Raw genomic sequence first — 57,335 nt, 5'->3', positions numbered from 1 at the left:
AATCCTGACCACCCTCATTAAGATGTACTTCTGCACGGTAGTATGTATGGCCAGCCAGTGTGTTGTCCAGAGCTGGTGCTGTATGCTCAGCATTATGTACTTCATAGACGAAGTCATCAACTTCACCATGGCGGATGTGCAAGCGCAAATGGTCGTCATCAAGGTGCTCTACATTGGCCTCTAATTGCGTTGTTTCACGAATTTCCTCAGCGACGGTGTTCATGGCCGTTTCGACGTTTTCGTTAATGAACCGACGAACTCTTTCTTGGCTTGGGAAATCAACGATATTTTGTAGGCGGGATTTCCAGCCTTTTCCAGAATTTGTCATTTGAGGTTGGTGTGCAGTAAATGCGAGTGAATCTTGCTTATAGAGATCTACCCTCAGTACTTTTATCAAGCCGTACATAGAAAACAGCAGGATAATCGTAAATGGCAGCGCACTGGCAATGGTCATGGTTTGAAGTGCACCAAGGCCATCTGCTGTTTGCAGCAGGACGATCGCAACAATACCTTCACTTGTTGCCCAAAATACACGCATCCACAAAGGATTATTATCCGAGCCGTTACAAGAGAGGATGTCGATGACCAATGATCCTGAGTCAGAGGAGGTAACAAAGAATACAACAACCATGACCATAGCCAAGATGGTTGTAATGCTTGAGAATGGAAGGGCTTCAAGGAAAGAGAATAAGGCGACTGAGACGTCATTTGACACCATGTCAGCCAAACCCTGATTGCCTTTGTTAATGATTTGATCAATTGCTGTGTTACCAAACACTGTCATCCAAACTAGAGTGAATCCGGTTGGGATCAGCAATACACCAGCGATGAACTGACGAATGGTGCGGCCGCGAGATACGCGTGCGATAAACATACCAACGAATGGTGACCAAGCGATCCACCAGCCCCAGTAGAACAATGTCCAGCCGCCAATGCTCCACTCTGTTTTGTTGTAAGCATAGAGGTTAAATGTTTTTTGTACGATACCAGATATGTAATCACCCATATTCTGCGTCAATGCTTGAAGCAGATATACCGTAGGTCCAGCAATAAGTACAAAGATCATTAACAGTGCAGCAAAGCCCAGGTTGATTTCTGAGAGTAATTTGATGCCTTTTTCAAGACCACTGGCTACTGATATGGTAGCAAACAGGGTAATAAGTGCGATTAGCACCATTTGGCTGGTTTGGTTATTGGGAATAACAGGGAATATGTGGCTCAGGCCAGCGTTTACCTGGCTGACGCCTAGGCCGAGTGATGTTGCGACACCAAATAATGTGCCAATGATGGCGAAAATATCGACAGCATCGCCGATTTTGCCATAAATGCGGTCACCAATCAGTGGGTACAATGCAGAGCGCATACTTAATGGAAGGCCGTGACGATATGAGAAAACGGCGAGGATCAAGGCAACGATGGCATAAATGGACCAAGCATGAAGTCCCCAGTGGAAAAAGGTGACATTCATTGCTTGGCGCGCAGCGGCTAAAGAGCCAGGTTCGGCCGTAGGAGGGGTAAGCAAGTGCATGACCGGCTCGGCAACGCCATAAAACATCAAGCCAATGCCCATGCCCGCCGAGAACAGCATTGCAAACCAAGTTAGGTTGCTGTAGTCAGGGGTTGCGTGATCTGGGCCAAGCTTGATAGTACCAAAGCGAGAAAACCCGAGATAAACAATGGTAATCAGAATAATGGCTACAGAAAGGATGTAGAACCACCCGCCAAAGTCGATGATGTGACCTTGGATGGTTTTAAAGAGATTACCAGCATAATCGGGGGCAATAAATGCAAATAATGTGATTGAGATGATAATCACGACCGAAGAAAAAAACACGGTCGGATTCATCCCAGGCTTCAAGTGTGGCTTGGGATCGCTCATGAATAAATCCTATTGGTTAAGAAATGGATAAGGGCGCCGCACTCTAACAAAAAATACCATATATTTCAAAATACAAGGAAATTTAAGTAGTGAAATCCATTGAATTTGACAATGTAAGCCACTGAATAGTATGGATTAAAATTTATGTTGTTTATTTTTAAGCGTAATTTGGCCTTGTTTAGGTTGTTTGGCTGCCAGATGCTATAGCTGCGAACGGTTTTACTTTGGTAATGATGGAACAAAGTATTCAAATATTAAATGATGGTCCATGCTAAAGAAGTACTTAATTGGTAATAGCTTCAATATAAAAAAGGCCGGAAGTCCGACCTTTTGATCAATAGGTTGTTATTGATGAATTACGAAGCATTAGGGCGGCGGCGAGCACTAGGCTTTTTGCCGGCATATGCTGATTTGCCATTGGCATTGCCACGGCCTTTATAGCCACCATTGCCATTTGCACCACGCTTGTTAGGCTTGCCGCGGAATTTGTTACCTGGCTTTTTGCGTGCAACGTGTGCCGCAGTTTTGCGTGGCTCAAGGCCTTCGAGCTGTTCTTCGTCAATATCACGCTTGAGGTAGCGAGTAATGGCTGCAAATTGTGCACGATCCGGCAGGCTGCACAGGTTAACTGCGTTACCGGTACGACCAGCACGACCCGAACGACCAATACGGTGAACGTAGTCTTCTACCTGACGTGGGAGGTCATAGTTAATAACATGGCTGATGGCCGGGATATCGATACCACGTGCAGCAACATCAGTAGCAACGAGGATGTCACATTTGCCGTCGCGTAAGTCTTGAACGATGCGGTTACGCTTGTGCTGTGGCAGGTCGCCATGCAGGAAGCGAGCACGGTGGCCGTTGTCACGTAATGTGTCAGAGATTTCTTCACTGCTACGCTTGGTTGCGGTAAAGACGATGGTCTGGGTGAATTCTGGCTGGCAGACAAGACGCTCAAGGATTTTGTTTTTATGACCGTGGTCATCGCAGTAGTAAACACTTTCTTCAATGTGCTTGGTTTCTGCTTTGATGTCTACACGCTCAGGATTTTTGGTGAAGCTTGCAGCAATTTTGCCAACTGGTCCGTCCCATGTTGCAGAGCACATAATGGTCTGGCGGTTAGCTGGTGCGGCACTCATGACGGCTTTGATGTCGTCAGCAAAACCCATATCGAGCATACGGTCAGCTTCGTCGAGGATAAGGATTTCGAGTTCACTAAGGTCAACGCGACCGTCACGCATGTGGTCGATCAGGCGACCAGGCGTGGCGATGATGATTTGCACGCCTTTTTTAAGTGCGCGGATTTGACCGCCATAAGGTGCGCCGCCGACCAGTGGCACGCTGTACAACCAACGCAGTTCATTGCCGTAACGGCGAACGCTGTCGTTGACTTGTTGCGCGAGTTCACGGGTAGGGGTCAAAATCAATGCGCGTGGCTTTTTGCTGTGGCTGGTGTCTTTGATCAGGCGATCAAGTACCGGTAATACAAAAGCAGCTGTTTTACCACTGCCAGTTTGTGCTGAAAGCAACAAATCACGGCCGGCCATTGCTGGTGGAATTGCTTGTGCTTGAATTGGGGTTGGTTTGGTGTAACCACTCGCATGCAGTGCTTTAAGCAAAGGTTCTGCAAGGTTGAGTTGGTTAAAAGTTGTTTCTGTTTTTTTAGTATCAGTCATGGTGTGTCCATATTTTTGCACACCACAGACGACCGTTGCTTCGCGTAGAGCAAAGTATACGTATTTAGATGGTGTTGCCGTTAATAAAGCATGGCTTAAAGCGCTATGCATAAAATCATCGGCAACAATCAATAGAACGTGGGTGATTCACGGGCGGCTGTTCAAGCTTGGATCGCGGACGATGTCGTCAAGGGGGCGAACTATACAGTAGTGAGGGAATTAGTCAAATGATTATTGGTTTTTTAGAAACACTGCTTAACTGACCGCGTAGTCCAATTACTGCGTTGTGTGCTACTCGCTGCGTTGCGACGCCTTGTACTTGGACTTGCTCGACAAGTTAATCAGCGCCTCTTTTTTTTGTCTATTTCAGGTGATTTATCGCGTTCATTATATTTTTAAAGATAAAAGCTGTGTTTACTGAGGGCGTCATGGGTGGTTATTCGGTTCTTTGTAGGGTCACGGTAGGCTTGCTGTCGCTCTGAGCCTGCTGCAAGACAAAATAACTGTTTGCTGTTTGTCCGTTTTGATCAATCACGCTTAAGTGATAATGACCGCTGCTATCTGCTTGGTAGCTGATGTGGTTGGTATTGCTGCTGGTAAGGTATTGATCGTTGATCAGCCACAGATAGGGCGGTTGTCCGCCTTTGACGCTGAGTTGTAGGGCGCGATTTTGTTGCCAGTCTATTTGGCTGTTATTCAGGGGGGTGGTGACGGTGAATGCTTGGGTCTCTATTGGATTATGTTGTGATTGCAAACTGATCCTTTGTGCAGCAATGTGACGCTTCAATGGCGGTAAGCGGGTTATCGGCGTGTCGTGTGGAGGAAGCAAATTGATTAATTGCTGCGCAAGCGGCAGTAGGGCTTCGGCGCTGCTGCGCTGCTCGCTATAGCCACCATCAGCCCGACCGGCCCAAAGCAGTAATGTGTAATCACGGCTATATGCCATTACCCAGCGGTCACGCCATCCATACGCAGTACCGGTTTTGACCGCCATCGCTTCACCATCGTAATTCAGGTTGGCGCTTTGTTGTAGAATACGGGTGACGTTGGTGCATGCTGTTTGTTCAGCGAGTGTTGATGATGGCTGAAAAGTGCAGTTGGCAAGTTGGCGATAGAGTTGCAGTAGTTCTGTTGCACGAATACCGACGCCCCCAAGCGCAAGAGACAGATTTGCTGTGGCGTTATTTGGAAAATGTAGGGTTAATCCGTGCTTGCATAATGCTGTGGCGAAATAATCAGCTTCAATTTCAGCAAGTAAACGTACGGCGGGTACGTTGCGTGAGCGGCTCAGTGCTTGCTGCATGGTGATGTTACCGAGAAAGAGTCCGTCGTAATTGGAAGGACGGTAAGATTGCTGACTGATTGGTGTGTCGGCGATGCTGCTCAGTGGGTGATAGTTGAGCCAATCGAATGCAAATAAATAAATAAAAGGTTTCAGGGTTGATCCCGGTGAGCGGATAGCTTGCAGCATGTCCACGTAGCCGAGCCTGGATTGAGAATAAGGCATTGCCGAACCGATGTAGAGTAGATATTCACTACTGCTGTTGTCGATAATCGCAGCAGCAAGTGTCGCTGGTTCGGGGAGTTGTTGTGCTGCATGTTGGAATAGCTTTTCAGCGTCACGCTGTAGCTGACCATCAATACTGGTGGTGATATGGTGGGATGATTTGTCTAAGGTACGGACGTAATGTGATGCATGCCGCGGTAAGGAATAATCACCAATATTGAGAGGCTGTTTGCGGGCGTGATTCGCTTCTACTGAATTGATGATGCCAGCAGATTCTGCGCGATTGAGTACTTTATTTCGCGCATTAATCGCGTATTCTGGGCGTATGTACCTGTTTGGTGATTGCGGTAGCACGACCAGCCATGCAGTTTCACCAAGGCTTAAGTTATATGCCGGTTTGTTGAAGTAGTGCCATGCGGCGGCATTAACACCTTCATGGTTGCCGCCCATTGGTGCCAGCGTGGCATATATATCGAGAATCTCTGCTTTGCTGAAATGCCATTCGAGTTGTAGTGCGCGTAATGCTTCACGAATTTTCGCCTTTAAGCTGCGTTCAGGATGCGGTTCAAGCAGGCGTGCTGTTTGCATGGTCAGTGTCGACGCGCCGGAGACGGTGCGACCACTAGCAGCATTTTGTATGGCTGCACGGATAATGGCAATCGGATTGATGCCGGGATGCTGGTAGAAATAGCGATCCTCGTAGTGGATGAGCAGGTCGAGGTAGTGCGCAGGCAGCTGTTGTGCAGGGAGTCGCCATTGCTGGTCTTTACTGAGTGAAACGTGTAAGAGATTGCCGTTGTGGTCTTGTATTTGGGTTGATTGATCGTGGTAACGGCTGAGGTTTAGCGGATAAAGATGGTCAAGCAATAAGAGTATTGCGCAGATGGTCGTGCAGCCAAGTAGGCAGGTGGTTAAGCTTTTTTTGAAAAAATGGCGCAGCTTATACATATATATGTATTTAAGCTGCGCCATTTAGATGGGTTATGTCAGTTAGCCCATAAATACGAGGCGAGCCAATAACACTAGGGTCAATACCCAAACTGCGATATTGAGTTCACGCCAACGACCAGTGACAAGTTTGGCCGCGGTAAAGGTGATAAAGCCAAGCGTGATCCCTTCTGCAATTGAGAAGGTGAGTGGCATCATGAGGAAAGTCACCGCGACTGGAGCAGCTTCGCTTAAATCCGTCCAGTCAATATGGGCAAGGGTGTACATCATTAATACAGCGACGTAGAAGATCGCGCCAGCTGTAGCATAACCCGGCACCATGCCCGCCAATGGCGAGAAGAACATGCTGAGCAGGAATAAAATACCAACGACCACGGCAACTAGACCAGTGCGTCCACCTGCGGCAACGCCAGCAGTACTTTCGATAAAGCTGGTGGTGTTTGATGTACCGAGACCTGCGCCAACAATAGTCGCACCACTGTCTGCAAGCAGGGCTTTTTTGAGGTTAGGAATTTTGCCATTTTGGGTGAGTCCGGCTTTTTCGGTCACGCCGATGATGGTGCCGGTAGTGTCGAACAAGTCGACGAAGAAGAAGGCAAAAATAACGCTGATCATCGCTGCGTCAAAGGCACCAGCAATATCAAGCTGCAAAAATGTGGGAGCAATTGATGGCGGTGCGGAAACGATACCGTGATACTCAGTGTGACCGGTAAATAGACCAACAATAGAAATCAGCAAGATGGCGAGCATGACACCGCCCGGTACGCGGAAGCGCTCGAAAAAGATGATCAGGAAAAAGCAGGCAATCATCATGGCCGGTGCGTAGGCAGTGATGTCGCCCAAGCCGACAAAGGTCGCAGGGTTGGACACGATAATGCCGGCGCTTTTCAAGGCAATAAAGGCGAGGAAGGCACCAATGCCAGCTGCAATAGCTTTTTTGAGCGTGTGCGGAATGGCGTTAATCAACCATTCGCGAATTTTGAAAATACTGATTAAAACGAATGCAATACCGGACAAGAAAACGCAGCCGAGTGCGACTTGCCAACTGTGCCCCATATCAAGGACGACGGTATAGGTAAAAAATGCATTGAGACCCATGCCAGGTGCAAGAGCGATAGGCAGATTAGCGAAAAAGCCCATGATGAAACAGCCAATCGCTGCTGCAAGGCACGTTGCCATAAAGACTGCCCCAAAGTCCATGCCGGCTTGACTGAGGATATCGGGGTTAACAAATAGTATATAAGCCATGGTCAGGAAGGTTGTGAACCCAGCTATGACTTCAGTACGAATATTAGTGCAGTGCTCGCGCAGTTGGAAAAGCTTTTCCAGCATCAGGTTGTCCTCGCAAAAAGTTAACAATTATACAGACAAATAATTGCATTTTGATAGCGTTTTTATATGGCTGGGGAATTTTAAATTGCATATGAGGCGCTAGAATTCTGCAGCAAAATACCAGCGTATTTTGTGAATGCCCACATTGGGCAAGTAGTATAACCAGTATAGTAAGGCGATATATCGCTGTATGAATGTGAAAAATGTTTAGCTATAGTGATATTTTTTTATAAAAAGCTATATGGGCGTATAATTGATCAAACCATAAATAAGGAGCGTTTAGATGTTATTTGCACCCCCCATTGACAAAATCACCTGTATTGAAGACTTGCGCAAAGTAGCCAAGCATCGCGTACCGAATATGTTTTACGACTATGCTGATTCAGGCTCATGGACTGAGACTACATATCGCAATAATGAAAAAGCATTTGCCGATATCAAGTTACGCCAGCGTGTCGCGGTTGATATGTCTAACCGTTCGACCAAAACCAAAATGATCGGTGAAGATGTTGCCATGCCCGTTGCCATTGCGCCAACAGGACTGACTGGTATGCAGCACGCTGATGGAGAAATTCTCGCGGCTCAAGCGGCAGAAAAGTTTGGCGTACCTTTTACACTCTCTACAATGAGTGTCTGCTCAATTGAGGATATTGCGAAGCATACCAGTAAGCCGTTCTGGTTCCAGCTTTATGTGATGAAAGACGAAGAGTTCCTCAACAATATTATTGATCGTGCCAAGGCGGCAAATTGCTCAGCATTGATGATCACACTTGATTTGCAGGTGCTTGGTCAGCGTCATAAGGATATTAAGAATGGTTTGTCTACACCGCCAAAGCCAACCATAAAGAATATGCTCAATCTGGCAACCAAGCCTTACTGGTGCTGGAATATGTTACAAACCAAGCGTCGCAGCTTCGGGAACATCGTTGGGCACGCAAAAAACGTCAGTGATTTGAGTTCACTGTCTTCTTGGACTGCTGAGCAGTTTGATCCGCGTTTGTCGTGGGATGACGTTGCTCGGATCAAGGATCGCTGGGGTGGTAAGATCATTATTAAAGGGATTATGGAGCCGGAAGATGCCGAACTGGCGGTGAAAAGTGGTGCGGATTCATTGATCGTTTCTAACCATGGCGGTCGTCAGCTTGATGGCGCGCCACCGACAATCGATAAGTTACCACAGATTGTTGAGTCGGTTGGTAGTGATATCGAAGTATGGATGGATAGCGGTATTCGCAGCGGACAAGACGTACTAAAAGCTTGGGCTTTGGGCGCACGCGGTACGATGATTGGCCGTTCATTCTTGTATGGTCTTGGTGCTTATGGTCGTGAAGGCGTGGAGAAAGCCTTGAGCCTGATCCATAATGAGTTGGATGTGACTATGGCATTTTGTGGTCACACCAATATCCACGATGTTGATTCGTCTATTTTACAGCCGGGTACGTTCCCAACGGCAGATTTGTACACGGAAAATGCTGTTGGATCGAAACACAGTGAACGTAGTGTGTAAATAACTGTTCTCACCGAGAATAAAAGGCGCCTTATAGGCGCCTTTTATGGTTTGTGACTCAGTAATCTATAGGGTTGAGATATTGACGCCGGATAATGGCGCGAATTGTGAATCGCGCTGGTAGTAAATGGGTAAGCAAGCTGCGTGGCAGTGGTAGTGGTGCGGCATTGATCATGGCGGTAATTAGTTCAGCATTGAGAAAGGCATGAGTGCAGCCTTTTGAGCCGAGCCCTGCGTGAATGTATAGGCCGGGATAATGCTCAAGCGTGGCATGAATGGGTTTGCGTGCATCGTGAGCCCATTTTGCATAATGATGTAGGGCGCTGGCTGTGGTTGCTATTGGCCCAACCAATGGTAGGTAGTCGCGAGTGGCGCCACGGATAGCGACAAAATGATCACATTGTTTTAATTCCAGCTCCGGATAGTGTCTCTGTAATGCGCTTAAATTGTCAGCATCGTCAGTAGCTCTTGGCCTGAGTTCGGCATCATTAGGATCGTAGCTGGCACCACAATAAATTCGTGATTGGCGTATGTCTGGAATGATGGTGTGGTCGGCACAAGTGATGTGTGCTGGTAATGTCTCGCTGTTAAACAGTGTGGCTTGGCCTCGCAAAGGTCGAATGGCGCGGTGCAGGTTCTTTTCTGGCACGAGTTCTGTTTGCCAGCCAGTGCATATGATGACGTGTGAATATAGTTCGTTGCCAATAAGCCAGCCATTTTCTTGCTGCTGTAGTGCTTTTAGCGATGAGACTGCATAGTTGATGTTTTGGTGTTGGCGCAGTTCGTGGCAGAGGTTTGGTAGGTGGATAGCACCAATATTGTTAAATACAAGGTTGCCTTTGGGATCAAGTTGCCACTCTTGATCACTGAGCAGCTTTTGATCGTAAATTATATGATGTTTTTGTGCGTCGCCATGGCGAACCACAGGCATTTTAGTGATGTGTTCATCATGATTTAAGTAGTAGCGCATGGCACTATGCCAAGCATTTAATTGATAGCGGCGTTGTGGTGTGTCGTTAGTGGATGGCTGTAAGTACGGAACTGCGAGTGGCACGGCGCTGCCCGCAGTATGCTCCGGTGTTGAAAAAATAGTGACTTGATGCCCACTTTCGGCAAGTGCTCGTGCGGTAGTGCTGCCTGCAATGCCGGCACCGATGACTGCAATTTTGGTGACAGGATGTAAGGGGGGTAAGTCAGTCCAAAAAGGGTGATCACTATTGGGTGTGGTACAGGTGGCGGTAAGCATGTCGCGTTTGCGCCCAAAGCCTTTGCTTTTTTCAATCTTGAAGCCGGCCTGGGTTAATGCTTCGCGCACAGCACGTGCAGCACTGAATGTCGCTGCAGTGGTTTGTGGATGGCTGCAACGGCTTAAATGTGCACATAACTCAGGCGTCCAACATTGTGGATTTTTCCCCGGTGCAAAGCCGTCTAGGAACCATGCATCAACCTTTGCCTGCAATTCTGGCAAGGTTTCAGCAACGTCGCCCCAAAGCAGTAATAATGTTACGCGTGAGTGGAGCTTTAATTGATGAAAGCCGGGCGCGCAATCTGGATACTGGCGATACAACGCTTGGCGTATTTCAGCTAGTGGCCAGTTTTGATGTAGTTTTTGTAAGTCAGCACATTGCCACGGGTGCTTCTCGGTACTGATGTAATATAGATGGCTGTGTGGTGGTGCCCACTGAAGAAATTTTGCAGAAGTATTAATGAAGTTGAGCCCACTGCCGAAGCCAATTTCACCGATGGTAAATAATCCATTGGTGTTGAGCTCGCTAAAGCGCCGAGCTAGATCATTGCCATTAATAAAAGTGTGGTCGCTTTCTGCAAAGCCGTCTTCCGGGTTGTAAAAAATATCACCATAGTGGATGCTAAATGGCGCACCATTACGCCATTCAAGCTCAGCAGGTGAGAGTTGGTGCGTTGGCATTAGGCGAGGTATTGTGCGATATCCTGCTGGTAGGCATTGAAGCAGTCACTGATGGTTGAATACTGCTTACATAGTGTTGGGGAAACACATAACGGACGCCACTCCGGTCTGCGGCGTAGAATCTCATGCAAAATGATTTCACGCTGAGGGTGGTCGCTGTGTAAGCGTTCCGTCAATGGGTTAGGCAGTAAGCGCATGGGAAGCGTGCTGAATTGATCACTGATGAGACTTTGTGTTTCATTCTGAGTTTGTAGTTGGGTGCGCTGGGATTCATTTAGCTCTATTTCATTACAAGAAAGCAGTGGTCGATCAATCATAACCGCTTGGGCTCCAGAAATGATTGCTGCGACAATATCTCGGCCTTGAGGGAAATCACCCCATACAACAAGCGGGCAGGAGACAAGTTCGCGGGCTTGCTTGAGCAAAGTCAATACGTTTTGTGGTTGTTGCGGTAATGTATTTGGGAAGTGGCTGTGTAAGCCTCCCGCTTCATCACCTTGCAGAACAACGATATCTATTCCCTGATCTTCTGCGACAACAGCTTCGGCAACACTGTGGCAAATGGCAAATGTGAGTATTGATGCTGTACGGATACGTTCCAAGTCGTGTCTTTGGGGAAGACCTTGAGCAAAGCCAATAGCGCGAGGTTGGCTGTTAATCGCTATCTCGAGTAGTTCTGAAAATGTATCAGGCTGACCAATTTGCGATGTTTCCAATCCCGCTTGTGCGAAAAGGTGCTGATATTCATCTTGGTTAGCTAAGGCAGTATCAGTATTGGGTAGGGCATGAGCGAAGCAGAAAGCAGGGTGGTTGTGATGTAGTTTATAAGCTTCGATAGCTGCTGTTAGATCATTCTTGTTACTATGCTCACCAATTCTTATTGCGCCCAATGCGCCGTGCGCACTGATTGTTCCAGCTACATGTGCAGGAATTAGATCAAATGGCAGCGGTGCTTGCCAAATCGGCTGGTTGGTTTGCGTAAGTTTGGTAAGTGCGTTGCTTAATCCAGACATAATGGCTTTAAGTAAAAAATGTGCGTCAATTATATACTAATGTTTTAGCCTCATCTGTCCTTTAGGTGAGCAAGCTAAGTTGGAAAGCAAATAATAACCTCTTGGCAGATGATTATTAAAGTATGATAATACCTCCCTCTTTTAATTAGGACTTTTGCATGCAGCATTCAGCCCCTTCTCCTGCTGTTAAAAAGTGGCCATTGATGGCAAAGGTTTTTCTATTGGGTGTCATGAGTGGCTACCCTCAAATCTTTGTTTTCTCATTAGTTACTGTATGGCTCAAAGATACTGGTTATTCACGCAGTGCAATAACGGCTTTTGGTGCAATCGCCATCTTATACGCATTTAACTGGTTATTGGCGCCACTGCTAGATCGCTATCGTGGGTTGGGGCTTGATCGTCGCCGTTTCTGGATTATCGCAATGCAAAGCTTGATGCTCGTTGCTTGCTTGGCTGCGAGTCGCGTTGACGTTGCATCGAGCCTGTGGCTTTTGGTCGGCGCGACATTGGTACTTACATTTGCATCTGCGTTACAAGATGTAGCGATAGATGCGTTGCGTATTGAAATTACACCACCGGGGCATAGTGAGCTGCTATCGATGGGAGCGGGCTTTGCAACAGCTGGATGGTGGACGGGCTTTAGCCTGGGTGGTGCTCTAGGGCTAGAAATTGTTGGCTATTTAAAAGACCATGCGATAGATGCCAATGCTGCTTGGCAGCAGGTATATTTGTATCTCAGCGTGTTTTTTGTACTTGCCATTATCTTGACTTGGCTTATTTATCGACCAATCCACCGAAAAGTACTTGGTGTTGAGGTGACTGATGAATCTGTTCAGAGTGCTGGTGGGTGGTTTGAACAGGTGGTTATTGCGCCATTTAGATCTCTTTTTCAATCTCGTGGCGCTAAATTTGCCTTGATACTGCTTGCATTTGTATTTTTGTTTAAACTTGGTGAAGCATTCTTGGGTCGCTCAGCCATTCTGTTTTATAAAGATATTGGCTTTAGTGATCAAGAAATTAGCCGTTACGCAAAAATCTTTGGTTGGGTGTCTTTAATGATACTTGCATTGGTCAGTGGTATTATTGCTGGGCAGATGAAAAGCTGGAAGGCGCTTATGTATGGTGGCATTGCCATGGCATCGACTAATCTGCTTTATTCTGTACTTGCTATTATCGGCCCGCAAACATGGTTTTTGGCCTTTGCCGTTGTGGCAGATAACATTACAACTGCGTTTTCGACCGTTGCATTCGTTGGCTTTATATCGACAGTATGTTCAGATCGGAAGTTTACCGGCACGCAGTATGCGCTATTAGCCTCTACCGCAAGTTTTTCTCGTATGTTACTCGCTTCATCCAGCGGTTTTGTGCTTGATCATTGGTTGGGCGGAAGTTGGACAATTTTCTTTGTCTTAACAGCTGTTATGGCTGTGCCTTCGCTGATCTTGCTATGGTTTATGCGAGATCAATTTCAACAATAATTTTAGTGAATAATAACGCTTAGGTACGACATGAATTCATACGGAACTTTGGAACACTGCAAAATTATTCTTGTTAGCCAGAATATGGAATGGAACCATATTTTCTTTCGGAATCTGAAAAGTGAATATGTAGTGGAAGAGCAAACTTGTGATCAAGTTTGGCAGGTTAAAGACCTACTAAAAAAAGACATTCCTGATATTCTCATCATGGTGGGTAATGAAGCTGAGAATGTATTAAAACTAAAAAAACAAAATGCTAATGTATCAGCCAATATTCCAATATTGGCTGTGACTGAAAAAAATTGTAACGATTTTATCAAAGCGGGTGCGGACTACTGTATAAAACCAGTAGATATATTAAGTGCTGTTAAACACACAGTACAAGTTATTGAAGACAATAAACGTCTAAAAAAAATTGATGAATTGAAATGTCAATGTGATGCTTTGTCACAATTAAACAATGCTTTATACCAATATTCACCTGATCCTCTTTGCTATATTCAAGATGGGTTGTTTATAGATGCAAATAAAGCGTTTTTAGATTGCTTTGCGATTAAAGATAAGTCGGAACTTGATGATTTGACGTTGCTAAGCTTAGTGACACCAAAGTCAGAGAAAGCCTTAAAGATATTATTAAAGACGGCATCGGGACATAATTTGAGTGCCAGTGATTCTTTTGAGATCCAAACCCAAAGTGGTACAAAAAAAACGTTACAGTGTACTGCGAGTCAGGTTAATTTTTATGGAGAAGAAGCTGTTCAACTCAATTGGAGGGAAGTAAACCAAGCTGGTGGGGTAGCTGTTAGTACTGATAGAACAACAGGTTTGATGGGCTTTAGTGCCATACAACAATTATTGGCGAATCAGCGTAAAGATAATAAATCTGCTGAGTCACTCGGTATTTGGATTTTTTTGTGGCTAGAAAATTATAGAGAGATTTGGGGGCAAGATGGCTATGATGCTGCTGAGCTATTAATGCATAGTGTTGCTAAAAGCGTCACACGTTTTATGCCACCGTCAACTATTGCAACACGTTTTAATGACGACTGCCTAATCCTATTGGCTCAAGGAGAACGCCATGTAGCGATTGAGCGTATGGAAAAGTTGATTACTCAATTACAAGGAGAAATTCCAGAAGGTATTGATCGAATGGTGCATCCGGAAGTCTATACATTAGTTGATACGGTTTCTCCTGAAATGACGGATAGCCAGCTATTGTCTAGCAGTTTTAGGGCGGTTAAGGCTCTATCAATGAGCCAGAGTCAAGACCATTTGACGACAGGAAATACCAATAAACTGTCGCGTAATGATGAACGAAAGATATTGCAGTTGCAAAAAATTATTGATGATCAAAGGCTGAAAGTTAAATATTTACCTATTAGTCATCTTGAAGCAGATGGTGTGCCACGCTTTGGTGTTGAGTTAGATGTGGAGTTAGATGCCGATCAGGGGGATGATTTTGAATTAGATAGTTTGGTTGCTGTAGCTGAGCGGCAAAATATGAGTAAAGTACTTGATGAACTTAAAGTAAATGCATTTATTCAAGATGTTCTTTGTTTTGATGGAAATCAACGCGCTATTAATGGTTATATCGGGTTGACTTCTTCATCAGTTCAAGACCAAACTTTCGTTGACTGGCTGATTAGCCAATTCAAACAGACGGGCATTGCCCCAGAACAAGCTACTTTTGAAATCACTCTCGACACAGCGTTGAACACATTTAGTGGAGCCCTAAACTTTACTAACAATATGCGTAAATATGGCAGCCATGTGGCAATAACCGAAATTGGTCGCTTTGATGATGATGTGAAAGAGCTATTGGAAAAAATTGGGCCTGATGTGCTTAAGCTTGATATGCGCGAAATTGATACCTTTGAAGATGAAGAAGAAGAGCGCTTCATGGCTGCCGTTAAAAATCATGCTGAAGAATATGGGCAAACGATTATTGTCGATTATATGGAATCACCAGCACAGCTTTCCCGCGTGTGGCCTTATGATTTACAATTACTCCAGGGTGAAGGTATGGTTAGTGCGGTGGATAGCTTTGAATATGACTTTAGTGAGCCATTGTTTTAAACAGCTCAGCATGAGCTTAGCTAGACAGCACAAACCAAAGGCTTTAGATATCAGAAGTTGTGTTTCGCATAGATCTTCAGGAGTCAATGAAGTGCGAGTGATTAAGTAATATTGGGTTTGCTTGGTTTACCTATCTTAGCGTGAAATTGATTGGAATTGACAGGGGCATCGCATTGCCTGTTGGCGTTGGTTTATATTGCCCGGTACGTTTTACTGTATCTACTGCTTCTTGATCTAGCGAGCTATTCCCAGAGGAACGGCTGAGGCGAACATTAGTTAAAGATCCATTAGGCTGTACCGTAAAGCTTACTACAGCTTGTCCAGTAATACCCATGCGTTGAACACGTCTTGGGTATCGTTGGTTGCGTTCAATGGCAGCACGTAGCCCATTTGTATAAGATGCGATAGTGTTAGCAGATGTTCCTTTAGATTGACCACTGCCGCCTCCATTGCGAGTTCCTGTTCCTTGAGGTGTGCCACCTGCCTTGCCGCTTTGGCCTTGGCCACTTTGACCCAGAGTGCCAGATGAATTAACAGCGCTGCCTGATGTGGCATAGTCAAGATTACCAAAAGGATTTACGTTTGACGTTGATTGTTGTTGAGCTTGGCTTTCACGCTCAAGCTTTTGCTGTCTCTCACGCTCAAGCTTCTGCTGTCGCTCACGCTCAAGCTTCTGCTGTCGCTCACGCTCAAGCTTCTGCTGTCGCTCACGCTCAAGCTTCTGCTGTCGCTCACGCTCAAGCTTCTGCTGTCGCTCACGCTTCTGCTGTCGCTCACGCTCAAGCTTCTGCTGTCGCTCACGCTCAAGCTTCTGCTGTCGCTCACGCTCAAGCTTCTGCTGTCTCTCACGTTCAAGCTTCTGCAGCCGCTCGCTCTCGAGCTTCTGCTCTAAGCGTTTTTGTTCGTATTCAGCGATAATATCCGGAGGGCAGTCAGGATCAGGGTTAAATGCTTTTTTCTCTGCCTCAGATGCTGATAATTCCGGTGCACACTTCGGTTGCTTAATAACTTCTTTGGGTGGAAATTCAGACTCAGGTTTATGTTCCGGTTCTACAACCGGTTCAGATTCTGGCTCAGGCTTCTCTGCAATAGGGGAAGGTTCAATAACTGGCTCAGGTTCAGTAATCCACTCCCAAGTTAACATGGCTTCGCCGAGGTCGGTTTTATCAGGCATTGGTTGATTTGAAAGTAAATAAATCCCACCAATGATTATTAGATTGATGATTAGCGAGAGAAGAAAGGATACAAAATTACGCATCATTCTGCTTTAGGCAAGGTGATGACTTGTACATTATTGAGCTGATATTTTCTAAGTAAGTCGCTAATTTGTATGAACTCATTAAATACGGCATTAGCGTCTATTTTGAGTGTTACAGGCGAAGTTTGTGACCATGTTGCCATATCGGTACTTAGTGATTCGATATCAGTAGCTAAATCGTTGAGATAATAAATGCCTTCACTTGTTACAGTAATATAGTGGCCACTTATATCATCTGCAGTGACAGCTGTAGCTGTTTCAGCTTCAGGAACACTAACTTTAATTTTACCCTGCGAGATGAAGCTTGCTGTCATCAAGACAATTGCAAGCAGTACCAGCATGATATCAATGAAGGGAATGACGTTGATCTGGTCGAATTTTTTCATGTAATTATCATCTTACGGTGTTTTCTGTGCTTGCTTTGACAGCCATTGGTTGCGTCTAACAGAGACTTTATGTGATAACATGTTGTAAAAAATTACAGAAGGAATGGCGACTAATATACCTAATGCCGTTGCTTTTAAAGCCAGTGCAAGTCCAATCATAATTTCACCTGCATCAATGTCACCACCAGCTTGACCCATATCATAAAAGGTAATCAGAATACCGATAACTGTACCAAGTAGGCCTACGTAGGGTGCATTCGCGCCAATGGTGTAAATCGGGTTAAGCCCCTTTTCTAGATCATTATCCAGAAGATGAATGTCTTTATAGTTATCGAGGTTAATCTGGCTGAGAAACCAGTAACGCTCTATTGTTTTCCATAACATAATGATGCTCATTAAGCCCAGAACAGCAAAAATAACCAAATCAAGATTGGTTTTTATTAATTCTAGATAACTCACGATGTACTCCACAAGGCTGAGGTTTGTACTATAAATATATGTGTATTCAATGTAAACCATTATCGTTATAAATATTGTTATTCTTTATCTTATAGTTTATTATCGCGAGATTAACTTAAATTCATAGTGTTTCGTGGTGTCTATTTATTTGCTACGTTGCTGTTGTAAAAATATTTTTTGTTATTGTTCGTTGTTAAATCAGGCAGAATAATTAGGAGTTCCGATGAAAAAATCTGTGTTGTGTTTGATGCTTACTCTGAGTTTAGCCGCATCTGCCGAAAGTCCTCAACGTATCGTTTCTACCAGCGGTAATGCTTCAGAAGTAGTGGTGCGCTTGGGCTTAGCTGAAAATCTGGTTGCAGTCGATACAACCAGTTTATTGCCTTTCGAAGTAATGCAAAATAAACCTAAAATAGGTTATCGCCGTCATCTCTCTGCAGAAGGTATTTTGTCGATGGCACCTGATCTCGTAATTCTTGCTCCTGATGCGGGCCCTCCAGCAGTAGTGAAACAATTGGAAAACTCTGGATTACCTTTGTTTTATATAAAAGATGAGCAGACTTTGGATGGGATCAATGATGACATTATCCGGCTAGGTGAAGTACTTGATCGAATGACGCAGGCACAAGAACTCGTTGCTCAGCAACTTGATGAAGAAAAAGCACTTGATGTCAGTAAAGCTGCGTATCCTCGTTTGCCTGAGTTGGTTGTATTGCTCGATACGGGAAGTGGGATCTTTGGCTTGGGAAAAAACAGTGCGGGTGAGCATATAGCAAATATCTTAGGGGGAGATTTATCTCTTGACTTTGAAGGTATGAAGCCAATGTCTAATGAAATTTTGGCTTTGAATAATGCAGATGCTGTATTGGTTGCATTGCGTAATGAAAGTGATGATTCAAGTATCATCAAGCCGTTGGCTGAAGGGCGCTACGAAGTACTTGATAGCCATCCAGCCATGCAAGATGGTTGTGTCTTTCAGGTCAATATTATGAAAACACTTGGCTTTGGCCCTGATACAGCTGCTACGGCGCAAGAAATTGCGGAAAAAATTACACCTTGTATTAAAAAAGAAAAGTGAGGTATTACTAAATGAGCCAATCCCATAATAAAGACCGCGAGGCATTACGTGCCAATAACTATACGACAAAACAGGCTATGGCTGATGTCCGTGCGAAAGTTTGTGCGAGCTTTTCAGGTAGCTTGGCGACGATTTGTCGTAATGATCATCCTCTCGCAGGTTATCCGGTAAGCTCGGTTGTCCCTTTTATGCTAGATGATCAATTTAGGCCAGTCATACTGATTGCAAATATTGCTGAGCATACTGGCAATGCCATTGCCAATCCTAAAGCATCCATTTTTTTGCGTGAACCAGTAGTCGGCGGGGACGTTCAAACCCAATGGCGTATTTGTATGATTGGAGATTTACTGGCTGTACCGGAAGATGAAATAGCTGCAGTTGGGGAGAAATATTTCGCTCATTATCCAAATGCACGGCACTTTGACAGTATGCACGATTTTCATTTCTTTCGCTTAGAGGTTCAAAAATATCGTGTCATCATGGGATTTGGTGATATTCGCTGGGTTGCTGGCTATGCGCCTTTTACGTCTTGCCCATTTACTGAAGCGGATAAAATGCGCATGTTGACACATATGAATGATGATCATGTTGATGCTATGCGCCGTTATTTAAGAGCAGCGGGTATTGAAGTCCAAGATAGTGATGATGTTGTTATGACTGACTTGCATCAATATGGCTTTGTTTTGCGTCATGGAAAGTCACTGCACTTTATTCCTTTTGAAGATGAGCCACAGGATGCTATGGCTGTACGAAAAGCCTTGGTGGCAATGGCGAAAAGTTGACCTGGCAACAATGTTATTGTTAACGGTGCTGTGAATGAATAATCTTCGTAGTATGCCAGTAATTGTACTCTTTGCACTATCATTGGCTTTGGTGCTGTGCTTTCTACTAAGCGTCTTTTACGGTGCGGTTGATATCCCTGTATCTGTATTGTGGTCTGACGAGACAGTACAAGCACGTAGTTTACAGCATATTTTGTTGTATATCCGTTTGCCCAGAACCCTCGCAGCAATGTTGGTTGGTGCTTCTTTGGCTTTAACTGGTGCTGCAATGCAAGGGTTATTCCGCAATCCTTTGGTTGATCCGGGTATCGTTGGCATCATGAGTGGTGCAGCTTTATTCGTGTCACTGACGATTGTTTTATTACCTGTGGGCGTACTGGCCACACTACCATTTGATGCCAGTTATGCTTTGCCAATCAGTGCATTTGTTGGCGGCTGGTGTAGCACGATGCTGCTCTATCGCTTATCTAAGCAAAATGGTCAATTACATATTGCAATTATGCTTTTGATGGGAATTGCATTGGCCGCTTTTGCCGGTGCGATGACAGGGTTATTAACCTATATGGCTGATGATCAACAAATTCGGTCTTTGACGTTCTGGAGTATGGGATCATTGGCTTCATTTGATTGGATTAAACTATCGATTTTATTTGTTGTATTACTTTTTACATTACCACTATTGTATGGAGAGGCGAGGGCTTTAAATGCCATGATGCTTGGTGAGCATGTTGCTGGTCATCTTGGTTTTGAAATGGGTAAGAGCAAAAGACGGTTAATTTTGCTGGTTGCGTTACTCTCAGGGGTATGCGTAGCATTTTCCGGAAGTATTGCTTTTGTTGGATTGGTTGTACCACATATGATGCGCAGTATTGTAGGTGCGAACCATCGCTGGCTGTTACCGGCCAGTGCATTGTGTGGGGCATTATTATTGATGTTAGCCGATTTGTTTGCCCGAATCGTGATTACACCTGCGGAGTTGCCAATAGGCATTGTAACTGCCATTATTGGCGCACCATTTTTGGGGTGGCTGGTATGGCGTAATGTCGCACGGGGCAATGTATGATTTCTGTTAATGGGTTGAGCTACCATACTCCAAGGTCGAATAAGCAGTTGATTGCTGTTGGTCGATTGCAGATGAATGCAGGGCAGTTTCATGTCTTTCTAGGGCCAAATGGTGCGGGAAAGTCGACGTTATTGAAGTGCTTGTGTGGGGACCTCCCCGACATGAATGGTCAAGTTAGTATTGCTGATAAATCTCTATCTACGTATTCAAAAATTGAGTTGGCCAGGCGACGAGCTGTATTGCCGCAGACAGCTGCTTTACCTTTTGCAATGAGTGTGCGTGACATTGTTGCCTTTGGTCGTGACGTCTATCGACAAGATGCGGCTAATTGCTTTGATGATGTAGTCATTGATCAAGCAATGTCGTGGTTGGACATAACCCACCTGGCTAAGAAAAACTATCAGCAACTTTCTGGTGGAGAGCAACACCGGACGCATATTGCCCGCATACTTACACAAATTTTGGCTGAACCGGATATGTCGCTACAGGACAAGGTTTTATTTCTCGATGAGCCAACTAACCATTTGGATGTGCGCCATCAGTACAGCTTGATGGCTTTATTGCAGCAATTGAAGTCTCGTGGGTTGACGATTGTATGCGTCTTACATGATATTGCTTTGGCACTCAATAACGCAGATACGCTTGTCTTGCTAAAAGATGGCGCAATGGTGGGGCATTTTATCCCTGAGCAATTGGCCTCTGAGCTAGCACTTGATGAGGCTTATGGCATTGAACTTAATGCACACTGGTCAACGCATTATCAACGTTATGTGATGATGCCTTAGCTGTGGGTCAGCAATTTTGAGTTTTTAAATTTTTTATACGGATCACACTAAAATAGATGACTTTTGATCGAATATCACAGATCAAAATTGTGACTGTGTTCATCTATTTGAGTGTGGTAAAAACAGATTGTGCCGCATAGTGATAGCCTGGAAATTTGCTGCACTTCTTCTATCTCTACACATTTCACTGTTGTGAGATCGTTACGTTGATTAGCTTGAGCTAAAAAATAATGTGCTGCTTTTTGCACATAGAATAGCTGGTGGATGGTTATAAATAATTTGCTTGGGAAGTGGCGTGGTAAATTCTATCAATTTTACCGGGTCAGTGGGCTTGAATGAGAACTAAATTTTCAGTAGTAAGCTGATAAAGCTTGGATACACTATCTTTGAAGGCAAAGTCGGCAGATACCTAAAACAGCAACTAATTTAGTCAGCATTTGTTTGGGAAGTACTTTTAGTGCGTGGAACACTCTGGAAACAATTAGAAAAAATACTATTGCTTATGGAGGCTGACTTTAGATACTCGTCGAAACCATTACTATAGACTTTGAATTAAGACGCTATGTATGAACTTGGCCAGTAGGGTGCTAAATGATTATCCATAGTGCTGGCCGAGACAGATTCTCAAGGACTGACTTTTACTCCCTGAGAGTATTTTAGGATAGCCGACGATAGCGCATTGGTTTATTCTCGGGCATATCCATTCTTAACGCTTGTCTATCTTTTTATAGATAAGACGGTGCTATTTATTAGGGTACAAACACAATGGATAGTTTGTTTTTGGAATGTATCTGTAGATAAATGTGAGGGTGTAGTTAAGTATGCGCTATCTTGTCGGCTTATATTTTTGTTAAATTTTTAGCTTAACATTCTGCTTACGGCACCATTCTATCGTTTCATCGTCCAGTACAAACTTCTTATCATTGAAGCGATTCATGCGGCGCTTTTGATCTTCACGCCGCTCATAGGCACGCACAAAGCGGCGTATGTCATCTTTTTGCTCGAGAATTAGCCCCGGGATTTTGGTTGGGTTGCCATCTTCATCCTTTGCGACCATGGTGAAGTAACTAGAGTTACTGTGGCGAACGCTGCCTTCAATCAGGTTTTCAGCTTCAACACGCATACCAATGACCATTGAGGTACTTCCTGTGTAGTTAACACGCGCTTTTAGGGTAAGGAAGTCTCCGACATTGATTGGAGTGCGAAAGTTAACTGTATTAACTGAAGCTGTCACACAGTAGCATTGTGCGTGCTTACTCGCACAGGCAAAAGCAGCCTGATCCATCAGGGAGAGTAAGTAGCCTCCAAAAATATTGCCACCATGATTGGCGTGCTCTGGTTGCATCAATAAACCGAGTTGTATTTCGCTGTCACTTGGGCGTTTAAAGTCGTGCATTATTATTCTACCGGGTTAGGTTTGAGTGATGGCATCGCGCAGAAGGGCGCAATAGTGTTTAATTGTATCTTCGGAGAGCTCAGCACCATAGGCAAGAAAAGGGGGATTAAGTGTAGTGTCGTTATAGCCATAACGTGGAATACTACCATCAGCAAGGCGTAGTCCACCTCCTGCTTCGTGCAATAAAATATCGCCAGCGGCAATATCCCATTCACTGGTTGCTGCAGAGGTTTTGGGATAAATGTCTGCATATCCCTCAACGATGTGACAAAATTTGAGTGCACTCCCTGCAGTCTTATGCTGGTATTCTCCAAAAGAACGCTCAAGATATGCTTCCATTCTTTTGCGTAATGTACGGCGTGCTGTGATGATGGTAATCGGGGTATGGATAGGCCGGCATCGTAGTTTTTCAAAGGTATAAGCTTGCGCTATTGGGTGCTTGTCGGCTGAGGTCTTTGGATAGATGCCTTTGTATGCACCTTTTCCATTTAACGCAAACCAAAACTCATTACTGGTTGGTGAAAAAATATAGCCAAGAACAGGGCGGTGGTTAACGATTCTAGCGATGGCAATACAGAAACCATCAGTTTGCTCGATAAACTCACGTGTGCCATCGATAGGATCAATCAGCCAGTAATCAGAGTGACGGCGTAGTTGAGATTGGCCATCGGACTCCTCACTAATAACCGGTAGATCAATGATAGACGGTAAATTAGTGATCAGTAAGTCATGAGCAGCAAGATCTGCTTGTGTGAGCGGTGTGTCATTCGCTTTGGTTTGGATGTCCAAGCGCTCCTGATCACCGTAATAAGACAAAATAACCGCGCTCGTCTTACGACACAGCGCGGTTAATTGCGCAATCAATAACTGATCGCGATCGTCCAGCATGGATTAAGCCGATTTTTTCTTGCTAACCAGCTTTTCTTTGATACGTGCAGCCTTGCCTTCCAAACCGCGCAGGTAGTAAAGTTTGGCGCGACGAACGTCACCACGGCGCTTGACTTGGATTGAGTCAACCAGTGGGCTGTGCGTTTGGAATACACGCTCTACACCTTCACCGTGTGAGATTTTACGCACAGTGAACGATGAACCAATGCCACGGTTGCGCTTAGCGATGCAAACGCCTTCAAAAGCCTGTAAACGTTCACGGTTTCCTTCACGGACTTTTACCTGTACAACGATGGTGTCGCCAGGGTTGAATTCGGGCAGGTCTTTCTTGAACTGCTCTTGTTCTAATGTATCAATAATGTTGCTCATCACGGCTCTCCGATTTGATATTCTTGCAAAAATTCAGCTAACAACGCTTCCTGCTCTTTATTGAGATTAAGCCGGTCGATCATGTCGGGGCGTTGTAAAAAGGTTCTACCCAGCGCTTGTTTCAGGCGCCATTTTGCTATGCGCGCATGGTCGCCACTGAGCAGAATTTCAGGGGCGGGGATTCTACCAGCAATTTCAGGGCGTGTATAGTGTGGGTGGTCAAATAAATGATTTTGAAATGAGTCTTCATAGGCTGAATTAATATCGCCTAATACTCCAGGGATAAATCGTGCGACAGCATCAATGATGATTGCTGCACCAATCTCTCCTCCCGAGAGGACATAATCACCAAGAGATATTTCTAAATCAATGTGTTGATCGATAAATCGTTGATCCATTCCTTCGTAGCGTCCGCACCAAAGCGCGATGCGTGGCTTCTCTGCTGCAAGCGTAGAAGCGAGGCTTTGGTTGAAGTGTTCGCCTTGTGGACTGAGTAGTATATTGAATACAGGATGTGGATCTGCGGCCTCAATGGCGCTTGCAGTTGCAGCGAGTGGTGCGTACTGCATCACCATTCCTGGTCCGCCACCAAAAGGTCTGTCATCGACACGCTGATGCTTATCAGTGCTGTAATCACGAGGATTCCAGTTATGCAGTGTCAACTTACCCTGGTCGATACTGCGCCCGACGACACCTTTGGTGAACCAATGGCTGATTAAGTCGGGAAAGATTGAAGCTACATCAAAGCGCATGACTATTCATTTTCAAGCCAATCAAGTGACCAATCAACGGTCATGACATTACGCTCAAAGTCAACTTCGAGTACGTATTCAGGTACAGCAAAAGGGATCAATATTTCTTTATTGTTTGGGCTACGTACAATCATCACATCATTTGCGCCTGTTTCGAAAAGTTCTTTAACTTCTCCGAGTGTTTCGCCAGTTTGATTGATGACGGTAAGGCCTATAAGGTCAGCCCAGTAAAATTCATCTTCATCTGGTTCAGGCAGTGCGCTGCGCGGGACATAAAGAGATAGCCCATTGAGTGCATAAGCGCTGTCCCTATCATCAATGCCTTCAAATTTTGCCACAAGGCCTTTGCCCTGTGTACGGCCGTCAGTCAGCTTAAGTTCGCTCGAACTACGGCTGCCACGCTTGGCAATAAAAGTGGAATAACTGAAGATGGTTTCTCGCGGCCGACAGTCCGAATGGATTTTGACCCAGCCGCGAACACCGTGTACGCCATTAATCCGCCCGAGGTAGATAAGGGCGGTTTGCTCAGGCATATAGATAAACTTAGGCTTGTTGAGCTTTTTTGTGCTGCTTGATCAAGCTCTTGACGCGATCGCTGACTTGGCCGCCTTGGCTAACCCAGTAATCGATGCGGTCGATATCTAAGCGAAGTTCTTCTTCTTGACCACGAGCCAGTGGGTTGAAGAAGCCCAAACGTTCGATGAAACGACCATCACGCGCATTGCGGCTGTCAGTTGCAACAACATGATAAAAAGGGCGTTTTTTAGAGCCGCCACGGGCAAGACGAATAGCTAGCATAATATCCTCGAAAAATGAATTTGCTTAAAAAAGAGGGCTATTGTACGGATTTATGGCGAAAAGGGAAGGGCAGTAGCAGTTTTTTATCGTTTATGGATGGTGGGTGTTTCTGATGAACGGGCAAAGCATCTGCTGGTGTGCGTGGTGGCTATTTAACTTAGGTTGTGTATATATAAAAAACGGACACCGAAGTGTCCGTTTCGTTCAAGTGTTTGCCGAAGCAATTACTTGAGCTGAGACTTGCGCCATGCACGGTTGATTTTCTCAGCATTCTGAGAAGCCAACTCATAGGCAGCCTGAGCATTTTGATTTGCTTGAACAGCAGCAGCACGTGCTTCTTCAACAGAGGCTTTCAGGTCAGCCATGTCAGAGTTTGCAACTTTTTGGTTGTCGCTTGCGCAACCAGCAAAAACGAGTGCCATTGCTGAAACAGCAGCAATTTTCAGTGATTTCTTCATAAGATAACTCCTTAAGTGAACATGATGTAAGTTCTCGGTCATCATACACAAATCTTTTAAGGATAATCAATGTCTGGCAATTAATTTTTGCTTAACAATTGGGTGTACTAAGCCATCAAGCTCACCACCAAGTTGGGCAATCTCACGAATCATGGTCGATGAGATATAGGAGAGATGCTCACTGGTATTGAGGAAAACGGTTTCGATGGAGGGGGCTAGATGGCGGTTCATGAGCGCAAGTTGGCGTTCATATTCGTAGTCTGCGTTGTTGCGTAAACCGCGAATGATCGTATGTGCATGGTACTTTTGGCATGTTTGGATGAGTAGCCCCGAGAATGGTACAACTTCAACGGGGCAAGCCAAATCAAGTGTTTTGATGACGGCTGTGACCATTTCACTGCGCGTTTCTAGATTGAAGCGAGTTTTTTTATGGTGTCCCACTGCAATGCAGACATAAAGCCTGTCGCACAGCCGACTGGCACGAGTGATAATATCTTGGTGACCAACGGTTATCGGGTCAAAAGTGCCTGGGTATATTGCGCTACGCTCATTCATCAATGCTACGACCGATTAGCCCAAAATGCAGCCGACCAGCTTGGCGGTTCTTTTGCCACTGGTAGCCTTCCGGTAGTTTGAGTGTATCGAGTTTGTGGGGAGTTTCTATATAAAGCAATCCATGTGGTTTGAGCCATGTGGGTTGGCAAAAGTGGTCAATAGCTTGCTGGTGCAGGTTCTCGGCAAACGGTGGGTCAATAAAAATAACATCATAGGCGCTATGAGGCTGGCTTTGGCGTAGTGCGTCTGCTATCTGCACACGAGCATGGCGCTCGCCCCATTGTTGCAGGGTTTCGCTGATGTGTTCAGCGGTTTCACTGTCTTGTTCGATAAAGTGGACACTGGCCGCACCTCGTGACAGGCACTCTAAGCCCATGGCACCACTACCGGCAAAAGCATCTAATACATGAGCGTCTGGTAGTTCAAATTGCAGCCAGTTAAAAACAGTTTCACGAACTCGGTCTGGGGTGGGGCGTAGACCAGGGCGGTCAAGCACATCTATTTTTCTGCCGCGGTGTTTGCCCGCGATAATACGTACACCAGTGAGATGTTGCGGATTGCGTTGCTTGCTCATGATTTGCTCCGGTAGCGCTTAATTTGTTCTCGTGCTTCACGCAGTAACGTGTCGGTAGTAGTGAAGTCGATACAGCCGTCAGTGATTGAGACGCCGTATTTGAGGGTACTGAGGTCTTTTTCAAGCTTCTGATTACCACTGTTGATATTGCTCTCGAGCATCATGCCGACAATTGACTGGTTCCCTTCAGTGATTTGATGGATACAGTTCTGGAATACCAACGGTTGACGCTGTGGATCTTTGCTGGAATTGGCGTGTGAACAGTCGACAATCAAATTGGCTGGCATGTTTTTACTGCGCAGGATCTCTTCACAAATGGCGATATTGACGCTGTCGTAGTTTGGTCCGCTGTTGCCGCCACGCAGGACGATATGGCCATAAGGGTTACCTCGGCTACGAGTGATAGCGGTATAGCCGTCTGAATCAATGCCAAGGAAGCTGTGTTCACGTGAAGCTGACTCAATGGCATTAATGGCGACTTCCAGTGAGCCATCAGTACTGTTTTTGAAGCCAACAGGCGTTGATAAGCCGCTGGACATTTCACGGTGGGTTTGGGACTCCGCGGTGCGCGCACCGATTGCCGTCCAGCTAACTAAATCGCCAATGTATTGTGGTGAGATTGGGTCGAGTGCTTCTGTGCCAATCGGAAGCCCCATCTCACTGATGTGGATCATTAATTCGCGGGCAATGTGTAGTCCTTTTTCGATATCAAATGTATCGTCGAGGTCAGGGTCGTTGATGAGCCCTTTCCAGCCTACGGTAGTGCGCGGCTTTTCAAAATAGACTCGCATGACGACAAAAAACTCATCGGCAATGTCATGGGCAAGTACTTGAAGCCGACGCGCATAGTCGAGCGCTGCTTTGGTGTCGTGAATGGAGCATGGGCCGACAACCACAATTTTACGTGGATCTTTGCGGTCTAGGATGTTGCGTATGGTCTGGCGTGCGTGCAAGATGGTCATTTTTGCGGTAGCGGTTACCGGGTAGCGTCTGGCTAATGCTCTTGGGCTGAGCAGACGTGTTTGCGACTCAATGTTGAGATTGTGTAATTCGCTTTGAATGGGTAAAGACATGGGTGTGCTTGCGATCAAAAGCATCTAGTCTAGGATAATTATGTGAATTTGCAATGTTGGTGTTATGAAAAAAGTGAAATTCATTTGCCAAGTCGCATAGGGGCGAGCGTTATTGGTCGCTATAATATTCAAATGAATGAACCACGAAATACTTTTAAGCCACTATGGTGGTTACTTGGTGCGCACAGTGAAACGGTTTATGCCAAGTTGCGCCAGCCGCCATTACCCGACTACCGCCGAGAATTACATCTTGACAGCAGTGGGCAGACGCAAGTTGCTTACGATTTTATAGATGCTGGTGATACGCATGCACCGCTAGTTGTGCTCTTTACCGGCCTTGAAGGGTCGAGCAGTAGCCATTATGCGCGCGCATTGATGGAGGCGGTACAAAAGCGCGGTTGGCATGGCGTTGTTGCGCATTATCGCGGCTGTGGTGGGGTAGAAAATACTGCTCCGTTGACCTATCACGCTGGAGACAGTCATGAAGTGGCATTTGTGCTGGCTGAGTTGGCTAAGCAATATCATACGATTTATGCCGTTGGTGTCTCGCTCGGTGGCAATATGCTTGCGCGTTATCTTGGTGAGCAGAAAAATGCGGTACTGCCATGCGCTGCTGCTGTGCTGTCGGCTCCGCTTGATCTGGCGGTCAGTGCTGAGTCGATCAATAGCAGCTTGATTGCTTCAGCATTGTACAATCCTTATTTTATGCGTCCGATGTGTCAAAAAGCACGGGCGGTAGCAACGCGTTTCCCTGAGTTAGGGCTAGATCGTGAGCTGCACTGCAAAACCCTGCCAGAGTTTGATGCGGCTGTGACGGTTCCATTGTATGGCTTTAATGATGTCGCTGACTATTATGCGCGCTGTTCGGCATTATCGGTATTGCCGCAAATTACTGTGCCAACGCTGATTCTTAATGCTAAAAATGATCCGTTTTTAGCCGCTTCGGCACTACCTGACCAAGCGCAAGTTAGTGATGCTGTGGCTTTGTGTCAGCCTGATCATGGTGGTCATATTGGCTTTGTCAGTGGTCGTGGTTTAGGGCATATTGATTGGGTACCAGAAACGGTACTGACCTTTTTTAATAAAATACAAAGGAACATGGATGAGTGATTTCGACCCAAAACACTATCGCGTAAACTCGGGGAAGCTTGACCTGCAAGCGAGAGACCCAAGCAGTAAAGACTTTTTGCCAGACAGTAAAGAGGGGCGTAATGAGGCTTTGGCCGTACTTGGCCCGACGCTGGATGAGCTACAGGAAATATTACACGCTGAAGGTGAGCGTAAAGTGCTGCTGGTGCTGCAAGGTACTGACACAGCAGGTAAAGACGGCACTATTCGTCATGTTTTCCAAAATTGCGATCCGCTTGGTATTCGTGTGGCGGCATTTAAAGCACCATCTGAAAACGAGTTAGCGCGCGATTATTTATGGCGTATTCACCAGCAAGTACCGCGTAAAGGCGAGCTGGTGATTTTTAACCGTAGCCATTATGAAGACGTCTTGATTACAAAAGTTCGCGGTTGGATCAGCTCAGAGGAAGAAGAGCGCCGTTTAAAGCAAATCAACGACTTCGAGCGCTTATTGAGTGAAACGGGCACGACGATCATCAAGTGCTTCTTGCATATTTCCAAAGAAGAACAACGCGAACGCTTGCAAGAGCGCCTCGACCGCGAAGACAAAAATTGGAAGTTTAACCTCGGTGACCTCGATGATCGTGCGCTGTGGGATGACTATCAGAAGCAATATGAGCGTGTTCTCAATGCAACCAGCACGGATCACGCACCGTGGTATGTGATTCCTGCAGATTCCAAGTCGTCACGTAATTTGGTTATTATTCAGCTGCTCATCCACACATTAAAATCCATGGATTTGCGCTATCCAAAAGTGGATACAAGCGGTTGGCCAAAAGAGGTGGAATAAACTGGCGAAGTGATTTCTCAGTTCGATTTGCCAATTTCCCTTTTGCCAATTTCCCTTGGCATTATTTAAAAGTTGCTTAGCAAAAATGCCGCTATTGTCTAGCGGCATTTTTGTGTTGGGTCTACTGTGGGAGCTTATTCGCAGCTTGCCGTGCCGGTACGGTGATTGATTGCACCGTGCTCGATGAGTAGCTTTTGCATATCCGGGTAGCCGCGATCACAAGCGTAAGACAAGGCACTTTGGTCGTAGGCCGGATTGTTTTTTCGTCTGATTGTCGTTACGAGGTTTGGATCAGCACCGAGTGAGAGCAAGTATTCAGCAGTTTCGAGGCGGTTATTGCTCGCGGCAATCATCAGCATGGTTTCGCCTTGGCTGTCGAGGGTTTGGTTGTTGATATCGGTTTCGTCTTCAAGCAGTGCGTAGAGCTTTTTGACGATATCGGTATTCTTGCCTAAGACTGCTGATTTAAGCGCATTGAACACATCACCGCGGTCTTTGGCGTGCAAATCTGCACCTTGGGCGATGAGGTAGTCAACCATATCTTCATAGCCGATAAAAGCAGCCCAGCCCAGCGCAGTTTGCCCAAGGCTTTCATCATCGGTTGCTTCAATGTTTTGTCCGTTTTCGACCATATCTTGGACCGCCTCAAGATTGCCACGCTTGACTGCATCAAACCATGCTGCATCAGGCCCTTTGGATGGCTCATCGTAAAAAATACGCCATGATAGTTTGTGCGGGTTCGCAATATCTTGCATTTCTTCCAAGCTGAAGCGGAAATCGTCTGTTGATTCGGCAGCGGGGGTATTTTGCAAGAAAAATCCCGCTGCTATGATGGGAGCGAGCATGGAAATGCTGATGCGCATGGTGTCTTCCTCTCTAGTTAGTTATGAACCTTGAAAGCCGCCATTATAATGGCCTCAATGGATCATACGATGAAATTGCTATTACCGTTTTTTGTAACAAAATTAAATTAATAATTAACTTTCTTAATTTATGATAAGGCGTCGTTGATGTAGTGGGTTATTAGTTCATATTTCAGGTGTATACCGTTCATGCAAGTGAAGATTTGAGTGGCAACCACTGCATCAAATAAGGGTTTGAGTTAGAATATTGGGTTTTGTTTCGCCACGGAATTTTATGGATACCATTGCCATTCGCGGTGCACGCACGCACAACCTGAAGAACATCGACATTGATTTGCCGCGCGACAAGCTGATTGTCGTCACAGGGCTATCAGGGTCGGGCAAATCGTCGTTGGCGTTTGATACGATTTATGCAGAAGGTCAGCGCCGTTACGTTGAATCGCTATCAGCATATGCGCGGCAATTTCTTTCGATGATGGATAAGCCGGATGTTGATCACATTGAAGGATTGTCTCCGGCAATTTCTATTGAGCAGAAATCAACTAGCCATAATCCACGCTCGACTGTGGGCACAATTACGGAAATCCACGACTATCTGCGCCTGCTATTTGCCCGTGTCGGTACGCCACACTGCCCAGAGCACGATATTGAGCTGAATGCACAAACCATTAGCCAAATGGTCGATAAAATCATGGCCTTGCCGGAAGGCAGCAAGATGATGCTGATCGCGCCGTTGGTGATGGGGCGTAAGGGCGAACACGTCAAGCTGCTTGCCGATATGCAGCAACAGGGCTTTGTGCGCGTGCGTATTGACGGCGAAGTGTACGACATGGACAGCCTGCCGACTATTGATCCCAAGCGTAAGCATGATGTTGGCATCGTCGTCGATCGTTTCGTGGTACGTGAAGGCATTGAGCAACGCCTCGCTGAATCGCTGGAAACTGCGCTGGATTTGGCCGATGGCGTGGTGCAAATTGTGTCGATGGACGGTAGCCGTGAAGATGAAACGTTTTCCGCTAAATATGCATGCCCGCAGTGTGGTTACTCGCTGAACGAACTCGCGCCGCGCCTGTTCTCATTTAACAATCCACATGGTGCTTGCCCTGATTGTGATGGCTTGGGTGTCAATGTGTTTATTGATCCCAAGCGTGTGGTCGTGCATCCGTATTTGCCGATTGCCAGCGGTGCGGTGCGTGGCTGGGATCGCAAAACACCGTATTTTTACCCGCAGATGGAAGCGCTTGCCGCGCATTATGATTTTGACCTCGAAGAAACGCCATTTGAAGAATTGCCGAAAAAAATTCAGGACGTGATTCTCTACGGCTCAGGTAAAGAAAAAATCAAATTGCCGAGCATTGGTCGCTTTGGCAAAAAGAAATGGCGCGAGACGACTTATGAGGGCGTGATCACGACTATGACCCGCCGTTATCACGAAACGGATCGTGACCGTGTACGCGACGAAATCAGCGGCTTTTTGAATAACCGTATTTGCCCGAGCTGTGAAGGTGGGCGTTTGAACCGTGCCGCACGCCATGTGTTCGTCGCAGATAAAACCTTGCCGGAAATCAACAGCTGGTCAATTGGGCAGGCCGAGGAGTGGGCGTCTTCTTTGTCACTTGACGGCAGCAAAGGCGAAATTGCCGAGAAGATCCTTAAGGAGATTCGCGAACGACTGGGCTTTTTGGTCAATGTCGGCCTGAATTATTTGACCCTTGCGCGCAGTGCAGAAACCTTGTCCGGCGGTGAAGCACAACGCATTCGCTTGGCGTCTCAGATCGGCGCGGGTTTGGTCGGGGTGATGTATGTGCTTGATGAGCCATCAATTGGTCTGCATCAACGCGATAATGACCGCCTGTTGCAATCGCTGATTCGCCTGCGTGATTTGGGTAATACGATTATTGTTGTCGAGCACGATGAAGATGCAATCCGCGCTGCGGATTATGTCGTCGATATTGGTCCCGGTGCCGGTACGCATGGCGGTGAAATCATTGCCCAAGGTACGCCCAAGCAGATTGAAAAGAGCAAGGATTCACTGACCGGAAAATACCTGTCTGGACGTGAAAAGATTGACATACCTGAGCGTACGCCCGCAGATGACCGCGTGGTGCGCCTGTTCGGCGCAAGCGGGCACAATTTGCAGAATGTTGACCTTACCTTACCGGTAGGGCTGTTAACCTGCATTACCGGTGTATCCGGTTCGGGTAAATCGACCCTGATTAACGAAACGTTTTACAAGATCGCCGCGACCGAACTCAATCGCGCGAGCAATAATCCTGCGCCGTATAAAAGCGTTGAGGGTATGGACCATTTTGACAAAGTAGTCAATATCGACCAAAGCCCGATTGGGCGCACACCGCGTTCGAATCCGGCAACCTATACCGGTATTTTTACCGGTGTACGCGAGTTGTTTGCCGGTACGCAGGAAGCACGCGCACGCGGCTACAAGCCGGGGCGTTTTTCGTTTAACGTCAAAGGCGGGCGCTGTGAAGCATGCCAAGGCGATGGGGTAATCAAGGTTGAGATGCACTTTTTGCCGGATGTGTTTGTTGCCTGCGATGTATGCCAAGGCAAGCGCTACAACCGCGAAACTTTGGATATTACCTATAAAGGCAAAAATATCCACGAAGTGCTGTCGATGAGTATCGAAGAGGCGCACGAATTTTTTGAAAACATTCCCGCCGTGCAGCGCAAGCTGCAAACCTTGCTCGATGTTGGCTTGAGCTATATCCAGCTCGGGCAAAATGCAGTAACGCTGTCTGGCGGTGAGGCGCAGCGGGTCAAACTTGCACGCGAGTTATCCAAGCGCGATACCGGTCGTACGCTGTATATCCTCGACGAACCAACGACAGGCTTACACTTTCACGACGTCAAGCAGTTGCTCGCGGTATTGCATCGTCTACGCGATCAAGGTAATACCGTAGTCGTCATTGAGCACAATCTCGATGTGATCAAAACCGCGGATTGGATTGTTGACTTAGGTCCGGAAGGCGGCAGCGGCGGTGGTAAAATTATCGCCACCGGTACGCCGGAGCAGGTCGCAGAAACCGAAGGCAGTTACACAGGTTATTACCTCAAGCCGATGCTTGCGCAGAAGTGAGGTGTGGTTGCACAGCATCGTGTATATGAGATGCGACATTGGTGAGCCTTCTCCGAGTGCATTATTCAGGGAAGGCTTATTGTTCACTTTCGTTTAGCTGTTGCCAGCGCTTGCCTTCACGGTCAATGGATTCATCCATCATTTTGCGGTAAACAGCTTCGAGGTAGTCGCGGTCGAGACCGTACTCATCGGCAATGGGGATTACTTTGGCAATGATGTCTTCGATGCGGTCTTCGAGGCGAACGTCCTCAAAGCGCGGCTTGAGTGGTGCAGCTTGCATGATGAGTAGCAGGCGTTCGCACATCATGCGTGCGAGTTGTTGATCGTGGGCGTCAATTTTTTCGCGCAGTGCCAACAGTTCAGGAGATGGCGTAAAATGCTCGCTCATGGTCATTCCAAAAAGCGCCATCTTAACCCAGTAGCGAGGCGATGTCACAGATCGCTTGTCTCATGTGCAATTTGGGTAAAACAAATTTTGAACGAGACGGATTATAGAAAAGGAATATTATGCAATTACATGCTTTTGCGACGTTAGTACGCAAAGAAATTCGCCGTTTTTTACGGATCTGGACGCAAACATTATTGCCAGCAGTGGTGACGTCAACGCTGTATTTTTTGATCTTTGGTGAATTGATAGGTAAGCGCATTGGTGATTTTGAAGGCTATCCGTATGCGACTTTTATTGCACCAGGCTTAATCATGATGACGGTGATCAACAATACTTACGGCAATGTGGTCGGGTCGTTTTACAGTGCGCGCTTTAATAATTCAGTCGAAGAGATGCTGATTTCGCCGATGTCGAATGCGATGATTTTGTCAGGCTATGTTTTTGCTGGTGTGCTGCGTGGCTGCATTGTTGGTGGGTTTGTGACTATTGTGGCGATGTTTTTTACCGATATTCACATTGAGCATCCGTTGGTGACGCTGGCGGTATTGCTGCTGACCGCTGTTGCATTTTCAGTCGGCGGATTCGTTAATGCAATTTATGCACGAGGCTTTGATGATGCGGCGATTGTACCGACGTTTGTGCTGACGCCATTGACATACCTAGGTGGGGTGTTCTATTCAATCAGCGTACTGCCTTCATTTTGGCAAGGCGTGTCGCAGCTCAACCCAATTCTTTATATGGTCACAGGCTTCCGCTACGGATTTCTCGGCATCAGTGATGTGCCTTTATGGCAGACGTTTGGTTTTTTAATTTTGCTCTGCACTGGTTTGACGTATTGGGCATTAACGTTGATGAATACCCCAGGGCGCTTGCGGAAGTGATTACTTTCGCAAGCTGAGTATCGCTGCTGAAGTGGCTGTTTGATTTAAAACCAATAGCGGTAAGCAAGTACACAACTCATGATCAGTGAAACGATAATAACCATCGGACGGATCAGGCGGTTGCCCTTGGTCATGATCATGCGTGACGCCAATCGAGCGCCAATCAATTGTCCTGCGGCCATACTCAAGCCGTATGCCCAAACGATGTGACCGCCAAACATAAATACAAGCAGTGAGATAACGTTGGTCGTGGCATTGTAGGCTTTTGCCTCAATGGTCGCATTGCGCAGGGATTTGCCACGCAAAGCAATCAATGCGAGTAGAAAAAAGCTCCCTGTACCTGGGCCGAGAAAACCATCGTAAAAAGCAATGGGAAACGCAGCAGCAGTTGCGAACAGGGGAAAAGAAAGGCGTGCTTCGCGGTCAATTTCTCCAACGTTTGGCATGAATAAGAAAATAAATGCCACGCCAATGAGTAGGGCGGGAATGATGGTTTGTAGCCATACATTAGGCAAGAATTGAACGGCCAATGTGCCGCAAGCTGCGCCGATTGCGGTACTGAGCACGCCGAAGCGAATATTTGCCCAATGCAGTTCACCGCGGCGGATAAAATACCAGCTGGCTGATACAGTGCCGAAGCTGCCTTGTAGCTTGTTGGTTGCGAGCGCTGCTTCTGGCGTCAGCCCACTCATCAGCAGTGCGGGCAGTGTGATCATACCGCCGCCACCTGCAAGCGTATCAACAAATCCAGCAAACACGCCGACTGCAAGTAAAATTATCAGCAACTCAATCATTTAGTCACCCATTGGTACATTTAATCCAGTCCATTGGTCGAGGCGGTGGACCAGCTTGTCGACGCCTTGCTTTTTCAAGCTCGAGAACGTTTGAATGGTTACGGGAGATGGGAAACCATCTAACTCACGCTCAACAGCATGTAGCTGCTTTTGTTGTGCACCACGCTTTAGTTTGTCTGCTTTGGTGAGCAGAATATGCGCCGGTAAGCCGCGCTGTGCGCAGCATTCAAGCATCCGTATATCCAGGTCTTTCAGTGGATGGCGGATATCCATCATGATCACTACGCCTTTGAGCTGCTCACGGGTGATGAGGTAGTCGCCGAGAAGTTTTTCCCAGTGCGCACGAATTTCACTCGGTACATTGGCGAAGCCATAGCCGGGCAAATCAACCAAATACATATTTTCTCTAGGTAGGGAAAAAAAGTTGATTAATTGCGTTCGCCCGGGCGTTTTGGAAACGCGGGCAAGCGCTTTTTGATTAGTCAGCGTGTTGAGTGCGCTGGACTTTCCGGCATTGGATCGACCCGCAAAAGCGACTTCTACTTCGCTATCTGCTGGTAATTGTTTTGGGTGGTTCGCTGAAAAAGCAAACATGGATTGCTGGTAAGATGTGGTCATATTATAGTAAACTATTTAGATAAATTATCTGTGTGTAAACGCAGATATGATAAACCATAAAAATCCAGTCATGGAGCACATCATGAAAAAAGGCATAGTGACGATGCTAATAATGTCCGCTGTGGGCACAGCAATGGCCGCAGGAAATATAGAGGCTGGCGCTGAAAAAGCCGTTGTTTGCGCGGCTTGCCACGGTCAGAAAGGCATCAGTATTAACCCTGAATGGCCAAATTTGGCCGGCCAGAGTGCGCAATATATTTTGAAGCAGTTACAAGATTTTAAAAGTGGCGAACGCCAAGATCCGGTCATGATGGGCCAGGTTGCGGGCTTAACTGAAGAAGATATGGTAAATCTTGCTGCGTATTTTTCCGCTCAAGAACCAGCGCCAGCTGCGACTAACGGCGTTGGCGATGAGCCTGATGAGATGCTGGCGTTAGGTCAAGCAATTTATCGTGGTGGTGATATGGAAGCCGGTATTCCTGCTTGTGCTGCTTGCCATGGCCCAACCGGTGCCGGTATCGCTCCAGCAGCATTCCCACGCGTTTCTGCTCAGCATGCTCAATATACCCGCAAACAACTGTTGGCATTCCACAGCGCCGCACATGAAGAAGGCCTGGCCAGTGATGCAAATAAAGCGGCACTGAAAATGCGCGCCAATGATCCAAACCAGATGATGCGCGGCGTTGCTGGCAATATGACGCCAAAACAAATTGAAGCCGTTTCTTATTATATTCAGGGATTGAACTGATTTTGTCCCACAACCGTTGGTGGGATAAACCCCTTGATGCGCTTACAGATGTACAATGGGAAGCGCTTTGCGATGGTTGCGGACTGTGTTGTCTGAATAAAATGGAAGATATTGATACGGGAGAAGTTTACTTTTCCCGTGTCGCGTGTAAGCTCCTTGATATTGAAGCCGCGTCATGTAGCGATTATCATTGCCGCCAGAAGAAAGTGCCAGATTGTATTAATCTGCGCGATTTGTCGCGTGACGATTTTGGTTGGCTGCCGCCGAGTTGTGCCTACCGTTTGCGCCATGAGGGCAAGCCTTTACGAGAGTGGCACTACTTGGAATGTGGTGACCGGCAGATGGTCCATCGCCGTGGTCGTAGCGTCTGTCATTTTGCACTCAGCGAAGCTGATGGTCATGAAATCGATGACTACTTGATGCTGCGGCTTGAAGATATTTTAGGGAGATAGATAATGAATGAAGATGCGCTGATTTTGACTGTGCGAATTGTAGCGATACTGATCGTTGTGTTGATTGTCGGGCTGATTGCTTTCGGCATGTGGCGTAATCGTCAGCGTGAGCTGCTTGATAGCGGTGATCCTCGTGCGCGCCGTTCAGCGCTTGACGCTAAAACGCCGCTGGATCCAGACAGTAATGATGATTTCCTCAATGGCAACGTTGAAGTCCGCCAGCAGACAGCGCAGCTCAACCCTAGCTTTTTTGGCGATGATAGCGCAGGTACAGTGCCAGCGCAGCGCAAAAGCACAAAGCAAGCCTCTAAACAAAAAAGTACGCCAAGAAGTGTAAATGAAGCACCGTCCAGCGTCTTGCCTTATACCATCATGGCGCGTTTTGGTCGTCATTTGACGGGTAAGGACGTGGCTAATCTCGTTCGTACTTTTGGCTTGCAACGCGCTCCCAGTGGTGCTTATGAGCTGATTGGTGCCGATGGTGAAGAAGTGATGTTCACCATGCTCAATGTGCGCAAGCCGGGCATCTTTCCTGATGATCTTAATCAGTTGGATAAGATTGAAGGTTTGATGCTGATCATGCAACTGCCAGTTGGTGATGATGCAGTTGAAAGCTGGGAAACGTTTACGGCCATGGCGCATGAGATGACTGAGGCTGTGGATGCCCGCTTATGCGATCATGCTCGTCGCCCAATCGGTGATGCTGATTTGCTCAAGTACCGTCAGGCTGCTGAGCAATTTGAGCAGGAATATCAGGCTTGGCGCAGTAAGCAGTAGGCTGGCTGTGACCAATTCTATCGAAGAGCAGCTTGAACAGCTGCGCCAAAGTATTCGTGAGCACGATTATCGCTACTACGTGTTAGATGATCCGCGGATTGCGGATGCTGAATACGACAGCTTGATGCGTGAGCTACGCGAGCTTGAGGATGAGAGTGATTTGCCTGTGCCGTCTGATTCGCCAACGCAGCGCGTCGCTGGTAAGGCAGATAGTGCATTCCCATCCGTTCGCCACAGTGTGGCGATGCTGTCGCTTGATAACGTTTTTTCTGAACAGGAATTTGCCGCCTTTTATCGTCGCTTGCAAGAGCGCCTGAATACAACCGATGATTTGCTGCTTTCCGCAGAACCTAAATTTGATGGTTTGGCAATGAGCTTGCGTTATGAGCAGGGTGTATTGGTGCGTGCCGCAACTCGCGGTGATGGCAGTGAAGGTGAAGATGTCACGGCAAACGTGCGTACTATTGGCGCAATACCGCTGCGTTTACGTGATGATAATCCGCCGGAAGTGGTCGAAGTTCGTGGTGAAATTTATATGCCACATGCCGCTTTTGCTGCGCTCAATGAGCACGCTTTGGCCAATGATGAAAAATTATTTGCCAATCCACGTAATGCTGCAGCCGGCAGCTTGCGCCAGCTTGATCCTGCAATTACTGCTAAGCGAAGATTGGCATTTTTTGCCTATGGTTATGGTGAAGTCCAAGGCTGGGATTTACCAGAAACCTATAGCGACTTGCTCGCGCAATTCAAGCATTGGGGATTGCCAGTTTGTGCATTGCAGCAACAAGTAACAGCGTTACAAGCAGCTGAAAATTATTTCACCGAGTTAGGCGAGCAGCGCGCTGATCTTCCATACGATATTGATGGTGTGGTGTTTAAGCTGGATCGTTTTGCCGAGCAGCAGCGAGCGGGATTCGTTTCGCGTGCCCCGCGTTGGGCGATTGCGTGGAAGTTTCCGGCAGTTGAAAAGACGACTGTGGTTGAAGCGATTGATGTTCAGGTTGGGCGTACTGGAGCAATTACGCCGGTAGCACGCTTGAAAGCAGTTGAAGTTGGTGGTGTGACGGTAACTAATGCCACATTACATAATGCTGATGAAGTAGCACGTAAGGATGTTCGTACTGGCGATACGGTATTCGTGCGTCGTGCGGGGGACGTTATCCCCGAAGTGGTTAAAGTAGTACTCGAAGCACGCCCAGACAATGCCGAAGTGTTTGTCATGCCGGATGTATGCCCAGTATGCGGTTCGGAAGTTTTGCGTCCCGAAGGTGAAGCCGTAGCACGTTGTAGCGGCGGTTTGCATTGTCGTGCACAACGCGTACAGGCGTTGATCCACTTCGCTTCGCGCAAAGCGCTTGATATTCAAGGGCTGGGCGATAAATTGATTGAGGCTGTGGTCGAGCGTGAGTTAGTTCGTGATCCGGCCGATTTATTTCGCTTAACAGCTGAAGAGTGGGCTGCATTGCCGCGCATGGCTGAAAAGTCTGCACAGAATGTGGTTGATGCACTGGAAAAGGCTAAAAAAACGACTTTACCACGCTTTATCTATGCGTTGGGTGTGCGCGAGGTTGGCGCAGTTAGCGCTGCGTTGCTCGCATCATCATTCGGCTCACTTGAGAAATTGCTTGAAGCTGACGAAGCGGCATTGCAGGCGATAGATGGCATCGGGCCGGTGATGGCAGAATATATTGTGCACTTCTTTGCCGATGCTGAGAATAGAGACGTGATTCAAGCCTTGCGTGACGTTGGCGTGCATTGGCCGGATGTGGTTCTCGAACAGCGGGATGATTTACCGCTTGCTGGAAAAACTGTGGTTTTGACGGGTACATTACCGACTCTGAGCCGCGATGAAGCCAAAGCCAAGCTCGAAGCACTGGGCGCAAAAGTGACTGGTAGCGTATCGAAAAAAACCGATTATGTGCTCGCTGGTGAAGCGGCGGGCAGCAAGTTGACCAAAGCCGAAGCACTCGGTGTGGCAATTATTGATGAAGCACAATTACAGGAATGGGTGAACGAGCATGGCTGAAATGATGGAAATGCACCCGCAGCGGGTTAATCCGCGCCATATTGAGCGTATCGCTAAAGTGATCAACGACGGTGGCGTGGTGTTATTGCCCAGTGATAGTGGTTATTCGCTGGTTTGTGGGCTGGATGAGAAAAAGGCTGCTGACAATATCCGTATGGCGCGTGAACTGGATAAAGATCATCCTTTTACGCTGCTGTGCAGTGATTTATCGCATTTGTCGCATTATGCAAAAGTTGATAACGTCCAGTTTCGTTTGTTGAAAAAGCTGTTCCCCGGCGCATTTACTTGCATATTAGCCGCTAGCCGTGAAGTACCGCGTCGCATTCAGAATGACAAGCGCAAAACCATCGGGCTGCGCGTACCGGACCATGCCATTATGCAGGCTGTGATCGAGGCACACGGTGAAGCACTGATGGGTGTTTCGTTATTTGATGCTGATGCCGAGTGGTTAAATGTCTATGACTTACCGTCGTCAGTGAGTAATCAGGTCGATCTGATCGTCGATATTGGTGAAATATACAATCAGCCGTCAACAGTGTTGGATTTGACTGAAATGCCGCCGACGGTACTCCGTGAAGGTGCGGGAGATGCATCGGCATTTGTGTGATTGAGCCTATTCGGTAGTGATTTTTTTGTATTTATTTAGTGTAAGAGAGAAAAATGAGTAAGAAACGCGTACTGACCGGTATTACGACAACCGGTATCCCGCATCTTGGCAATTACGTTGGCGCGATCCGTCCGGCAATTCAAGCGACACAGAACCGTGATGATGATGCATTCCTCTTTCTTGCTGATTACCACGGTATCATCAAGTGCCATGATCCAGAACATATTCATGAATCGACGCTGGCAATTGCCGCGACATGGTTGGCGTGTGGGCTTGATCCTGAACAAGTGACTTTTTATCGTCAGTCTGATATTCCTGAAATCCCCGAGCTGACGTGGGTATTTGATTGTGTCTGTGCCAAAGGGCTAATGAACCGTGCGCATGCCTATAAAGCAGCAGTTGATGCAAATAATGCTGAGGGCAATACAGATCCTGATCACGGTATTTCGATGGGATTATTCAGCTATCCGGTGCTAATGGCAGCTGATATTTTGATGTTCAACGCGACCCATATTCCGGTTGGGCGTGATCAGATTCAGCACGTCGAGATGGCGCGGGATATCGCCGGGCGCTTTAATCATCGCTATCGTGATATTTTCGTCTCACCTGAAGCTGTGGTTGATGACAACGTGGCATTACTCACCGGCCTTGATGGTCGCAAGATGAGCAAGAGCTATGGTAATACCATTCCATTGTTTGAGACTGAAAAGAAATTGCGCAAGGCGATTATGAAAATCGTCACCAATTCACAAGAACCTGGTGAGCCGAAAAATCCGGATGAGTCGACAGTATTTGATATTTACCGCGCGTTTGCCAATGCTGAACAAATTGCTGAAATGCGCCAGCGCTATGCTGATGGTATCGCGTGGGGTGAAGCGAAGCAGGCATTGTTCGAATTGATCAATGCTGAATTAGCACCACACCGTGAGCGTTATCATGAGCTTATGGAAAATCCTGCAGAAATCGAGGCTATTTTGAAGCACGGTGCTGAAAAAGCACGTGAAGAGAGCAGGGCACGGATAGCTGAGGTACGCGAGGCAATTGGTATTCGACGACTCGGTTGATCGTATGATAAATAAAAAGATCGGCGCCTTTTGTGGCGCCGTTTTTTTGCGCAATTTTCTATTGGTATATTTTTTTGAGTGTATCTATTCGGGCTAATGTGGCGCTGGGATGTATTGCACAAAAAAAAGGCCGAGTTCTAAAACTCGGCCAACAACCACCAAAGGAGGATATAGAGGAGATAACATCGATGATGTCGGGGCTAATTATATGCTTTATGCTGCATTGCGTCAATGCTGTTAAATAAAACGGAAGTATAGAATGTAAAAAATAATAATCGTGTTCAAGTTTATAAAAAACAATACCTTAATAATTAATTTGAATAGGATTATAAAATGCTGCATCGCAGCAAAGTTGATAACATTAACCAAGGGTAAGAAATCTTATAGTTATTGGTGCATTGGTTGTGATCATTTTTATGATTGTGATGCATGGCAAGTCATAAAGTTGATCTGGATGGGCTTGGTGAGAAAGCCGTGCGCTGCTATGCTTTGTGTCATATTTTGTGCTTAATATAAGGAGTATCCTATGCGCGCAGTTTTTCTTGATGCAGCTACATTTTCCCCGGATGTTGATTTACCTAAGCCTGAGAAGGTCAGCGAGTGGACGGTTCACGACAATACGGAGTATGAGACGGCGACAATAGTTGCACGTTTGAAAGATGCGGATATTGCCGTGTTAAATAAAGTGCCGATTGGCGAGGCTGAGTTGTCGCAGTTGCCAAACCTCAAATTAATCCAAGTGACGGCGACTGGTACAGATATCGTCGATAAACAGGCATGTGAGCAACATGGCGTTGCTGTGCAAAATGTTGCTGGTTATTCGACTGATAGCGTTGCCGAGCATACATGGATGTTCATTCTTGCAGCGATGCGCGGTTTACCACGTTATGCGAAACAAGCTGTTGATGGCAGTTGGCAGGATGATGGGCGCTTTTGCCTTAACGCGTTGCCAATTATCGAGTTGAAAGGCAAAACACTGGGTATTATCGGTACGGGTGAGATTGGTAACCGTGTGGCAGAAATTGCGCGTGTTTTTGGCGTAAATGTATTGTTTGCTGAGCGCAAAGGGCGCGAGCCTCGCAATGGTGATTACACGGCGTTTGAGCAAGTGCTCGCAGAAAGTGATGTGCTGACGCTGCATTGCCCACTGACTGATGATACTCATCATCTCATTAATAAAGAGACTTTGGCGTTGATGAAGCGCAAGCCGCTGTTGGTGAATCTTGCGCGTGGTGCGGTGGTTGATGATGCGGCGGTGGCTGATGCACTGGAAAATGGGACTTTGCGTGGCTTTGCCAGCGATGTGTTTAGCCCTGAACCACCAGCGCGTGATAACCCACTTTATGCGCATGCCGATCATCCTCGGGTGATTTGCACGCCACACAATGCGTGGTCCAGCATGGAAGCCCAAGCGCGCCTATGGGATCAGCTATGCGGTTTCGTTAACGACTTTATCGAAAAAAAGGATGCGTCATGAAACGGACATTGTTGGCTGCGTTCATCACACTAGCCACAACTTCAGCCTTAGCGGACGATTTTCGCGTTGATGCACCAGTTACCGAAGCTGTGGTGTACCACAATATGGCTGATGTAACCCGCCACGTGCAGGTCAATATCCCCAAAACAGGATTGCAGCGCATTATCGTGCCCAAGATGATTGCAACGAGTGATGGTAGCGATATTCGCCCTGTGGTTGAGGGCGCGACGCTACTCGGCGTATCGGCAGTACCGGATTGGGATATTGATGACTCTATTTTGCAAAAGCAGATTCGTGAATTAGAGCTCAATCTTGAGTTAAATGCGCAAGAAATTGCGATAAAAAAAGCCATGATGCAAGGTTTGGCCGAAAGCTTGCGCCATGAAGGTGTTTTTACCGAGGTACAGGCGCAACAAGCTACGCTGCAAAAAGAGTACGCCCAGCTATTGCTTCAACGCAGTACTTGGCAACGTGAGTTGACGGATTTACAGAAGCAGCAAGCTTGGCAAGAACAAGGCAATGATGGCTCAAGCATGGCTTCGCTGTTCGAAGGGCAGGCACTGGTGTTTGATGTGGATGTTGAAAGGGCTGGAGAAGTCTCTTTGACGTGGCAGGCGCGCACAGCAAAAGCTTATTGGCAGTCGTCCAGTGAGTGGTCGCTGGACAGCGCAACTGGCCGTTTATCTGTCAGTGCACATGCAGATCTGGTGCAGAATACAGGGCTGGATTGGACGGATGCTACATTGGCTTTGGCGATTGTGCCGCCTGATTACCTCTATTTGCCTAACTTTGAGCCACAGGTTGTTCGCGCTGTAGATCCGCAGGAGAATCCGCCACTCTTGATGGCGCAAAAATCTACGGCTGATGATCTGATACAGCCGCTGGCGATGGCAGAATATGCAGCGCCAGCGCCTAATACGCCGACGGTTGAAGAGAGTGGTATTGATTTCAGAGTGGTGTTGCCGGGCTCGTATGATATAGAGAGTAGTAAGACAACGCATACACTGACGTATTGGCGGGATGAAATCGATGCAACGGTTTATTCTGCGGTCTATGATTGGTCGTGGCCAAAGGAGAAAGCATTGCTGATCGCCGAATGGACGATGCCTGATGGTATCAATGTCTTAAAGGGAACAATGACCTTGTATCGCGACAATAATTATCTGGCGGAGTTGTCTCATGGCTTGATGGCTGCAGGTAGCAAACAAGTGCTGAGCTTTGGACAGGATCCTCAGCTGTTGGTCGAAATGGATAATCCTCCGGGCTATACCGAAAACCACGGTTTGATCAGTAAGTCACACGAGCTCAGTCAGCGCAGCGTGGTAAAGATCACCAACAATGCCAATGTTGATAAAAATGTGCACATCTATTCACGCTTACCGGTATCAACAGCTGAGTCGGTCGAAGTTATCCCGGTTTGGTCACCGAAGCCGAATGAAGAAAATACGGAAGGCGTCAAAGGGCTGACATTGTGGAAGAAAAGTCTTACAGCTAAAGAAACATGGCAAATTGAGACCGGCTTTGATATCAAGTATCCGGATGGTAAAAGGTTAATTGGGTTGTGATGATATGACAGAAGATATGATGATCACCTTGACCCATTTGGAGCATGAGTTATGCAGGGTCGGCTGGTGGCGGGAAGATGCACCTGATGCGAGTACTTTTGCGTCAACTGAGCCATTTTGCGTCGATACGATGACGTTTAGTGAATGGCTGCAATGGGTGTACATACCCAAAATGCGCAGCTTTATCGTGCTTCATGGCCGTTTGCCGGATAATAGTGGCTTGCTGCCGATTGCTCAGGAGGCGTGGCAAGGTTGCTCAGAAGATACAGCACCGCTGCTGATGCTGGTAGCTCGCCTTGATCGGCTGGTGAATAGTGCTTGAGTAGCATGAGGCTGGAATATGAGTAATGAAAAAGCGGTATCTTTTGATACCGCTTTTTTTGTGACACAGAATGGTATGTAAAAGTCAGTCGTTGTATTTGCTTGGTTTTGGATCTGTAAATATAGAGACAAACAGTACCACGATGAATAACCCCATTGACCATGTTGGAATGGTTAGCCCCATGAATAGATCGCGGGTAGCGCAATCGCCAGTACCTTGCATGGATTGCCACAGGCCGGAAAAGAATGAGTTTTGCGACATAACGCCGTAAAAATCCAGGCCACATGAGCCTATGCTACCCTCGGGCAGATTCTGGATATAAATGTGTCGCGCGGCCAAGCCAATACCAAAAAAGATACTGAGGTATTTAAGGATCTTCATGACGACCAATTTGATCCCGTCGGTTGGGTACCATAGCGCATTGATGATAAAGACGGTGCCAATAATGGCAAAGGCGAGGCGCTGCATCATGCACAGTGGGCATGGGTTCAGATACAGGGTTTTCTCAAGATAGAAGTAGGCAAAGGCAATCATTAACCAGCAGATGATGCCAGTAATCAATAAAACGGTGCGTTGTTTACGGTAGGTTGGTGTCATGGTGTGCCTCACAGTAGATCGTCGTAGGTCAGGATGAGTGGTGCGTGGTCGGATAGGCGTTCAGCAGTATAGATTTCTGCGCTTTGCACCATTGGGGCGAGGTTGTCGCTGATGATGTGATAGTCAATCCGCCATCCGACATTGTTGGCACGTGCTTGCCCGCGTTGTGACCACCACGTGTATTGATGATCTTCATCATTGACCAGGCGGAAGGCATCTTTAAAGCCGCTGGCAAACAAAGTCGTCAGCCATGCACGCTCGTGTGGTAAAAAGCCGGAATTTTTTAGGTTACCTTTCCAGTTTTTGATGTCACGCTCGGTATGGGCAATGTTGATGTCGCCGCACAAAATAATACGGTCACCGCGTTGCGCACGTTCACGTAGGTATGGCATAAATTTTTCCATGAATGCCTCTTTTTTGACCTGACGATGATCGCCGCTGGTCCCAGAATGCATATATAGGGAAATAATGTGCAAGTCACCATAGCGCGCTTCAATATAGCGGCCTTCTTCGTCAATTTCCGGCCAGCCAATGCCTTTAATGACTTCATCGGGCTTGTGCTTGAGGTACAATGCAGTACCGCTGTAGCCTTTTTTGACAGCGTCGTGATAGTAGTTGTGTGCGAGTGGGAAAAAAGCAGGATTGCCGTCAAGTTGGCTTTGTTGGGCTTTGGTTTCTTGGATACAGACGGCATCTGCGTCTTGCGTGGCAAGCCAATCAAAAAAGCCTTTCCGCTCTGCAGCGCGAATGCCATTGGCATTAAATGTAATAATCTTGAACATACTGATTTAAGGAAATAAAAGAATGTTGGCAGTATATCAAAAAGCCTTTATGCAAACGGCATTGCGCGTCAATGCACTGAAATTTGGCGAATTTACGCTAAAGTCTGGAAGAGTTAGTCCTTATTTTTTTAATGCTGGTGCTTTTTGCGATGGTGACGCCTTACTCACCTTGGCACGTGCATATGCGGCACGCATTATTGCATTACGTGATGAGGGTATGACAATTGAAGCACTTTATGGTCCTGCTTATAAAGGAATTCCATTGGTTGCTGCAATTGCGACGGTACTTGCAGCCGAGCATGGCTGGAACGTCCCTTGGGCATTTAATCGCAAGGAAGCGAAAGATCATGGTGAAGGCGGCATTATGGTTGGTACAGATTTGACGGGACTACAGGTGTTGATCATTGATGACGTGCTGACAGCCGGTACAGCCATTCGTGAGGCTTTAGCGATATTAGGTGAAATTGAAGCAAAACCAACTGGTGTTGTCGTGGCACTTGATCGCCAAGAGCGCATCGGTGAGGGAGCTTCTGCATTACAAACCTTGGCTGATGGGCAGGGGTTACATTGTGAAGCAGTTGTGAGCCTTGATGATTTACTCACCTACGTACGTGAAGATGAGCAGCTAGAGCGTTATTTCCCGGCGCTTCAAGCCTATCGTGAGCAGTTCGGGGTATAGCAGGATTCCAGAAAACGGTTATTGTTATAAATATGGTGACGCTGGTGGGTTATATGCGTCGCCTATTTACTGCGTGAGAAGGTAGGTTACTACGTAATAGCTGGAAATTTCTTGCTTATTGCGTAGATGCTTTTCTGACAGTTTGACTGATAAATATGGATTAGATCTGCATTTTTATTGGTTTAAGTTGATGGAATTAGCGTAACGGAAATCATAAGATCAATATAATTTGTCGCTGTGCTATTGAATTTAATCATAGGGGGGCTTATACTCGCCAGCCATCCAACACTGCTGGTTTTCCCAGCAATACTTTGTAAGCCAAAATCATACTTGGCACTAGCATTTATTTGACGTGATAAATTCACGATTATCGATGTTTTATATTTCAGAGAAAGCCGTTACGTAAATACCATACTGCACAAGGCAAAACCTGATTAAATGCCGCGCAAACAGCGCTGGCTCTTTCCTTCATCCATTAAAGTTATCCATTCAGGAGATTTTCATGAGCAAACCATTTGCCGCATCAGAGGCGGATTTTCAAAGCAAAGTGATTAATGCCGAGCGCCCAGTGCTCGTTGATTTTTGGGCAGAATGGTGCGGCCCTTGCCGTGCAATTGCGCCAATGCTTGAAGAAATCGCCAGCGAACTTGATGGCAAAGTAGAAATCGCCAAAATCAACGTTGATGAAAACAATGATCTTGCTGCTCAATACGGCATTCGTTCTATCCCAACACTGATGCTGTTTAAAAATGGCGAACACGTCGATACCATTATTGGTCTCGCATCCAAATCTCAACTGATGCAATTCCTCGAGCCACATCTTGGCTAATGCCTCAGATTGCACCCTTAATCGGGTGCCTCTTTACCAACGATCTATACATCTATGAATCTTAGCGATTTAAAATTACAATCTCCCCAAAAAATCCTTGCTTTAGCTGAAGAAATGGGGCTTGACGATATCTCCCGCAAGCGCAAGCAAGACCTGATTTTTACCATCCTCAAAGCCCATGCCAAAAGTGGTGAAGAAATCACTGGTGATGGTGTTCTGGAATTATTGCCCGACGGCTATGGTTTCTTGCGTTCAGAAGTGAATTCTTATCAGGCTGGGCCAGACGATATTTACGTCTCTCCAAGCCTTATCCGCCGTTGCAACTTGCGTACCGGTGATACGGTCAGCGGAAAAATTCGCCCACCAAAAGATAACGAGCGCTATTTCGCACTGACCAAAATTGATACCATCAATTTTGATCCACGCGCAGCAGCCAAGCACAAAATTCCTTTTGAAAACCTGACGCCACTGCACGCAGACGAGCGCCTGAAGCTTGAGATCGGCAATGGTAGCAGTGAGGACATCACTGCACGTACGATTGACATGATTTCGCCAATTGGTAAAGGCCAGCGTGGCTTGATCGTTTCTCCGCCAAAAGCGGGTAAAACCGTGATGCTGCAAAATATTGCGCAGTCGATCACGCAAAATCACCCTGAGTGTTATCTCATTGTTTTGCTGATTGATGAGCGACCAGAAGAAGTAACGGAAATGCAGCGTAGTGTACGCGGTGAAGTTGTTTCTTCTACATTCGACGAACCGGCGAAGCGCCACGTTGAAGTTGCAGAAATCGTGATTGAAAAAGCCAAGCGATTGGTTGAACACAAAAAAGACGTGGTCATTCTTTGTGATTCAATCACGCGATTGGCTCGTGCTTACAATACCGTCAGCCCTGCATCAGGCAAAATCCTGACCGGTGGCGTTGATGCTAATGCTCTGCAGCGTCCGAAGCGCTTTTTCGGTGCGGCACGTAATACAGAAGAAGCGGGTTCTTTGACGATCATCGCGACCGCATTGGTCGATACCGGATCAAAAATGGACGAAGTCATTTACGAAGAGTTCAAAGGCACAGGTAATATGGAAGTGCATTTGAGCCGCCGTATTGCCGAGAAGCGCATCTTCCCAGCGATTGACATTAATCCATCTGGTACACGTCGTGAAGAGTTGATGGTTGATCCTGATGTGCTGCAAAAGATTTGGATTCTGCGCAAAATCCTCCACCCGATGGATGAATTACAGGCGATCGAATTCTTGCTTGAGCGCTTGAAAAACACCAAGACCAATGAAGAGTTCTATAACTCGATGAAAAATGGTGGTAAAGGTAGCTAGGTAACAGCCTTGCCCACTGATAAAAAATGCCGCAATTTGCGGCATTTTTTGTAGCTAAAGTAAGGTTATGTAGTGGAATGAGTAATACTATTATTCATCACTCAATAAGAGCAAAGCTACCGTTTTGGCAGAGTTCATTTAGTTGTTTTTTATGTTGGTCTGCATCAATAGCACGAGTTCCCTCTGTAATCAAACTGACATGAAAGCCTTCATCTAATGCGTCTTTAATTGAAAAATAGACGCAGTAGTCAGCAGCAAGCCCTGCAACGTGTAGATGGGTGATTTGATGGGCGCGCAAGTAATCAGCGAGGCCGGTGTTATGGCGATGCCCGTTGTCATAAAATGCACTATAGCTGTCTATCTCGGGATTCATGCCTTTACGAAAGATAGCAGCGATAGGCTTGATATTCAATTGAGGATGAAATTCAGCGCTTTCACTACCTTGTACACAATGTACAGGCCATAGAACTTGTTCTAGTCCGTGGAAATCTATTACGTCAAAGGGCTGCTTTCCGCTGTGATTAGCAGCGAAGCTACCGTGATTGGCCGGGTGCCAGTCTTGGCTGGCAACAACTAACGGATAATCGTCAATGACTTGATTGACGAGAGGTACTATTTCGTCGCCACCACTGACAGGGAGCGACCCATCAGGCATAAAGCCATTTTGAATATCAATTAAAAGTAATGCGGTGTTCTTGTTCATGCTGTTCTTGCCATATCGATAATAGCCAATAGTAGCTGAAAGCCGCCATAAGCGAGCAAAATAACCAAGCCAATGAATACGACGAGCAATATATCACTCATGTGTAGCCATGCCCATGCCGCAACAGGATTACGCCAAAATTTACTTTTTTTCTGTTTTTCAGACAGCTTTTCATGCAGGAAAGGATGCTCAATGTGGCTTGTATCAGTGATGCCTTCATTTTCCGCAAGGTGATCGCGTACCAATTCGAGGGTGCGACGGCTTGGCTTGATGAATATATCAAAGAGTGTACCAATGACTGGAACACTGCCGACGAATGCGTCTAATACGGCTAGTCTTAATGCCGGTGTCAGTTTCTTGGCTGGTAAACCCATTGCACGTGCTTGGCGGAATGTGTAGAGCGTCAAAATAAAGCCTGCGGCGTCACCAAGAACGGGAACGAGAGACAATAGAGCATCCAGCCCGACACCTTTGCGGGTAAAAGGGATGCGAATCATGCTATCCATCATATTGGCATACTTTGCCAACTTTCGTTCACGGGCGATCAGTTCATTCCTGCTCATTTGGGTCATGGTTGTTCCTGGGCTTGAGTTTTTATAAGGCGTGGTATCATACAGGAACAACCACAGAGAACTATGACTCCATGCGATATTTTTTTACCGCCGATACGCACTTTTTCCATCTTAATATACTGAAATATTGTGATCGTTCTTACAAAGATATGTATACGATGAATCAGGATATTGTATCGCGTTGGAATGCAAAAGTTGCTAAGGGAGACCGTGTATACCATCTTGGCGATGTGTCTTTTGGGGGGCTTGCCGAAACGTTTCGACTTTTAGCTGAGCTTAATGGAGAAATTTGCCTGATTGTCGGCAATCATGATGATGAAGTTATTGCTGATCCTTATCTGCGTGAGCGTTTTACATGGATAAAGCACTATCATGAAGAGCGCATAGAAGGACGCGATGTGGTGATGTTCCATTATCCAATTGCTCAGTGGCGTAATGCACAAAGAGGCTGTTGGCATTTATACGGGCATACACATGGTTCAGTGCGCATGCCCGGTGCTGCATTGGATGTAGGTATTGATGCGCACCCTAATTTTGATTTGTGGTCGTGGGATGAAATTGTCGCAAAGCTAAAAGATATTCCCCCTTTGCCTTACCCAAATAAAGATCATTAACTGAGGTTATTTCGGCATATTGCAGGAAGAATGTTATGGATGGTGTGCTGATTATTTCAGCTCAGCTTGCTACAGCATTGACAAGCCCAATCTCAACCGAGGTGAAATTTTCTTCGTAAGTGCTGTAGCAGCCGATGCACTGAATTAGTGCTTATTTTTCTTCCTGAAAGTGTGTTGGAATTGTTTCCTCTCCACGATGGTAGCGCTCTGCTTCTGCATTATTGGGGCGCTTGGTTGGCATTTGTGCCGGGATAACCAAATGCGCTTCAATACGCAGTACTTTAATGATCGCAAACATCATCATAATCAAGATGATGGTAAAAGGTAGCCCAGCAACTATTGAACCCGCTTGCAAGCTCTTTAAGCCACCGGCAACCAACAGCGAGAGGGTAATGCCGGTGAGCAGTACGCCCCAAATGATTTTCATCCTGAACTTGGGATCAATGCGTCCATCACTACTCATGCTGGCAAGGATATAAGTAGCAGAGTCAGCGGATGTAATCAAAAACGTTGCGATCAATACAATGGTTGCAGTCGATGTAATAAGGGTTAAAGGATAGCCTTCAAGAAATGCAAACATAGCTGATGTGTAGTCCGCCGCGACAGATTGTGCGATGGTGCCATTGGCATAGAGGTCTTGATATATCGCACTACCACCAAAAGCTGCTATCCAAAAGAATGAAATGAGTGGCGGAACAATCAATACGCCGATGACAAACTCCCGTACCGTACGCCCGCGTGAAATACGTGCGATAAATGCACCGATAAACGGGCTCCATGAGATAACCCATGCCCAGTAAAAGATCGTCCATTTATCGACCCATGTATTTTCTTTTTGAAATGGATCGAGGCGCAGGCTGTAGTCAATGAAGTGGGATAAATAATCGCCAATACCGGTAACAAATGATTTAAATATGATTGAAGTTGGCCCTAAAACCAATACGAATACTGTTAATGCGGCGGCAATGCCCATGTTGAGATTAGATAGCCATTTAACGCCGCGATTAAGCCCTGAGCTTGCGGAAATGATAAAAATAACGGCGAGTGCCAGGGTAATAAGAGCGTGTGACCCTGCATTATCAGGCAGGCCATATACTTGGCTGAGTCCACCGTTGATTTGTAAAATGCCAAGCCCAAGAGAGGTCGCGATGCCCATAACGGTGGCGACAATAGCGAGAATATCTATGGTGCGACGCCAAAAGGTTGGATACTCATGTCCGAACAGTGTTTCAAGCGAGGTTGAAACGAGGCTATTTTTACGCAGGCGGAACTGGAATAAGCCGATAATGAGCCCGGCAATGGCAAAGATTGACCATTGTGATAGTCCCCAGTGGAAATAAGTATAACCCATGGCAAGGCGTGCACTTTCTACTGTATTGGCTTCAATACCAGGGAGGGGAGGGTTGCTAAAGTGGGTCATGGGTTCGGCTACGCCCCAAAATACAATTCCGACGCCTAAGCCGCCTGAAAACAGCATGCCAATCCACGATAAAGTATTAAACTCCGGCTCTTCATCGTAGCGACCGAGTTTAAGCTTGCCGTAGCGAGTAAAAATAAGTCCGATCAGGAAAATATCGAATACAAATACGGCGAGCATATATACCCAGCCGAAGGTAGAAGCAATCCAGTTATAAATAGCATTGGCCTGTGCGCCAAAGGCCTGAGGATCGGCTAAGCCGAGTGCAGTGATGAGAATAATAAGGGTACCGGCCACATTGAGCACGGTGAAGTGACGCGACATAATGAACCTTTAGTGTTTAAAAAAGGCCGTTTATTGTACACGATATGAGAATTTATCTAAAAGATAAGATGGTGGGCTGTGAAGGATTCGAACCTTCGACCAATTGGTTAAAAGCCAACTGCTCTACCGCTGAGCTAACAGCCCTTTTGAGCTTGAATAATGGTGGGCTGTGAAGGATTCGAACCTTCGACCAATTGGTTAAAAGCCAACTGCTCTACCGCTGAGCTAACAGCCCGTCCACGTCAAGAGGCGCACATTATATAAGTTTTTTATCATGGTGCAACCTTTGCAGGATAAAAAGTTGGTTTTTCCTGATAACTATCTGAAAGTGCTAAAAGTTGATTTGAGTACAGAAAAGCGGGGATTGAGGATGCCGCAGAGTTCTTCATAGTCTTTGTGCTCTGGTGTGAGGTGGCCATGGCGAATAAACAGATCGATCAAAACAATATTGGCATTAAATTTGAATTGATCTGTTTTTTCAACGATTTCCATAACTTCTTCAATGGGTAAACAGCTAAATTCAGCAACTTCACCATCAGTATTATGCGGTGCAAAATCATCGGGAAGCCACAAATCATAGTTAAATAGGACATCTGCCCGAATGCCATTCTCGACTTGGTAAAAATAGCTGGACGTACTAACTGCTTTTGCTTGAGCACTAAGTTCGAAGGAAATAGCGGCTTCTTCAGCACTTTCTTTTTGCATGTTTTTAAAAGCACTAATACCAAAAGGCATTCCACCTGCAGCAATTTGATCAAGTTTGCCTGGGTCGGTTGGTTTATTCCAAGCGCGGCGAGCAATCCACAAATAAGTACGGTTATTTTTCTTTGTTAATCCATTGACGTGTACACCGTAGCCACAGCCGCCAAAAAGTGGCATGGCGGCTCGCTCAATCAGTGCGACTGGTGAGCAATGGTGGCTTTCGGCCAGTGGATAGAGCTCATTTCGCCAGCCAGTCACGATTCCTGCATCATAAAGTTTACGAATTGGAGATGCCAATAATGCGGAAAGCGTCTCGCAATCCAAAGTACTATCCAATATGTATGTATCATAGTATTGCTGAAGAGGCACTCCGTAGTCGAGGAGTAACTCAATCTGCTTTTGCCAAAGAAGTCCTATTTGCCGATTTGTGTAAAGTAATGGACGGTATTCCTCCAAGACAGCATTATTGGCTTGATAAATGCGCTCAAGAAAAGACATACGAGCTAAAGATGTTTTTAGGATTGCTTCAGGTTGAAAATACGGCCGTCATGGTAGAGCAGAGGCTCGCTAGTATCTGGCAGGTGTGTATCTAATACTTCAGCAACGAAAATGTCATGATCTCCTTGACGATGGCTGTCACGAATACGAACAATTAAATTGGCGTGCGCATCTTTTATGGCCGGTAATGAATAATCGGCGTGCTGTCGTGTGTGTTGCTCGAGGTTAGTACGATCTGGACCTGCGAACTGATATGCGAGTTGAGTTTGATCGGCCGATAGAATGTTAATGCACAGTGTTTCACGGGCGCTGATCAAAGGATGAACATAAGCCTTGTGGTCGATGCAAAATAAAACCAATGGTGGTTCTAAAGACAGCGAAGAAAAAGCACTGACAGTAATGCCTTGGATAGATTGATCTTCATACCAAGTTAAAACGGTAATACCGCTGGCAAAACGTGCCATGCTCTGCTTGAATTCATTTGCGTTAATCAATTTAAGTCACTCCATATATGATTTGTGGGCTTTGTATTCTGCCAAGGTTACATTAAATACTCGCAGATAAAAATGAATGGAAGCTTAAAATTTGCGTCAATATAATGGTACAGCGTATTATTGCGACCGGTAATAATAGATTGAAGCAGCTAACTGCTGAGCGAATAAATGCAGAGGAATCATTAAAATGAAAGAAGAAAAAGTAACATCACTGGATAGACCGTGGTTACAAAATTATCCCGAGGGTAGGCCTGGTGATATACCAGTATTTCGCTACAACAATCTGGCGGAGTATTTACGCGAGGTTTTTTCTAAGTATAAAACGCTGCCGGCATTTACAAATTTTGGTGTAACTAAAAGTTTTGGTGAGATAGAAAACGCTGCTTCAGCATTTGCAGCATATCTGCAAAAAGAGCTGGGTTATAAGAAAGGGGATCGTTTGGCGATTATGATGCCAAACCTGATTCAATTTCCAGTTTGTATGTATGGTTGTATCCTTGCTGGTGTAGAAGTTGTAAACGTCAACCCACTTTATACAGCGCGAGAGCTGGAGCATCAGCTGCATGATGCGGAAGTAAAAGGTATCGTTATCGCAGAAAACTTTGCTCATACTTTGGCTGATGTTCATGCACAGTTGCCTGCCCTAAAAAATATTATTGTGACCAAATTTGGTGATGAACTTGGGTTCCTGAAGGGCTTTGCTTTAAATTTTGCTATTCGCCATATTAAAAAGCTCGTCCCAAACTACTATCTGCCGGAAGTCATCGATTATAAGGTCGTTATAGATAAAGGTAGAAAACTGTCACTTGATGAAGTCGCCTTGGAATTAGATGACGTTGCTATGTTGCAGTACACAGGGGGTACAACCGGTGTGGCTAAGGGCGCTATGCTGACTCACCGTAATATTCTTGCTAATGTCGAACAAATTGATTTGTGGATTGGGGATGAAGTTAACGAAGAAAGTATGATCCTCATCACAGCTTTGCCGCTTTATCACATATTTTGCTGCACTGTGAACTGCTTACTGTTTCCGGGTAAAGCAATGCACAGTATTTTGATTACCAATCCCCGTGATATGAAGTCCTTTGTCAAAACACTTGGCAAGTATCCATTTGCCGTAATGACAGGCGTGAATACCTTATTTAAAGGCCTTTTACATGCGGAAGGTTTTGATAAGCTTGATTTTAGTACTTTGCAATTTGTTATTTCTGGCGGAATGCCACTGGAAAAAGTAGTGTCGCAACATTGGCAAGAAGTGACGGGAAATGTCTTGGTTGAAGGATATGGCCTAACAGAAACTTCGCCAGTAGTTTGTGTGAACTGGCTTTATAATGATCACTATACAGACAGTATTGGCTATCCGCTGCCATCTACCGAAATTATGCTCAGTGATGAAGAGGGTAATCCAGTCGGTATTGATGAGCCTGGTGAAATGTGGGTGCGTGGTCCCCAGGTAATGAAAGGTTACTGGAATCAACCTCAAGAAAATAAGAATTCCATCACTGAAGATGGATGGTTGAAAACTGGCGATATGGCAAAAATGAATGAACACGGTATGTTCAAAATTGTTGACCGCAAAAAAGACATGATTCTTGTCTCTGGATTCAACGTCTACCCAACAGAAGTCGAAGGTGTCTTGATGGAGCACCCAGCCATTCTTGAAGTAGGGTGTGCCAGTGTCCCGTCTGATGATACAGGGGAAGCGGTTAAAGCATACATTGTACTGAAGAAAGGTAAGAAGGTATCAGTTGATGAACTCAAAAAATTCGCTAAAGAAAATCTGACTGGTTATAAGCGACCAAAGCACTATCAGTTTTGTGATGAGTTGCCTAAGTCCAACGTTGGAAAGATTCTTCGTCGTAAGTTGAGTGAACTAGATGATCAGAAGGAAGCTTCAAAGTAGTTAACCTGTATACAACACTAACTAAAAAATGCGGCTTTTAGCCGCATTTTTTAGTTTCTGGCTGTGTGTAATCACTAAAATTAGCTGGTGTTTCGAAATAAAATTGCAACAGAAACATGGTGTAATGTAAGTTTTGATATTTTTTTGTGTGAAGGGCTTGCGTAGGCATGAGAAATGTCTATAATACGCCTCTCGCTTCACGGGGCGGCCACTAAGGCGGCACTAATGAAGCAGATCTTTAACAACAAAATAAGATAGTTTGTGCGGGTGTTTTGTGACCT

55 protein-coding genes and 2 tRNA genes (1 of these 57 running past the window's edge) are annotated in these 57,335 nt (G+C 46.2%); 25 read left to right on the top strand and 32 right to left on the bottom strand.

The window, feature by feature from the left end; all coding sequences use genetic code 11:
• The 4 genes from betT to KRX19_08740 form a co-directional block, all read right to left on the bottom strand.
• Positions 1–1,879 carry the 5' portion of a choline BCCT transporter BetT gene (betT, locus tag KRX19_08755; GenBank protein MBV7435110.1) on the bottom strand. It extends 92 nt beyond the left edge of the window, so the window shows 1,879 of its 1,971 coding nt (coding positions 1–1,879); it begins with the start codon at positions 1,877–1,879; the stop codon falls past the left edge of the window.
• Positions 1,880–2,235: 356 nt separating this feature from the next.
• Entirely contained in the window at positions 2,236–3,555 is a 1,320-nt protein-coding gene (locus KRX19_08750; GenBank protein MBV7435109.1) for a DEAD/DEAH box helicase, read from the bottom strand.
• 436 nt (positions 3,556–3,991) lie between these two features.
• On the bottom strand, positions 3,992–5,929 hold the full coding sequence (pbpC, locus tag KRX19_08745; protein ID MBV7435108.1) for a penicillin-binding protein 1C: 1,938 nt from the start codon (positions 5,927–5,929) through the stop codon (positions 3,992–3,994).
• A gap of 123 nt (positions 5,930–6,052) precedes the next feature.
• Positions 6,053–7,342, bottom strand: coding sequence for an NCS2 family permease (locus KRX19_08740; protein MBV7435107.1), 1,290 nt, complete (start codon positions 7,340–7,342; stop codon positions 6,053–6,055).
• A 301-nt stretch (positions 7,343–7,643) separates the two neighbouring features.
• On the opposite strand from KRX19_08740, the gene KRX19_08735 reads away from it, so the two are divergent.
• Positions 7,644–8,849 carry an alpha-hydroxy-acid oxidizing protein gene (locus KRX19_08735; GenBank protein MBV7435106.1) on the top strand — a complete coding sequence of 402 codons (1,206 nt, stop codon included), beginning with the start codon at positions 7,644–7,646 and terminating at the stop codon, positions 8,847–8,849.
• A gap of 58 nt (positions 8,850–8,907) precedes the next feature.
• Here the strand turns inward: KRX19_08735 and mnmC are convergent, their stop codons facing one another.
• Both mnmC and KRX19_08725 read right to left on the bottom strand, forming a co-directional pair.
• Complete coding sequence (gene mnmC, locus KRX19_08730) at positions 8,908–10,776, bottom strand: bifunctional tRNA (5-methylaminomethyl-2-thiouridine)(34)-methyltransferase MnmD/FAD-dependent 5-carboxymethylaminomethyl-2-thiouridine(34) oxidoreductase MnmC (GenBank protein ID MBV7435105.1); 1,869 nt, start codon at positions 10,774–10,776, stop codon at positions 8,908–8,910.
• Positions 10,776–11,789, bottom strand: a complete 1,014-nt coding sequence (locus KRX19_08725) for a nitronate monooxygenase (protein MBV7435104.1) — start codon at positions 11,787–11,789, stop codon at positions 10,776–10,778. Before KRX19_08725 ends, mnmC begins: the two co-directional genes overlap by 1 nt.
• A gap of 158 nt (positions 11,790–11,947) precedes the next feature.
• Between KRX19_08725 and KRX19_08720 the strand changes: the two genes are divergently transcribed.
• Complete coding sequence (locus KRX19_08720; GenBank protein ID MBV7435103.1) at positions 11,948–13,267, top strand: hypothetical protein; 1,320 nt, start codon at positions 11,948–11,950, stop codon at positions 13,265–13,267.
• Between the two features lie 30 nt (positions 13,268–13,297).
• Positions 13,298–15,343, top strand: a complete 2,046-nt coding sequence (locus KRX19_08715; GenBank protein MBV7435102.1) for an EAL domain-containing protein — start codon at positions 13,298–13,300, stop codon at positions 15,341–15,343.
• Positions 15,344–15,473: 130 nt separating this feature from the next.
• Here KRX19_08715 and tolA read toward each other — a convergent pair whose 3' ends face one another.
• Genes tolA through exbB form a run of 3 tightly spaced genes read right to left on the bottom strand, consistent with a single transcriptional unit; the run spans position 15,474 to position 17,506 of the window.
• Entirely contained in the window at positions 15,474–16,601 is a 1,128-nt protein-coding gene (gene tolA / locus KRX19_08710; protein ID MBV7435101.1) for a cell envelope integrity protein TolA, read from the bottom strand.
• Entirely contained in the window at positions 16,601–16,987 is a 387-nt protein-coding gene (gene exbD, locus KRX19_08705) for a TonB system transport protein ExbD (GenBank protein ID MBV7435100.1), read from the bottom strand. The genes tolA and exbD overlap by 1 nt, the downstream gene beginning before the upstream one ends.
• 12 nt (positions 16,988–16,999) lie before the next feature.
• Positions 17,000–17,506 (bottom strand): TonB-system energizer ExbB, encoded by a 507-nt coding sequence (exbB, locus tag KRX19_08700; GenBank protein ID MBV7435099.1) that lies wholly within the window; start codon positions 17,504–17,506, stop codon positions 17,000–17,002.
• A gap of 163 nt (positions 17,507–17,669) precedes the next feature.
• Here exbB and KRX19_08695 point away from each other — a divergent pair, with 163 nt between their 5' ends.
• From KRX19_08695 to KRX19_08680, 4 genes are read left to right on the top strand one after another with little or no spacing between them, the layout of a single operon-like run.
• On the top strand, positions 17,670–18,524 hold the full coding sequence (locus KRX19_08695; GenBank protein MBV7435098.1) for an ABC transporter substrate-binding protein: 855 nt from the start codon (positions 17,670–17,672) through the stop codon (positions 18,522–18,524).
• A gap of 11 nt (positions 18,525–18,535) precedes the next feature.
• Positions 18,536–19,306 carry a DUF2470 domain-containing protein gene (locus tag KRX19_08690; GenBank protein MBV7435097.1) on the top strand — a complete coding sequence of 257 codons (771 nt, stop codon included), beginning with the start codon at positions 18,536–18,538 and terminating at the stop codon, positions 19,304–19,306.
• A gap of 34 nt (positions 19,307–19,340) precedes the next feature.
• Positions 19,341–20,369, top strand: coding sequence for an iron ABC transporter permease (locus KRX19_08685; protein ID MBV7435096.1), 1,029 nt, complete (start codon positions 19,341–19,343; stop codon positions 20,367–20,369).
• Positions 20,366–21,154: an ATP-binding cassette domain-containing protein gene (locus tag KRX19_08680; GenBank protein MBV7435095.1), complete on the top strand. Its 789-nt coding sequence runs from the start codon at positions 20,366–20,368 to the stop codon at positions 21,152–21,154. Before KRX19_08685 ends, KRX19_08680 begins: the two co-directional genes overlap by 4 nt.
• A gap of 850 nt (positions 21,155–22,004) precedes the next feature.
• On the opposite strand, the gene KRX19_08675 is transcribed toward KRX19_08680, so the two are convergent.
• The 10 genes from KRX19_08675 to KRX19_08630 all read right to left on the bottom strand — a co-directional run bounded on the left by KRX19_08675 (position 22,005) and on the right by KRX19_08630 (position 28,017).
• Positions 22,005–22,550, bottom strand: a complete 546-nt coding sequence (locus KRX19_08675) for an acyl-CoA thioesterase (protein ID MBV7435094.1) — start codon at positions 22,548–22,550, stop codon at positions 22,005–22,007.
• A 15-nt stretch (positions 22,551–22,565) separates the two neighbouring features.
• Positions 22,566–23,438, bottom strand: a complete 873-nt coding sequence (locus KRX19_08670) for a 3'(2'),5'-bisphosphate nucleotidase CysQ (GenBank protein ID MBV7435093.1) — start codon at positions 23,436–23,438, stop codon at positions 22,566–22,568.
• Positions 23,439–23,441: 3 nt separating this feature from the next.
• Positions 23,442–23,807, bottom strand: coding sequence for a 50S ribosomal protein L19 (rplS, locus tag KRX19_08665; GenBank protein ID MBV7435092.1), 366 nt, complete (start codon positions 23,805–23,807; stop codon positions 23,442–23,444).
• Positions 23,807–24,559, bottom strand: coding sequence for a tRNA (guanosine(37)-N1)-methyltransferase TrmD (trmD, locus tag KRX19_08660; protein ID MBV7435091.1), 753 nt, complete (start codon positions 24,557–24,559; stop codon positions 23,807–23,809). The genes rplS and trmD overlap by 1 nt, the downstream gene beginning before the upstream one ends.
• Positions 24,560–24,561: 2 nt before the next feature.
• Complete coding sequence (gene rimM, locus KRX19_08655) at positions 24,562–25,092, bottom strand: ribosome maturation factor RimM (GenBank protein ID MBV7435090.1); 531 nt, start codon at positions 25,090–25,092, stop codon at positions 24,562–24,564.
• A gap of 10 nt (positions 25,093–25,102) precedes the next feature.
• Positions 25,103–25,357, bottom strand: a complete 255-nt coding sequence (gene rpsP, locus KRX19_08650) for a 30S ribosomal protein S16 (GenBank protein ID MBV7435089.1) — start codon at positions 25,355–25,357, stop codon at positions 25,103–25,105.
• A gap of 224 nt (positions 25,358–25,581) precedes the next feature.
• Complete coding sequence (locus KRX19_08645) at positions 25,582–25,815, bottom strand: hypothetical protein (protein MBV7435088.1); 234 nt, start codon at positions 25,813–25,815, stop codon at positions 25,582–25,584.
• A 66-nt stretch (positions 25,816–25,881) separates the two neighbouring features.
• Positions 25,882–26,370, bottom strand: coding sequence for a pantetheine-phosphate adenylyltransferase (gene coaD, locus KRX19_08640; GenBank protein ID MBV7435087.1), 489 nt, complete (start codon positions 26,368–26,370; stop codon positions 25,882–25,884).
• Positions 26,363–26,944: a 16S rRNA (guanine(966)-N(2))-methyltransferase RsmD gene (gene rsmD / locus KRX19_08635; GenBank protein ID MBV7435086.1), complete on the bottom strand. Its 582-nt coding sequence runs from the start codon at positions 26,942–26,944 to the stop codon at positions 26,363–26,365. Before rsmD ends, coaD begins: the two co-directional genes overlap by 8 nt.
• Entirely contained in the window at positions 26,941–28,017 is a 1,077-nt protein-coding gene (locus KRX19_08630) for a 3-deoxy-7-phosphoheptulonate synthase (protein ID MBV7435085.1), read from the bottom strand. Before KRX19_08630 ends, rsmD begins: the two co-directional genes overlap by 4 nt.
• A gap of 132 nt (positions 28,018–28,149) precedes the next feature.
• Between KRX19_08630 and KRX19_08625 the strand changes: the two genes are divergently transcribed.
• Both KRX19_08625 and KRX19_08620 read left to right on the top strand, forming a co-directional pair.
• A complete protein-coding gene (locus tag KRX19_08625) occupies positions 28,150–29,127 on the top strand; it encodes an alpha/beta fold hydrolase (protein MBV7435084.1) in 978 nt (325 codons plus the stop codon).
• Entirely contained in the window at positions 29,120–29,935 is an 816-nt protein-coding gene (locus tag KRX19_08620) for a hypothetical protein (protein ID MBV7435083.1), read from the top strand. The genes KRX19_08625 and KRX19_08620 overlap by 8 nt, the downstream gene beginning before the upstream one ends.
• Positions 29,936–30,069: 134 nt before the next feature.
• On the opposite strand, the gene KRX19_08615 is transcribed toward KRX19_08620, so the two are convergent.
• The gene (locus KRX19_08615; protein ID MBV7435082.1) at positions 30,070–30,798 is read right to left on the bottom strand and encodes an ankyrin repeat domain-containing protein; all 729 of its coding nucleotides are present in this window, start codon (positions 30,796–30,798) and stop codon (positions 30,070–30,072) included.
• Positions 30,799–31,072: 274 nt separating this feature from the next.
• Here KRX19_08615 and uvrA point away from each other — a divergent pair, with 274 nt between their 5' ends.
• Entirely contained in the window at positions 31,073–33,895 is a 2,823-nt protein-coding gene (gene uvrA, locus KRX19_08610) for an excinuclease ABC subunit UvrA (GenBank protein ID MBV7435081.1), read from the top strand.
• Between the two features lie 76 nt (positions 33,896–33,971).
• On the opposite strand, the gene KRX19_08605 is transcribed toward uvrA, so the two are convergent.
• A complete protein-coding gene (locus KRX19_08605; protein MBV7435080.1) occupies positions 33,972–34,283 on the bottom strand; it encodes a chorismate mutase in 312 nt (103 codons plus the stop codon).
• Positions 34,284–34,402: 119 nt separating this feature from the next.
• On the opposite strand from KRX19_08605, the gene KRX19_08600 reads away from it, so the two are divergent.
• Positions 34,403–35,164, top strand: a complete 762-nt coding sequence (locus KRX19_08600; protein ID MBV7435079.1) for an ABC transporter permease — start codon at positions 34,403–34,405, stop codon at positions 35,162–35,164.
• Between the two features lie 44 nt (positions 35,165–35,208).
• On the opposite strand, the gene KRX19_08595 is transcribed toward KRX19_08600, so the two are convergent.
• Positions 35,209–35,958, bottom strand: a complete 750-nt coding sequence (locus KRX19_08595) for a TSUP family transporter (GenBank protein ID MBV7435078.1) — start codon at positions 35,956–35,958, stop codon at positions 35,209–35,211.
• Complete coding sequence (gene yihA / locus KRX19_08590; GenBank protein ID MBV7435077.1) at positions 35,959–36,576, bottom strand: ribosome biogenesis GTP-binding protein YihA/YsxC; 618 nt, start codon at positions 36,574–36,576, stop codon at positions 35,959–35,961.
• 82 nt (positions 36,577–36,658) lie between these two features.
• Here yihA and KRX19_08585 point away from each other — a divergent pair, with 82 nt between their 5' ends.
• From KRX19_08585 to KRX19_08545, 9 genes are all read left to right on the top strand, one after another.
• Entirely contained in the window at positions 36,659–37,324 is a 666-nt protein-coding gene (locus tag KRX19_08585) for a cytochrome c4 (GenBank protein ID MBV7435076.1), read from the top strand.
• Positions 37,324–37,776 (top strand): YcgN family cysteine cluster protein, encoded by a 453-nt coding sequence (locus KRX19_08580; GenBank protein MBV7435075.1) that lies wholly within the window; start codon positions 37,324–37,326, stop codon positions 37,774–37,776. The genes KRX19_08585 and KRX19_08580 overlap by 1 nt, the downstream gene beginning before the upstream one ends.
• Before the next feature lie 3 nt (positions 37,777–37,779).
• The gene (locus KRX19_08575; GenBank protein MBV7435074.1) at positions 37,780–38,553 is read left to right on the top strand and encodes a cell division protein ZipA C-terminal FtsZ-binding domain-containing protein; all 774 of its coding nucleotides are present in this window, start codon (positions 37,780–37,782) and stop codon (positions 38,551–38,553) included.
• Positions 38,477–40,579 (top strand): NAD-dependent DNA ligase LigA, encoded by a 2,103-nt coding sequence (gene ligA / locus KRX19_08570; GenBank protein ID MBV7435073.1) that lies wholly within the window; start codon positions 38,477–38,479, stop codon positions 40,577–40,579. The genes KRX19_08575 and ligA overlap by 77 nt, the downstream gene beginning before the upstream one ends.
• Positions 40,572–41,186: a threonylcarbamoyl-AMP synthase gene (locus tag KRX19_08565; GenBank protein MBV7435072.1), complete on the top strand. Its 615-nt coding sequence runs from the start codon at positions 40,572–40,574 to the stop codon at positions 41,184–41,186. Before ligA ends, KRX19_08565 begins: the two co-directional genes overlap by 8 nt.
• Before the next feature lie 53 nt (positions 41,187–41,239).
• Positions 41,240–42,250: a tryptophan--tRNA ligase gene (locus KRX19_08560; protein ID MBV7435071.1), complete on the top strand. Its 1,011-nt coding sequence runs from the start codon at positions 41,240–41,242 to the stop codon at positions 42,248–42,250.
• A gap of 526 nt (positions 42,251–42,776) precedes the next feature.
• Positions 42,777–43,727 (top strand): D-2-hydroxyacid dehydrogenase, encoded by a 951-nt coding sequence (locus tag KRX19_08555; protein MBV7435070.1) that lies wholly within the window; start codon positions 42,777–42,779, stop codon positions 43,725–43,727.
• Positions 43,724–45,292, top strand: coding sequence for a mucoidy inhibitor MuiA family protein (locus KRX19_08550; GenBank protein ID MBV7435069.1), 1,569 nt, complete (start codon positions 43,724–43,726; stop codon positions 45,290–45,292). Before KRX19_08555 ends, KRX19_08550 begins: the two co-directional genes overlap by 4 nt.
• 4 nt (positions 45,293–45,296) lie before the next feature.
• Positions 45,297–45,614, top strand: a complete 318-nt coding sequence (locus tag KRX19_08545) for a YqcC family protein (protein MBV7435068.1) — start codon at positions 45,297–45,299, stop codon at positions 45,612–45,614.
• Between the two features lie 84 nt (positions 45,615–45,698).
• Here KRX19_08545 and KRX19_08540 read toward each other — a convergent pair whose 3' ends face one another.
• Both KRX19_08540 and xth read right to left on the bottom strand, forming a co-directional pair.
• A complete protein-coding gene (locus KRX19_08540; GenBank protein ID MBV7435067.1) occupies positions 45,699–46,211 on the bottom strand; it encodes a disulfide bond formation protein B in 513 nt (170 codons plus the stop codon).
• Between the two features lie 8 nt (positions 46,212–46,219).
• Positions 46,220–46,993, bottom strand: a complete 774-nt coding sequence (gene xth / locus KRX19_08535) for an exodeoxyribonuclease III (GenBank protein ID MBV7435066.1) — start codon at positions 46,991–46,993, stop codon at positions 46,220–46,222.
• Positions 46,994–47,015: 22 nt separating this feature from the next.
• Between xth and pyrE the strand changes: the two genes are divergently transcribed.
• The 3 genes from pyrE (at position 47,016) to rho (ending at position 49,827) form a co-directional block, all read left to right on the top strand.
• The gene (gene pyrE, locus KRX19_08530) at positions 47,016–47,672 is read left to right on the top strand and encodes an orotate phosphoribosyltransferase (protein MBV7435065.1); all 657 of its coding nucleotides are present in this window, start codon (positions 47,016–47,018) and stop codon (positions 47,670–47,672) included.
• Positions 47,673–48,174: 502 nt separating this feature from the next.
• A complete protein-coding gene (gene trxA / locus KRX19_08525) occupies positions 48,175–48,501 on the top strand; it encodes a thioredoxin (GenBank protein ID MBV7435064.1) in 327 nt (108 codons plus the stop codon).
• 54 nt (positions 48,502–48,555) lie between these two features.
• On the top strand, positions 48,556–49,827 hold the full coding sequence (gene rho / locus KRX19_08520) for a transcription termination factor Rho (protein MBV7435063.1): 1,272 nt from the start codon (positions 48,556–48,558) through the stop codon (positions 49,825–49,827).
• 97 nt (positions 49,828–49,924) lie between these two features.
• Here the strand turns inward: rho and pncA are convergent, their stop codons facing one another.
• Both pncA and KRX19_08510 read right to left on the bottom strand, forming a co-directional pair.
• Positions 49,925–50,530: a bifunctional nicotinamidase/pyrazinamidase gene (gene pncA / locus KRX19_08515; GenBank protein MBV7435062.1), complete on the bottom strand. Its 606-nt coding sequence runs from the start codon at positions 50,528–50,530 to the stop codon at positions 49,925–49,927.
• On the bottom strand, positions 50,527–51,102 hold the full coding sequence (locus tag KRX19_08510) for a DUF4112 domain-containing protein (GenBank protein MBV7435061.1): 576 nt from the start codon (positions 51,100–51,102) through the stop codon (positions 50,527–50,529). The genes pncA and KRX19_08510 overlap by 4 nt, the downstream gene beginning before the upstream one ends.
• Before the next feature lie 71 nt (positions 51,103–51,173).
• Here KRX19_08510 and KRX19_08505 point away from each other — a divergent pair, with 71 nt between their 5' ends.
• Positions 51,174–51,716: a metallophosphoesterase family protein gene (locus KRX19_08505; GenBank protein ID MBV7435060.1), complete on the top strand. Its 543-nt coding sequence runs from the start codon at positions 51,174–51,176 to the stop codon at positions 51,714–51,716.
• A 151-nt stretch (positions 51,717–51,867) separates the two neighbouring features.
• Here KRX19_08505 and KRX19_08500 read toward each other — a convergent pair whose 3' ends face one another.
• From KRX19_08500 to KRX19_08480, 5 genes are all read right to left on the bottom strand, one after another.
• Positions 51,868–53,457, bottom strand: coding sequence for a BCCT family transporter (locus KRX19_08500; protein ID MBV7435059.1), 1,590 nt, complete (start codon positions 53,455–53,457; stop codon positions 51,868–51,870).
• 69 nt (positions 53,458–53,526) lie between these two features.
• Positions 53,527–53,601, bottom strand: a tRNA-Lys gene (locus KRX19_08495).
• A 16-nt stretch (positions 53,602–53,617) separates the two neighbouring features.
• Positions 53,618–53,692 (bottom strand) — tRNA-Lys (locus KRX19_08490).
• 83 nt (positions 53,693–53,775) lie between these two features.
• Positions 53,776–54,657, bottom strand: coding sequence for a DUF4743 domain-containing protein (locus tag KRX19_08485; protein ID MBV7435058.1), 882 nt, complete (start codon positions 54,655–54,657; stop codon positions 53,776–53,778).
• Positions 54,658–54,674: 17 nt separating this feature from the next.
• Entirely contained in the window at positions 54,675–55,121 is a 447-nt protein-coding gene (locus KRX19_08480; protein ID MBV7435057.1) for a flavin reductase family protein, read from the bottom strand.
• 217 nt (positions 55,122–55,338) lie between these two features.
• Between KRX19_08480 and KRX19_08475 the strand changes: the two genes are divergently transcribed.
• Positions 55,339–57,054, top strand: coding sequence for an AMP-binding protein (locus tag KRX19_08475; GenBank protein ID MBV7435056.1), 1,716 nt, complete (start codon positions 55,339–55,341; stop codon positions 57,052–57,054).
• The last annotated feature ends 281 nt before the right edge of the window (positions 57,055–57,335 follow it).

This window comes from Cardiobacteriaceae bacterium TAE3-ERU3, assembly GCA_019218315.1.
Lineage (GTDB): Bacteria > Pseudomonadota > Gammaproteobacteria > Cardiobacteriales > Cardiobacteriaceae > JAHUUI01.
Note: the sequence above shows the minus strand (reverse complement) of the source record. Positions and strands in the feature narration are given on the sequence as shown.

What these genes read in the sequence shown, in the direction of transcription:
- KRX19_08750 (MBV7435109.1), bottom strand. Translation starts at nt 3,555, where the DNA reads ATGACTGATACTAAAAAAACAGAAACAACTTTTAACCAACTCAACCTT.
- KRX19_08740 (MBV7435107.1), bottom strand. Translation starts at nt 7,342, where the DNA reads ATGCTGGAAAAGCTTTTCCAACTGCGCGAGCACTGCACTAATATTCGT.
- mnmC (MBV7435105.1), bottom strand. Translation starts at nt 10,776, where the DNA reads ATGCCAACGCACCAACTCTCACCTGCTGAGCTTGAATGGCGTAATGGT.
- KRX19_08725 (MBV7435104.1), bottom strand. Translation starts at nt 11,789, where the DNA reads ATGTCTGGATTAAGCAACGCACTTACCAAACTTACGCAAACCAACCAG.
- KRX19_08720 (MBV7435103.1), top strand. Translation starts at nt 11,948, where the DNA reads ATGCAGCATTCAGCCCCTTCTCCTGCTGTTAAAAAGTGGCCATTGATG.
- KRX19_08715 (MBV7435102.1), top strand. Translation starts at nt 13,298, where the DNA reads ATGAATTCATACGGAACTTTGGAACACTGCAAAATTATTCTTGTTAGC.
- tolA (MBV7435101.1), bottom strand. Translation starts at nt 16,601, where the DNA reads ATGCGTAATTTTGTATCCTTTCTTCTCTCGCTAATCATCAATCTAATA.
- exbD (MBV7435100.1), bottom strand. Translation starts at nt 16,987, where the DNA reads ATGAAAAAATTCGACCAGATCAACGTCATTCCCTTCATTGATATCATG.
- exbB (MBV7435099.1), bottom strand. Translation starts at nt 17,506, where the DNA reads ATGGTTTACATTGAATACACATATATTTATAGTACAAACCTCAGCCTT.
- KRX19_08695 (MBV7435098.1), top strand. Translation starts at nt 17,670, where the DNA reads ATGAAAAAATCTGTGTTGTGTTTGATGCTTACTCTGAGTTTAGCCGCA.
- KRX19_08690 (MBV7435097.1), top strand. Translation starts at nt 18,536, where the DNA reads ATGAGCCAATCCCATAATAAAGACCGCGAGGCATTACGTGCCAATAAC.
- KRX19_08685 (MBV7435096.1), top strand. Translation starts at nt 19,341, where the DNA reads ATGAATAATCTTCGTAGTATGCCAGTAATTGTACTCTTTGCACTATCA.
- KRX19_08680 (MBV7435095.1), top strand. Translation starts at nt 20,366, where the DNA reads ATGATTTCTGTTAATGGGTTGAGCTACCATACTCCAAGGTCGAATAAG.
- KRX19_08675 (MBV7435094.1), bottom strand. Translation starts at nt 22,550, where the DNA reads ATGCACGACTTTAAACGCCCAAGTGACAGCGAAATACAACTCGGTTTA.
- KRX19_08670 (MBV7435093.1), bottom strand. Translation starts at nt 23,438, where the DNA reads ATGCTGGACGATCGCGATCAGTTATTGATTGCGCAATTAACCGCGCTG.
- rplS (MBV7435092.1), bottom strand. Translation starts at nt 23,807, where the DNA reads ATGAGCAACATTATTGATACATTAGAACAAGAGCAGTTCAAGAAAGAC.
- trmD (MBV7435091.1), bottom strand. Translation starts at nt 24,559, where the DNA reads ATGCGCTTTGATGTAGCTTCAATCTTTCCCGACTTAATCAGCCATTGG.
- rimM (MBV7435090.1), bottom strand. Translation starts at nt 25,092, where the DNA reads ATGCCTGAGCAAACCGCCCTTATCTACCTCGGGCGGATTAATGGCGTA.
- rpsP (MBV7435089.1), bottom strand. Translation starts at nt 25,357, where the DNA reads ATGCTAGCTATTCGTCTTGCCCGTGGCGGCTCTAAAAAACGCCCTTTT.
- KRX19_08645 (MBV7435088.1), bottom strand. Translation starts at nt 25,815, where the DNA reads ATGAAGAAATCACTGAAAATTGCTGCTGTTTCAGCAATGGCACTCGTT.
- coaD (MBV7435087.1), bottom strand. Translation starts at nt 26,370, where the DNA reads ATGAATGAGCGTAGCGCAATATACCCAGGCACTTTTGACCCGATAACC.
- rsmD (MBV7435086.1), bottom strand. Translation starts at nt 26,944, where the DNA reads ATGAGCAAGCAACGCAATCCGCAACATCTCACTGGTGTACGTATTATC.
- KRX19_08630 (MBV7435085.1), bottom strand. Translation starts at nt 28,017, where the DNA reads ATGTCTTTACCCATTCAAAGCGAATTACACAATCTCAACATTGAGTCG.
- KRX19_08625 (MBV7435084.1), top strand. Translation starts at nt 28,150, where the DNA reads ATGAATGAACCACGAAATACTTTTAAGCCACTATGGTGGTTACTTGGT.
- KRX19_08620 (MBV7435083.1), top strand. Translation starts at nt 29,120, where the DNA reads ATGAGTGATTTCGACCCAAAACACTATCGCGTAAACTCGGGGAAGCTT.
- KRX19_08615 (MBV7435082.1), bottom strand. Translation starts at nt 30,798, where the DNA reads ATGCGCATCAGCATTTCCATGCTCGCTCCCATCATAGCAGCGGGATTT.
- uvrA (MBV7435081.1), top strand. Translation starts at nt 31,073, where the DNA reads ATGGATACCATTGCCATTCGCGGTGCACGCACGCACAACCTGAAGAAC.
- KRX19_08605 (MBV7435080.1), bottom strand. Translation starts at nt 34,283, where the DNA reads ATGAGCGAGCATTTTACGCCATCTCCTGAACTGTTGGCACTGCGCGAA.
- KRX19_08600 (MBV7435079.1), top strand. Translation starts at nt 34,403, where the DNA reads ATGCAATTACATGCTTTTGCGACGTTAGTACGCAAAGAAATTCGCCGT.
- KRX19_08595 (MBV7435078.1), bottom strand. Translation starts at nt 35,958, where the DNA reads ATGATTGAGTTGCTGATAATTTTACTTGCAGTCGGCGTGTTTGCTGGA.
- yihA (MBV7435077.1), bottom strand. Translation starts at nt 36,576, where the DNA reads ATGACCACATCTTACCAGCAATCCATGTTTGCTTTTTCAGCGAACCAC.
- KRX19_08585 (MBV7435076.1), top strand. Translation starts at nt 36,659, where the DNA reads ATGAAAAAAGGCATAGTGACGATGCTAATAATGTCCGCTGTGGGCACA.
- KRX19_08575 (MBV7435074.1), top strand. Translation starts at nt 37,780, where the DNA reads ATGAATGAAGATGCGCTGATTTTGACTGTGCGAATTGTAGCGATACTG.
- ligA (MBV7435073.1), top strand. Translation starts at nt 38,477, where the DNA reads ATGCTGATTTGCTCAAGTACCGTCAGGCTGCTGAGCAATTTGAGCAGG.
- KRX19_08565 (MBV7435072.1), top strand. Translation starts at nt 40,572, where the DNA reads ATGGCTGAAATGATGGAAATGCACCCGCAGCGGGTTAATCCGCGCCAT.
- KRX19_08560 (MBV7435071.1), top strand. Translation starts at nt 41,240, where the DNA reads ATGAGTAAGAAACGCGTACTGACCGGTATTACGACAACCGGTATCCCG.
- KRX19_08555 (MBV7435070.1), top strand. Translation starts at nt 42,777, where the DNA reads ATGCGCGCAGTTTTTCTTGATGCAGCTACATTTTCCCCGGATGTTGAT.
- KRX19_08550 (MBV7435069.1), top strand. Translation starts at nt 43,724, where the DNA reads ATGAAACGGACATTGTTGGCTGCGTTCATCACACTAGCCACAACTTCA.
- KRX19_08545 (MBV7435068.1), top strand. Translation starts at nt 45,297, where the DNA reads ATGACAGAAGATATGATGATCACCTTGACCCATTTGGAGCATGAGTTA.
- KRX19_08540 (MBV7435067.1), bottom strand. Translation starts at nt 46,211, where the DNA reads ATGACACCAACCTACCGTAAACAACGCACCGTTTTATTGATTACTGGC.
- xth (MBV7435066.1), bottom strand. Translation starts at nt 46,993, where the DNA reads ATGTTCAAGATTATTACATTTAATGCCAATGGCATTCGCGCTGCAGAG.
- pyrE (MBV7435065.1), top strand. Translation starts at nt 47,016, where the DNA reads ATGTTGGCAGTATATCAAAAAGCCTTTATGCAAACGGCATTGCGCGTC.
- trxA (MBV7435064.1), top strand. Translation starts at nt 48,175, where the DNA reads ATGAGCAAACCATTTGCCGCATCAGAGGCGGATTTTCAAAGCAAAGTG.
- rho (MBV7435063.1), top strand. Translation starts at nt 48,556, where the DNA reads ATGAATCTTAGCGATTTAAAATTACAATCTCCCCAAAAAATCCTTGCT.
- pncA (MBV7435062.1), bottom strand. Translation starts at nt 50,530, where the DNA reads ATGAACAAGAACACCGCATTACTTTTAATTGATATTCAAAATGGCTTT.
- KRX19_08510 (MBV7435061.1), bottom strand. Translation starts at nt 51,102, where the DNA reads ATGACCCAAATGAGCAGGAATGAACTGATCGCCCGTGAACGAAAGTTG.
- KRX19_08505 (MBV7435060.1), top strand. Translation starts at nt 51,174, where the DNA reads ATGCGATATTTTTTTACCGCCGATACGCACTTTTTCCATCTTAATATA.
- KRX19_08500 (MBV7435059.1), bottom strand. Translation starts at nt 53,457, where the DNA reads ATGTCGCGTCACTTCACCGTGCTCAATGTGGCCGGTACCCTTATTATT.
- KRX19_08485 (MBV7435058.1), bottom strand. Translation starts at nt 54,657, where the DNA reads ATGTCTTTTCTTGAGCGCATTTATCAAGCCAATAATGCTGTCTTGGAG.
- KRX19_08480 (MBV7435057.1), bottom strand. Translation starts at nt 55,121, where the DNA reads ATGGCACGTTTTGCCAGCGGTATTACCGTTTTAACTTGGTATGAAGAT.
- KRX19_08475 (MBV7435056.1), top strand. Translation starts at nt 55,339, where the DNA reads ATGAAAGAAGAAAAAGTAACATCACTGGATAGACCGTGGTTACAAAAT.